At 63.9% G+C, this 57,479-nt stretch carries 52 protein-coding genes (2 of these 52 only partly in view); 30 read left to right on the forward strand and 22 right to left on the reverse strand.

From position 1 onward, the window contains the following. Both moaB and DTX69_RS04345 read left to right on the forward strand, forming a co-directional pair. Window positions 1-103 carry the final stretch of a molybdenum cofactor biosynthesis protein B gene (moaB, locus tag DTX69_RS04340; RefSeq protein WP_119300274.1) on the forward strand. Its footprint begins 434 nt before the window's first position, so the window shows 103 of its 537 coding nt (coding positions 435-537); the start codon falls outside the window, past its left edge; its stop codon occupies window positions 101-103. 13 nt (window positions 104-116) lie between these two features. Beyond that, entirely contained in the window at window positions 117-1,337 is a 1,221-nt protein-coding gene (locus DTX69_RS04345) for an adenylate/guanylate cyclase domain-containing protein (RefSeq protein WP_119300275.1), read from the forward strand. On the opposite strand, the gene DTX69_RS04350 is transcribed toward DTX69_RS04345, so the two are convergent. The 4 genes from DTX69_RS04350 to DTX69_RS04365 all read right to left on the reverse strand — a co-directional run bounded on the left by DTX69_RS04350 (window position 1,321) and on the right by DTX69_RS04365 (window position 6,639). Beyond that, a complete protein-coding gene (locus tag DTX69_RS04350) occupies window positions 1,321-3,543 on the reverse strand; it encodes a TonB-dependent siderophore receptor (protein WP_119300276.1) in 2,223 nt (740 codons plus the stop codon). The genes DTX69_RS04345 and DTX69_RS04350 overlap by 17 nt on opposite strands. A gap of 199 nt (window positions 3,544-3,742) precedes the next feature. Then, complete coding sequence (locus DTX69_RS04355; RefSeq protein WP_119300277.1) at window positions 3,743-5,299, reverse strand: hybrid sensor histidine kinase/response regulator; 1,557 nt, start codon at window positions 5,297-5,299, stop codon at window positions 3,743-3,745. Window positions 5,300-5,311: 12 nt separating this feature from the next. Beyond that, on the reverse strand, window positions 5,312-5,872 hold the full coding sequence (locus DTX69_RS04360) for a sensor histidine kinase (protein ID WP_284735556.1): 561 nt from the start codon (window positions 5,870-5,872) through the stop codon (window positions 5,312-5,314). Further along, the gene (locus DTX69_RS04365) at window positions 5,764-6,639 is read right to left on the reverse strand and encodes a PAS domain-containing protein (RefSeq protein WP_162916653.1); all 876 of its coding nucleotides are present in this window, start codon (window positions 6,637-6,639) and stop codon (window positions 5,764-5,766) included. Before DTX69_RS04365 ends, DTX69_RS04360 begins: the two co-directional genes overlap by 109 nt. 248 nt (window positions 6,640-6,887) lie before the next feature. On the opposite strand from DTX69_RS04365, the gene DTX69_RS04370 reads away from it, so the two are divergent. Then, window positions 6,888-7,514 (forward strand): DUF6655 family protein, encoded by a 627-nt coding sequence (locus DTX69_RS04370; RefSeq protein WP_119300280.1) that lies wholly within the window; start codon window positions 6,888-6,890, stop codon window positions 7,512-7,514. Window positions 7,515-7,628: 114 nt separating this feature from the next. After that, entirely contained in the window at window positions 7,629-8,519 is an 891-nt protein-coding gene (locus DTX69_RS04375; protein WP_119300281.1) for an NAD-dependent epimerase/dehydratase family protein, read from the forward strand. 73 nt (window positions 8,520-8,592) lie between these two features. Here the strand turns inward: DTX69_RS04375 and DTX69_RS04380 are convergent, their stop codons facing one another. Next, on the reverse strand, window positions 8,593-8,970 hold the full coding sequence (locus tag DTX69_RS04380) for a pentapeptide repeat-containing protein (RefSeq protein WP_162916655.1): 378 nt from the start codon (window positions 8,968-8,970) through the stop codon (window positions 8,593-8,595). Beyond that, window positions 8,957-9,742: a pentapeptide repeat-containing protein gene (locus DTX69_RS04385; protein WP_119300283.1), complete on the reverse strand. Its 786-nt coding sequence runs from the start codon at window positions 9,740-9,742 to the stop codon at window positions 8,957-8,959. The genes DTX69_RS04380 and DTX69_RS04385 overlap by 14 nt, the downstream gene beginning before the upstream one ends. 132 nt (window positions 9,743-9,874) lie before the next feature. On the opposite strand from DTX69_RS04385, the gene DTX69_RS04390 reads away from it, so the two are divergent. Next, window positions 9,875-11,362 carry an NfeD family protein gene (locus DTX69_RS04390; protein ID WP_119300439.1) on the forward strand — a complete coding sequence of 496 codons (1,488 nt, stop codon included), beginning with the start codon at window positions 9,875-9,877 and terminating at the stop codon, window positions 11,360-11,362. Between the two features lie 51 nt (window positions 11,363-11,413). Continuing rightward, the gene (locus DTX69_RS04395) at window positions 11,414-12,181 is read left to right on the forward strand and encodes a slipin family protein (RefSeq protein ID WP_119300284.1); all 768 of its coding nucleotides are present in this window, start codon (window positions 11,414-11,416) and stop codon (window positions 12,179-12,181) included. Window positions 12,182-12,191: 10 nt separating this feature from the next. On the opposite strand, the gene DTX69_RS04400 is transcribed toward DTX69_RS04395, so the two are convergent. Beyond that, window positions 12,192-14,741: an NAD-dependent epimerase/dehydratase family protein gene (locus tag DTX69_RS04400; RefSeq protein ID WP_119300285.1), complete on the reverse strand. Its 2,550-nt coding sequence runs from the start codon at window positions 14,739-14,741 to the stop codon at window positions 12,192-12,194. A 169-nt stretch (window positions 14,742-14,910) separates the two neighbouring features. Between DTX69_RS04400 and DTX69_RS04405 the strand changes: the two genes are divergently transcribed. Together DTX69_RS04405 and DTX69_RS04410 are read left to right on the forward strand one after the other, a co-directional pair. Continuing rightward, entirely contained in the window at window positions 14,911-16,056 is a 1,146-nt protein-coding gene (locus tag DTX69_RS04405) for a PA0069 family radical SAM protein (protein WP_119300286.1), read from the forward strand. 113 nt (window positions 16,057-16,169) lie between these two features. Then, window positions 16,170-16,982: an adenylate/guanylate cyclase domain-containing protein gene (locus DTX69_RS04410; protein WP_119300287.1), complete on the forward strand. Its 813-nt coding sequence runs from the start codon at window positions 16,170-16,172 to the stop codon at window positions 16,980-16,982. 1 nt (window position 16,983) lies between these two features. Here DTX69_RS04410 and DTX69_RS04415 read toward each other — a convergent pair whose 3' ends face one another. Next, window positions 16,984-17,910, reverse strand: coding sequence for a LysR family transcriptional regulator (locus DTX69_RS04415; protein WP_119300288.1), 927 nt, complete (start codon window positions 17,908-17,910; stop codon window positions 16,984-16,986). A gap of 111 nt (window positions 17,911-18,021) precedes the next feature. Between DTX69_RS04415 and DTX69_RS04420 the strand changes: the two genes are divergently transcribed. From DTX69_RS04420 to DTX69_RS04430, 3 genes are all read left to right on the forward strand, one after another. Then, entirely contained in the window at window positions 18,022-19,344 is a 1,323-nt protein-coding gene (locus DTX69_RS04420) for a serine hydroxymethyltransferase (RefSeq protein WP_119300289.1), read from the forward strand. A gap of 210 nt (window positions 19,345-19,554) precedes the next feature. Continuing rightward, complete coding sequence (locus tag DTX69_RS04425; protein ID WP_119300290.1) at window positions 19,555-22,023, forward strand: VWA domain-containing protein; 2,469 nt, start codon at window positions 19,555-19,557, stop codon at window positions 22,021-22,023. Between the two features lie 20 nt (window positions 22,024-22,043). Further along, the gene (locus tag DTX69_RS04430; protein ID WP_119300291.1) at window positions 22,044-22,796 is read left to right on the forward strand and encodes a DUF1194 domain-containing protein; all 753 of its coding nucleotides are present in this window, start codon (window positions 22,044-22,046) and stop codon (window positions 22,794-22,796) included. On the opposite strand, the gene DTX69_RS04435 is transcribed toward DTX69_RS04430, so the two are convergent. From DTX69_RS04435 to DTX69_RS04445, 3 genes are all read right to left on the reverse strand, one after another. Then, the gene (locus DTX69_RS04435; RefSeq protein ID WP_119300292.1) at window positions 22,777-23,679 is read right to left on the reverse strand and encodes a TraB/GumN family protein; all 903 of its coding nucleotides are present in this window, start codon (window positions 23,677-23,679) and stop codon (window positions 22,777-22,779) included. The genes DTX69_RS04430 and DTX69_RS04435 overlap by 20 nt on opposite strands. A gap of 82 nt (window positions 23,680-23,761) precedes the next feature. Further along, window positions 23,762-25,066 (reverse strand): PQQ-dependent sugar dehydrogenase, encoded by a 1,305-nt coding sequence (locus DTX69_RS04440; RefSeq protein WP_284735538.1) that lies wholly within the window; start codon window positions 25,064-25,066, stop codon window positions 23,762-23,764. A 63-nt stretch (window positions 25,067-25,129) separates the two neighbouring features. Then, window positions 25,130-25,666: a GNAT family N-acetyltransferase gene (locus DTX69_RS04445; protein ID WP_119300440.1), complete on the reverse strand. Its 537-nt coding sequence runs from the start codon at window positions 25,664-25,666 to the stop codon at window positions 25,130-25,132. A gap of 192 nt (window positions 25,667-25,858) precedes the next feature. Here DTX69_RS04445 and DTX69_RS04450 point away from each other — a divergent pair, with 192 nt between their 5' ends. Further along, window positions 25,859-27,550, forward strand: coding sequence for an EAL domain-containing protein (locus DTX69_RS04450; protein WP_119300294.1), 1,692 nt, complete (start codon window positions 25,859-25,861; stop codon window positions 27,548-27,550). Window positions 27,551-27,624: 74 nt separating this feature from the next. Here DTX69_RS04450 and araD read toward each other — a convergent pair whose 3' ends face one another. Next, window positions 27,625-29,364 (reverse strand): L-arabinonate dehydratase, encoded by a 1,740-nt coding sequence (araD, locus tag DTX69_RS04455; RefSeq protein ID WP_119300295.1) that lies wholly within the window; start codon window positions 29,362-29,364, stop codon window positions 27,625-27,627. Window positions 29,365-29,711: 347 nt separating this feature from the next. Between araD and DTX69_RS04460 the strand changes: the two genes are divergently transcribed. The 6 genes from DTX69_RS04460 (at window position 29,712) to DTX69_RS04485 (ending at window position 36,349) form a co-directional block, all read left to right on the forward strand. Further along, complete coding sequence (locus DTX69_RS04460) at window positions 29,712-31,112, forward strand: FAD-binding oxidoreductase (protein ID WP_119300296.1); 1,401 nt, start codon at window positions 29,712-29,714, stop codon at window positions 31,110-31,112. Between the two features lie 43 nt (window positions 31,113-31,155). Then, window positions 31,156-32,493: an ABC transporter substrate-binding protein gene (locus tag DTX69_RS04465; protein WP_119300297.1), complete on the forward strand. Its 1,338-nt coding sequence runs from the start codon at window positions 31,156-31,158 to the stop codon at window positions 32,491-32,493. Between the two features lie 65 nt (window positions 32,494-32,558). Continuing rightward, window positions 32,559-33,512 carry a carbohydrate ABC transporter permease gene (locus tag DTX69_RS04470; protein WP_119300298.1) on the forward strand — a complete coding sequence of 318 codons (954 nt, stop codon included), beginning with the start codon at window positions 32,559-32,561 and terminating at the stop codon, window positions 33,510-33,512. Next, window positions 33,505-34,398: a carbohydrate ABC transporter permease gene (locus tag DTX69_RS04475; protein WP_119300299.1), complete on the forward strand. Its 894-nt coding sequence runs from the start codon at window positions 33,505-33,507 to the stop codon at window positions 34,396-34,398. The genes DTX69_RS04470 and DTX69_RS04475 overlap by 8 nt, the downstream gene beginning before the upstream one ends. Before the next feature lie 18 nt (window positions 34,399-34,416). After that, complete coding sequence (locus DTX69_RS04480; protein ID WP_119300300.1) at window positions 34,417-35,475, forward strand: ABC transporter ATP-binding protein; 1,059 nt, start codon at window positions 34,417-34,419, stop codon at window positions 35,473-35,475. A gap of 52 nt (window positions 35,476-35,527) precedes the next feature. After that, complete coding sequence (locus DTX69_RS04485) at window positions 35,528-36,349, forward strand: IclR family transcriptional regulator (protein WP_162916657.1); 822 nt, start codon at window positions 35,528-35,530, stop codon at window positions 36,347-36,349. Between the two features lie 20 nt (window positions 36,350-36,369). On the opposite strand, the gene DTX69_RS04490 is transcribed toward DTX69_RS04485, so the two are convergent. Further along, a complete protein-coding gene (locus DTX69_RS04490; RefSeq protein WP_119300302.1) occupies window positions 36,370-37,056 on the reverse strand; it encodes a phosphatase PAP2 family protein in 687 nt (228 codons plus the stop codon). 127 nt (window positions 37,057-37,183) lie between these two features. Between DTX69_RS04490 and DTX69_RS04495 the strand changes: the two genes are divergently transcribed. Together DTX69_RS04495 and DTX69_RS04500 are read left to right on the forward strand one after the other, a co-directional pair. Further along, window positions 37,184-38,005: an alpha/beta fold hydrolase gene (locus tag DTX69_RS04495; protein WP_119300303.1), complete on the forward strand. Its 822-nt coding sequence runs from the start codon at window positions 37,184-37,186 to the stop codon at window positions 38,003-38,005. A 166-nt stretch (window positions 38,006-38,171) separates the two neighbouring features. Continuing rightward, the gene (locus DTX69_RS04500; protein ID WP_119300304.1) at window positions 38,172-38,657 is read left to right on the forward strand and encodes a GNAT family N-acetyltransferase; all 486 of its coding nucleotides are present in this window, start codon (window positions 38,172-38,174) and stop codon (window positions 38,655-38,657) included. A 77-nt stretch (window positions 38,658-38,734) separates the two neighbouring features. Here the strand turns inward: DTX69_RS04500 and DTX69_RS04505 are convergent, their stop codons facing one another. The 5 genes from DTX69_RS04505 to DTX69_RS04525 all read right to left on the reverse strand — a co-directional run bounded on the left by DTX69_RS04505 (window position 38,735) and on the right by DTX69_RS04525 (window position 44,113). Further along, a complete protein-coding gene (locus DTX69_RS04505) occupies window positions 38,735-39,259 on the reverse strand; it encodes a rhodanese-like domain-containing protein (RefSeq protein ID WP_162916659.1) in 525 nt (174 codons plus the stop codon). 155 nt (window positions 39,260-39,414) lie between these two features. After that, window positions 39,415-40,218, reverse strand: coding sequence for a quinoprotein dehydrogenase-associated SoxYZ-like carrier (locus tag DTX69_RS04510; protein ID WP_162916661.1), 804 nt, complete (start codon window positions 40,216-40,218; stop codon window positions 39,415-39,417). 5 nt (window positions 40,219-40,223) lie between these two features. Next, the gene (locus DTX69_RS04515) at window positions 40,224-41,147 is read right to left on the reverse strand and encodes a quinoprotein relay system zinc metallohydrolase 2 (protein WP_119300307.1); all 924 of its coding nucleotides are present in this window, start codon (window positions 41,145-41,147) and stop codon (window positions 40,224-40,226) included. Window positions 41,148-41,237: 90 nt separating this feature from the next. Then, complete coding sequence (locus tag DTX69_RS04520; protein ID WP_119300308.1) at window positions 41,238-43,160, reverse strand: sensor histidine kinase; 1,923 nt, start codon at window positions 43,158-43,160, stop codon at window positions 41,238-41,240. A 476-nt stretch (window positions 43,161-43,636) separates the two neighbouring features. Further along, window positions 43,637-44,113 (reverse strand): hypothetical protein, encoded by a 477-nt coding sequence (locus DTX69_RS04525; protein WP_284735539.1) that lies wholly within the window; start codon window positions 44,111-44,113, stop codon window positions 43,637-43,639. A 485-nt stretch (window positions 44,114-44,598) separates the two neighbouring features. Between DTX69_RS04525 and DTX69_RS04530 the strand changes: the two genes are divergently transcribed. Together DTX69_RS04530 and DTX69_RS04535 are read left to right on the forward strand one after the other, a co-directional pair. Then, entirely contained in the window at window positions 44,599-45,576 is a 978-nt protein-coding gene (locus DTX69_RS04530) for a LysR family transcriptional regulator (protein WP_119300309.1), read from the forward strand. A 226-nt stretch (window positions 45,577-45,802) separates the two neighbouring features. Continuing rightward, on the forward strand, window positions 45,803-46,561 hold the full coding sequence (locus DTX69_RS04535; RefSeq protein ID WP_162916663.1) for a hypothetical protein: 759 nt from the start codon (window positions 45,803-45,805) through the stop codon (window positions 46,559-46,561). Between the two features lie 59 nt (window positions 46,562-46,620). On the opposite strand, the gene DTX69_RS04540 is transcribed toward DTX69_RS04535, so the two are convergent. Next, window positions 46,621-47,424 (reverse strand): class I SAM-dependent methyltransferase, encoded by an 804-nt coding sequence (locus DTX69_RS04540; protein ID WP_119300311.1) that lies wholly within the window; start codon window positions 47,422-47,424, stop codon window positions 46,621-46,623. Between the two features lie 329 nt (window positions 47,425-47,753). Next, complete coding sequence (locus DTX69_RS04545; protein ID WP_119300312.1) at window positions 47,754-49,100, reverse strand: arylsulfotransferase family protein; 1,347 nt, start codon at window positions 49,098-49,100, stop codon at window positions 47,754-47,756. Window positions 49,101-49,673: 573 nt separating this feature from the next. On the opposite strand from DTX69_RS04545, the gene DTX69_RS04555 reads away from it, so the two are divergent. The 5 genes from DTX69_RS04555 (at window position 49,674) to DTX69_RS04575 (ending at window position 53,288) form a co-directional block, all read left to right on the forward strand. Beyond that, complete coding sequence (locus tag DTX69_RS04555) at window positions 49,674-50,234, forward strand: hypothetical protein (protein ID WP_119300313.1); 561 nt, start codon at window positions 49,674-49,676, stop codon at window positions 50,232-50,234. A gap of 3 nt (window positions 50,235-50,237) precedes the next feature. Beyond that, window positions 50,238-50,882, forward strand: a complete 645-nt coding sequence (locus tag DTX69_RS29970; protein WP_162916665.1) for a hypothetical protein — start codon at window positions 50,238-50,240, stop codon at window positions 50,880-50,882. A 48-nt stretch (window positions 50,883-50,930) separates the two neighbouring features. After that, window positions 50,931-51,554 (forward strand): ribonuclease HII, encoded by a 624-nt coding sequence (locus DTX69_RS04565; protein WP_119300315.1) that lies wholly within the window; start codon window positions 50,931-50,933, stop codon window positions 51,552-51,554. A gap of 78 nt (window positions 51,555-51,632) precedes the next feature. After that, the gene (locus DTX69_RS04570; protein WP_119300316.1) at window positions 51,633-52,748 is read left to right on the forward strand and encodes a site-specific DNA-methyltransferase; all 1,116 of its coding nucleotides are present in this window, start codon (window positions 51,633-51,635) and stop codon (window positions 52,746-52,748) included. A 294-nt stretch (window positions 52,749-53,042) separates the two neighbouring features. Then, window positions 53,043-53,288, forward strand: a complete 246-nt coding sequence (locus DTX69_RS04575) for a hypothetical protein (RefSeq protein ID WP_119300317.1) — start codon at window positions 53,043-53,045, stop codon at window positions 53,286-53,288. Window positions 53,289-53,441: 153 nt separating this feature from the next. Here DTX69_RS04575 and DTX69_RS04580 read toward each other — a convergent pair whose 3' ends face one another. Continuing rightward, a complete protein-coding gene (locus tag DTX69_RS04580) occupies window positions 53,442-54,398 on the reverse strand; it encodes a radical SAM protein (RefSeq protein ID WP_119300318.1) in 957 nt (318 codons plus the stop codon). 357 nt (window positions 54,399-54,755) lie between these two features. Beyond that, a complete protein-coding gene (mutY, locus tag DTX69_RS04585; protein ID WP_284735540.1) occupies window positions 54,756-55,814 on the reverse strand; it encodes an A/G-specific adenine glycosylase in 1,059 nt (352 codons plus the stop codon). Window positions 55,815-55,865: 51 nt separating this feature from the next. Here mutY and DTX69_RS04590 point away from each other — a divergent pair, with 51 nt between their 5' ends. The 3 genes from DTX69_RS04590 to DTX69_RS04600 form a co-directional block, all read left to right on the forward strand. Further along, entirely contained in the window at window positions 55,866-56,393 is a 528-nt protein-coding gene (locus DTX69_RS04590; protein ID WP_162916667.1) for a DUF721 domain-containing protein, read from the forward strand. 139 nt (window positions 56,394-56,532) lie between these two features. Next, entirely contained in the window at window positions 56,533-57,204 is a 672-nt protein-coding gene (locus DTX69_RS04595) for a DsbA family protein (RefSeq protein ID WP_119300320.1), read from the forward strand. Window positions 57,205-57,234: 30 nt separating this feature from the next. Further along, window positions 57,235-57,479 carry the 5' end (the start) of a chromosome segregation SMC family protein gene (locus DTX69_RS04600; RefSeq protein ID WP_119300321.1) on the forward strand. Its footprint extends 3,220 nt past the window's final position, so the window shows 245 of its 3,465 coding nt (coding positions 1-245); the start codon lies at window positions 57,235-57,237; its stop codon lies off the right edge, out of view.

Consider the following 57,479-nt stretch of genomic DNA (forward strand, 5'->3'; position numbering starts at 1 on the left):
CCGCGACGGCTGGGAGGAGATCCTGAAGCACCAGCTCGACAATCGGCACCGCCCCTGCAACCTGGTCGAGCTGATGCCGCGGCTGGAAGAGCACCGGAAGTGACCATTTAGGATTAATGGACGAGCAGAAACTCCAATCCCTCGCCGCCTGGATCACCGAAGCAGGCCTCGCCGGCGGATCGGAGACCGAGATGCTGGCGGGCTTTTGCGAGCGCGCGAGTGCGGTGGGCTTGCCGCTAGTCAGCGGGTTGGTGGTGCTCGACATCTTGCATCCGACGCATGAGGGCCACGCAATCCGCTGGTATCGTGACAAGCCGAAAGGCAAGTTCCTCGAATACGAACGTACCAACCAGGGTGAGGCCGCGGAGAACTGGCGGCGGAGCGTCTTCTTCTATTTGCTGGAGAGCGGCGAGCCGATGTTGCATGAGCGCCTGACGCCGGAGACCGTCGCGCGGTTCACGCATCTGGTGCCGGATCGCCAGGCCGGCATGACCGACTTCGTCGGTATCCTGACGCGTTTCGCACCGGAAGGTAGCATCGGCGAGATGGATTGCATTTATTCCGCCTGGTACACCGATCGCGAGCAAGGTTTCGAAGCGCGTGAGATCGCGGCGATCCGCAGGCTGGAGCCCTTCCTCGCCCTTGCCATCAAGAGCGTCTCGCTCGGGCGCGTCGCGCGCACACTTGCCGAAACCTACCTTGGCCGGGACGCCGCTGAACTGGTGCTGAGCGGGCGCATAGAGCGCGGCGTCGCCGACCGTATCGAAGCGGTCGTGTGGTTCAGCGACCTCAGCGGCTATACAAAGATCACGGATAGCGCGCCACCGGAGCAGATTATTCCGCTGCTCAACGACTATGCGGAAGTCATCGTCTCCGCCATCCGGGATCAGGGCGGCGATGTGCTGAAGCTGATCGGCGACGGCGTCCTGGCGATCTTCACTGCTCCGGACAACGGCACGGCTTGCGCCGCGGCGATTGCGGCCGCGCTCGTGGCCGAGCAGAACATCGCGGCGCTCAATGAGCGGCGCGCGGCCGACAACCTGCCCACCACGCACATGTATCTCGGCCTTCATGTTGGCGAGATGTTCTTTGGCAACATCGGCAGCAAGGACCGGCTCGACTTCACCATCGTCGGCCCGGCGGTTAACGAGATCAGCCGGATCGCTGCGATGTGCCGCTCCGCCGACCAGAGCATACTTGCTTCCGCGCCCTTCGCTGCCGCGCTGCGCGATGCCGGCCCGCGCCTCGTCTCCTGCGGCCGCTACGCCTTGCGCGGCGTGACGCGGCCGCAGGAGCTGTTCACCTTGGACCGCAGTCCGCTTACCAGCGATACGTGAGCGTTCCGAGCACCGTCCGCCGCTCGCCATAGAAGCACGACGTCTCGCCGAAGCAGGACGGCACGTAGACCTTGTCGAACACGTTGCTGGCGTTCAGCGCGAACTTGAAATTGCCCCATTCGTAATGGATCGCCGCGTCGGCCAGCGTGTAGCCCGGCAATCTCAGATCCTCCAGGTTATCGCCGAAGCTTGGGCCGATGTAGCGCACGCCCGCACCGAAGCCGAGCCCGGCAAAGTCACCTTCCGGAATCGTGTAATCGGCCCAGAGTGAGGCGCTATGCTTGGGAACGCGAGCTGCCCGATTGCCTTCCTCCCCAACGACGTTGCTCTTGGTGATCTCCGCATCGATGAACGTGTAGGCGGCCGTCACGTCGAGTCCAAAGTCGGAGCTTGCGACGCCTTCGAGCTCGATGCCGCGATGGCGGACCTCGCCGGTCTGCACGTTGTTGTTGGCGGGATCCTCTGGGTCGGGCGTCAGCACATTCTGCTTTACGATATCGAAGAGCGACAACATCACGAAACTGTTCCAGCCTGGCGGCTGATACTTGAGGCCGACTTCGTATTGCCGGCCTTCCTCGGGCTTGAAGGGATTGCCGTCGGCATCAGTTTCCAGCAGAGGCAGGAAGGATTCCGAATAGCTGAAGTAGGGCGCGATGCCATTGTCGAACAAATAGACCAGTCCCGCACGGCCGGTGAAGGCCTCGTCATTGACCGTCTGTTCGGTGTCTTCGATTTCGTTCGTGAACTCCGTCTTCGCAAAGTCGTATCGGCCGCCTAGCAGGATCACCAGTTTGTCGAACAGCTTGGCTTGTTCCTGTACATAAAGGCCAATTTGACGCTGCTCGGTATTACCGTCTTGACTGACCACTAGATCGGGAATATCGGCACCATACTCCGGATCATAGATGTCGATTGGATCGATGAGTGCCCCCGCGCCTCGATCGCTGAAGTCATAGTGCTGAAAGTCCACGCCGAACAAGCCGGTATGCGCGATCGGCCCGGTTTCAAAGTTCGCCTGCACTTGGTTATCGACCGCGACGGTGCTTAATTCCGAGTGCCCCGTATCGGCAAAGCGATTCAGAGTGCGGTCATCGGCCAGGCCAATCCCGTACACGATGTTCTGGTCGTTCTCGAGCTCAGCGTAGTGCGCGTTCTGGCGAACGGTGAACACGTCGTCGACGTGATGCTCCACCTGATACCCGACCGAGAACTGGTCGAGGATGTATTTGTCGAAGTCCGGTTCGCCGGTGAAGGTGTGGCGTGGTATCCTGCCATTCGGATTGTCGAGCACCGTGCCCGATGCGGGCAGGAACTGGATGCCCCAGCCCTGATCATCGTGCTGATAGTTGGCGAGGAGGGTCACCGTCGTGTCTTCCCCTTGCCAGGTGAGCGTTGGCGCGATGAACAAACGGTCGTCATTCACGAAATCCGTTTGCGTGTCACTGTCGCGACCAAGGCCGGTCACGCGATAGGACAAAGCGCCGTCTTCCGTGAGGTGACCGCTGAAGTCGAACTTACCTTGATAGCGATCGAACGTGCCGAAGCCTGCTTGGATCTCGTATTGCGGCTCCGCTGTCGCTTTCTTCGAAACATAGTTCAGGATGCCGCCGGGGCTCGCCTGGCCATAGAGCACGGAGGCGGGGCCGCGCAAGATCTCGAGCCGCTCGGCCCCGTACACGTCCAACGGCAGGAAGCTTACGAAAAACGTGCCTTTGAACTGCAGCCCATCGCGATAGTAGTTGTTGTCGACTTCGAAGCCGCGGATCCGAAGTCCATAGCCGCGTTGATCCAACCCGTACAGCTCCCCCGTGACACCGGCGGAGTAGCGCAAGGCGTCGCCCAAGCTGCTCGCCGCCTGCTCTTCCAAGCGTTCGGCGCTGATGACGGAGATCGATTGCGGGGTTTCGATGATCGGCGTGTCGGTCTTGCTGCCGGTCCTGCTCTGCGTCGCAACATAGCCATCGACTGGCCCGGTCGCGCTCTCGCCCTCGCCTTCCACCTGCACTGGTGCCAGCGTGACCGTTCCGGTATCCTGCGCAATCTGCGGCGTGACGAGATCGAGTTTGGCCGGTGCGCCGGCTTCGAGCGCGTCCAGCCGCTCTTCCCAATCTTCCGCCTGCGCCTGGCTCCATCCCGCAGCCGTCGCCACCGCCAAAATCGTCCCTATCCGCGCGCCATTGCTGGCGACGCTCCGTGCAAACCGCATCCCTTCCGTCCCCCAAAAAGGCTGAACATCAGCGCGATGCACTGCGTTCGCGCGCCTTTTGGGAAGCTAACTGCGAATGCGTCGCATTCTCCTGATAACCGAAAAGGACAAGAACTGCAAATGCATATCGGCGCCGGACGATTGCTCGTGGCACGCGCCGCGGAGCTCTCAATGACGCTGAGATAGCTGCGCGGTCTTTCTACTGCTGCTCGGTCTCGTCCAACACCTGCCGCACCTTGTGCGCGAGTTCGACCTTGCGGAACGGCTTGGTGAGCAGATGGACGCCCTTGTCCAGCACCCCGTGATGGATGATCGCGTTGGCGGTGTAGCCGGACATGTAGAGGACCTTCAGCCCCGGCCGGCGCCGCTTGGCTTCCGCCGCAAGGGCGGTGCCGTTCATGCCCCTCGGCAGCACGACATCGGTGAACAGCAGATCGATCCGGCCGCCTTGCTCGAGGATCACGATCGCTGCCGGCCCGTCGTAGGCTTCGACCGTCCGGTAACCAAGGCGCGTCAGGAGCTGGACGGCCAGGCGCAGGACCATCGTATCGTCCTCGACCACCAGGACGACTTCGCCGTCCTTTGCCGTCGGAAGCTCGCTCCGGTCCGGCGACAGGCGGTTATCCTCCTGTCCGGTTGCAGCGGGCAGATAGAGCTTGACCGTCGTGCCGTGGCCCTCTTCGCTGTAGATCTTGATATGCCCCTTGGATTGCTTGACGAAGCCATAGACCATGCTGAGTCCAAGACCGGTGCCTTGGCCAACCGGCTTCGTCGTGAAGAACGGGTCGAGCGCCCGCCCCGCGACTTCCTTGCTCATGCCGATGCCGGTGTCGGTGACGGCAAGCATCACATAACGGCCTGGCATCACCTCCAGATGCTCCTCGGCATAGCTTGCATCCAGAATGGCATTCCGCGCCTCGATCACCAGCTTGCCGCCGTTCGGCATGGCGTCGCGCGCATTGACCGCCATGTTAAGCAACGCGCTCTCCAGCTGGTTTGGGTCGATCAGCGACTTCCATAGATCGCCCGGCACATGGGTCTCGACCGCGACCGTCTCGCCGAGCGTGCGCTGCAAGAGCTGCGTCATGTCGACAATGAGCTTGCTGACGTCAAGCACGCGCGGATCGAGCGGCTGCAGCCTGGAATAGGCCAGCAGCTGGTGCGTGAGGCTGGCGCCGCGTCCCGCTGCTTTCATTGTGTTCTGCACGATCTGCTGCAGATCCGGCCTGTCGGCCAGCGCCTCGTCCAGCAGGTCCAGGTTGCCGTAGATGACCGCAAGAATATTGTTGAAATCGTGCGCCACGCCGCCGGCCAGCTGCCCGACGATTTCCATCTTCTGCGCCTGGCGCAACCTTTCCTCGCTGGTGCGCAGGGCATTTTCCATGCGGCAGCGCTCCAGCACCATCTGGATGGTGGCGTGCAGCTCGCGCTCGGAGAATGGTTTCAGCAGATAGCCGTAAGGCTTCGTGGCGCGCGCCCGTTCCAGCGTGGCTTCCTCGGAATAGGCGGTCAGATAGACGACTGGAATATGATAGCTGGGTGGAATGCGCGCCGCCGTCTCGATCCCGTCGATCTCTCCTTCGATGTTGATGTCCATCAATATCAGGTCGGGCCGCTTCTCCTCGATCTTCTGGAGCGCCTGGTCCCCACGGGCCACATTGGCAATGACTTCGTAGCCGAACGTTGATAGCTGCTGCTGCAGGTGGAGCGCCACGATGCGCTCATCCTCCACCAGCATGATTTGGGCACTGGGCATGCGGCCTCCGGCTCAGGGCTCGATCGGGAAGTTTAGGACGAACTCCGTCGGATCCGATCGTCGCACGGAGATCTCGCCGCTGAGCTGATCCGCCAGCAGCGTGATGAGCTGCAACCCGAGCGTGCCGGTCTTCGACAGGTCGATATTCTCGGGCAGGCCGATTCCGTTATCCGTGACGGACAGCACCGCCCGGCCGGTCTGGTCCGCCGACAGCCTGACCGCGATCTCGCCCCTGCGCTCGCCCGGGAATGCGTACTTCAGGGCGTTGGAGATGAGTTCGTTCACCACCAGCCCGCAAGAAATGGCCGCATTGATCGGGAGCAGGACCTGCTCCGCCTCGACCGACAGGCTGGTCCGATCCGGATTGGCGCCATATGATCCAACCAAGGTCGGCACCAGCGTGTCGAGGAAGTGGCGGAAATCCACCCTCGCGAAGTCCTTCGACTGATAGAGCGTCTGGTGGATCAAGCCCATGGAGCGGATCCGGTTCTGGCTGTCCCGCAGCATATCGAGCGCGGCGCGGTCCGTGATGCGCGACGATTGCAGGTCAAGCAGGCTGTGAATAATCTGCAGGTTGTTCTTGACGCGATGGTGCACCTCGCCCAGCAGCACGTCCTTTTCCCTGAGCGCGATTTGGATGCGCTCTCCTTCTGCTTGCGGTCGGAGATGTCGACGATCGCGGAGAAAACCATCGGCCCCTCATCCGTCTCGATCGGATTGAGCCCGATCTCCACCGGAAACTCGCTGCAGTCCTTGCGCCACGCGAAGAGATCGCGCCCCGCGCCCATCGGCCGCGCCTTGGCGTCGGCGAAGAACGAACCGCGCAGACCGGGATGGCGGCCGCAGAGCTGTTCCGGCACCAGCATCTCTACCGGCTGGCCCAGCATTTCCTGGCGGCTGTAGCCAAAAACCTGCTCGGCCTGGGCGTTCACCATTTCGATCCGCCCGGCGGCGCTGATCATCACCATGGCGCTCGGCGCCGCTTCGAGCATCACGTTCGCCCAGAAGCGGCTGCCATCCTTGCGCACGCGCCAGCCTTCGGTCTCATGGCGTCCCTGCTCGCGCGCCATTTTCAGCGCCAAGGCCGGCAAGCCACTGGCGCGATCCTCCTCTGTATAGAACCGCGCATGGTCCTGGCCGATGACTTCGTCGACGCTGTAGCCCTTGATGCGCGCGGCGCCGCCGTTCCATGTGACGATGCGACCATTCAAGTCGAGCATGAAGATCGCGTAGTCGACCACGTTTTCGACCAACAGGCGGAATTGCTGCTCGCTTTCATGCAGGGCGCGCTCAATATCTTGGCGTCGCTCCTGGCCTGACGCGTCAAGAATGTTTGTCACGAACCCTCGCCCAAGTTGGGTCAGCTCCAGCCAAGCGATCCGCCGGCTGATTGCTGCCCCGCACCTTCAGCACTGATTACTATAAGCCGAAAAACGATATGCACGCCACCGTCGAAAATGTAGTGCAGGCTCACGGGCGGGAACCCGATCTTCCTTGGCGCGTTTACGGGGTGGCAGCCGCACTCCCGGCGGCGGTCGATCCATGGCTGCGATCCGCAGTGTGTTCTCAACGACGATCGAGGGGCTCGATGCATCGTCCCAGTGCAGGACTTCCCGCATTCGCAGCGCTGATCCTGGCGATGCTCGCCCTGGGTGCGTGCACGACGGTGCGGGAATCGAGCCCGCAGCGAACTGCGACCGAGCAACTCCTGATCTCCACCGCGGTCGATCGCGCGGTGGAGCGCATGAAGTTCGAGATCCCGACGGGCACCAAGGTCTTCGTCGATGCCGAACAGCTGGAAGGCAGCGACGGCAAATACACCGCCGGTGCGATCAAGGACCGGTTGCTGCGCGGCGGCACCAATCTGGTCGCCGATCGCGGCAAGGCCGACGCGGTCGTCGAGGTTCGCGCCGGCGCGCTGTCGATTGACGACAAGAGCACGCTGGTCGGCATCGGCAGTTTCGATGCGCCGATCCCGTTCGCGGGCCAAGCCTTCAAGATTCCCGAGATTGCGCTCTATCGGCAGAAGGAGAGGCTGGGAGTGGCAAAGATCGCCGCCACCGGCTACGGCACTGCCGACGGCAAACTGATCGATTCCACGGGGCCGCGCTTCGGCTACTCGCACGAGAACGAGTCGGTATTTCTGTTCTTCTTCTCCTGGCGCTCGACCGACCTGCCGCAGGAAGAGCATACCGGCCTGCTCGATTTCAATTGAGGGAAAAGCCCTCACGCGGTCTCAGGCCGACTGTCACACCTTCGATCTTTCCAAGATCGCGACCAGCCCGTTATAGATGCGTGCAAAGCATGATCTAGGTCGGAGGAATTGGACATGAAGAGGGTGATCTTTACCGGCGGAAGCGGCAAGGCCGGCAAATATGTGTTGGACGTGCTGCTCGACTACGGCTATCAGGTCCTGAACCTGGACATGAAGCCATTGGACAATCCCAGGGTCCGCACGCTGATCACCGATCTCACCGATTCGGGCCAGGTCTTCAATGCGCTCACCAGCTATACGGGCCTGCACGAGTTCGACCCGGATTTGCGCGCTCAGCCGATCGATGCCGTGATCCACTTCGCCGCCATCCCGCGCATCATGATTGCGCCGGATAACGAGCTCTATCGCATCAACGTGATGAGCACGTACAACGTTCTCGAAGCAGCGGTGAAGCTCGGCATCAAGAAGATCGTTATCGCCTCCAGCGAGACGACCTATGGCGTCGTGTTCGCCGACACGCCGCGCGAACCCGATTATTTCCCGCTCGACGAGGAGTACGACGTCAATCCGATGGACAGCTACGCGCTCTCCAAGGTCGTCAACGAGAAGACCGCGCGCGGTTTCGCGCTGCGCACCAAGGCGGATATCTATGCCCTGCGCATCGGCAACGTGATCGAGCCGCACGAATACGCCTTGTTTCCGAAATGGTTCCAGGATCCCGGCTTCCGCAAGAAGATCGCCTGGAGCTATATCGACGCGCGCGACCTGGGCGAACTGTGCCACCGCTGCATCGAGACCAATGGCCTCGGCTTCCAGATCTTCAATGCCTCCAGCGGCGACACATCCTCCGACCTGCCGACCAAGGAACTCCTGAAGCGCTTCTACCCGAACGTGCCGGTGAAGGCCGAGCTCGGCGAGTTCGAGACGTTGCTCTCCAACAGGAAGGCGCGCGAGAAGCTGGGTTTCGAGCAGAAGCACTTCTGGCGCAAGTACGTGAAGGCGTGAGGTAACGCGGAGCAGCTGGCCTAGCCGTCATGGTCGTGCCAAGCACGACCTTGACGGAGTGAGACGTCACGCGTCATCGAGGAATCGCTGCGCCGCAGGCGAGCGCGGGATCGCGACGAGCATTGGCCCAGTTGTGCGCCGTGACGAGCTGAGCGCAGTTGAGGAACTGCGCATCCAGCAGGACCGCGCCGTCGAGATCGGCCTCCTCCAGCACCGCCTTGAAGAGGTTCGCCGCGTCGAGCCGCGCCCGCGTCAGCCGCGCATCGCGGAGCATTGTGCCGCGCAGATCGGCGCCGCGCAGGTCGGCGGCGCCGAGATCCGCCGATGACAGATCGAGGCCGCGCAATTGCGCGCCGGCGAGGTCCGGCTTCGCCTCCGGGTGTTGCCGCCGCCATTCGTTCCACGCCGCCGCGCCGCTGCGCAGCAGCTGAACGTGCTCAGCATTGGCCATCTCGGCCTCCATCGCAATCAGCCGGCAACCGGGTGCGATCATCCCGCAGCGCGGCATCGATCTCGGTGACCAGAATGCCGACGGCTCCCGAAAGATCGGCGCCCGACAGATCGGCCCCGTCCAGTTTCGCCACCCTCAGATAGGCCTCGCGCAAATCCGCATTGCGCAGCGATGCGCCGATCAGGACCGCGCCGCCCAGTCGGGCAGCGCGCAGATCGGCGCGATCCAGGCGCGCACCGCGCAGTGCGGCGCCGCGTAGATTGGCGCGCCGAAGATCCGCCCCGGTCAGGTCGGCGCCTTCAAGATTGGCTCCGCTGAGATCAGCCCCACAGAGCGAGGCGCCGGCGAGACCGGCTTCGACCAGCAGCGCGAATTCCATCTCCGCGTTGTCTAGCCTTGCCCCTGCCAAGTTCGCCTGATTCAGCTGTGCGCCACTGAGGCGCGCCATCGAGAGATCGGCGTCCCGCAAACAGGCGCGGCGCATGCTGGCGCCACTCAAATTGGCACGCTGAAGATTGGCGCGGCTCCAGTCCGAGCCATCAAGCATGGCACGCGCCAGGCGCGCGCGCCTGACATCCGCGCCGATGAAGGCGAGGCCGGAGAGGTCATGTCCCCTGAGGTCGGCACGCTGGCCTTCGCGCCGCTCCGTCTCCAAATAGAGCCGATGCGCGGCCAGGATGTGCGTCAGCACGGTTCGCTGGTCACGAGGCTGATCCGGCGCTTCCCGTTGTTCCGACGGCATCCCGCCCTTAAGCTCTTTGCGTTCGACCATGGCGATATCTTAACGCGACCGCGACCCTGGCATTTCGCCGACATTCTGGCGGAACCATTGCACCTTGCACGGTGTCATTTCAGGTATCACATTTCAATTAGGCGCGGCTTGGCATCCGACAAGGGACCGCCGATGCGGCTTATCGCCAGCGCACGAACAAGAAGGCGGCTCGGCTGGCTGGTTGCCGGCACCGGCTTCGTATTGGCTGCGCTGAATGGCGCGCCGCCTGTGGCCCTGGCTCAGGAGGCATCCCCCGAAACATCCCAGCCCCGCCAGGCCCTCGTCATCGACATCGACGGCGCGATCGGTCCGGTCATTGCCGACTACATCGCGGAGCAGCTGGCGGAGGTCGATCCGGCCAGGACCGGCCTGGTGATCCTGCGCGTGGACACTCCAGGCGGGCTCGACACGGCGATGCGCAAGATCATTCGCGCCGAGCTCGCGTCTACAGTGCCGGTCGCCGTCTACGTCGCGCCGGGTGGTGCGCGTGCCGCCAGTGCCGGAACCTACATTCTCTATGCCGCTTCCGTCGCGGCGATGGCGCCGGGCACCAATCTTGGCGCTGCGACGCCCATCACCATCGGCGGCACGCCGGAGTTTCCCGAGGGCGAGCGCGACAAGCAGGAGCCCGACAAGGCAAAGCAGGAAGAAGAGAAAAAGCAGGAAGAAGAGAAGAAGAAAGACGAGTCCAAACCGGCAGAGTCCGACGAACCGCTCGACACCTCCACGCCGGAACGGCGCAAACTGGTCAACGATGCCGCCGCCTACATCCGCAGCCTGGCGCAGATGCATGGCCGCAATGCCGACTGGGCGGAATCTGCTGTGCGGGGCGCCGCCAGCCTGTCGGCCGATGAGGCGCTGAAGCTCAATGTGATCGACGTGGTCGCGGCGACCCTCCCAGAGCTCTTGCGCAAGATCGACGGGCGCGAGGTGCTGGTGAATGGCGAGAAGGAGAGATTGGCGACCGCCGATCTGGAAGTGGTAGAGAGCGAGCTCGACTGGCGCACACGGCTGCTGATGGTGATCACCGATCCGACCGTCGCCTATCTTCTGATGCTGGTCGGCATCTATGGGCTGATCTTCGAGTTCACCAATCCCGGCACCTACGTGCCAGGCGTCATCGGCGGCATCAGCATGCTGCTAGCGCTGTTCGCCTTCAGCGTGCTGCCGGTCGACTATGCGGGGCTCGGCCTGATCCTGCTCGGCATCGCGCTGATGGTGGCCGAGGCCTTCGCTCCATCCTTCGGCATCCTGGGACTGGGCGGTGTCATCGCCTTTGCCATCGGCTCGGTCATCATGTTCAGGGCCGACGCCCCTGGCTTCGGCCTCCCCATTCCCATAGTGGTTGCCGGCAGCGTCGTGACTGGCGGCCTGATGGTGCTGGTCCTGGCGATGCTGTTGCGCTCGCGCCGCTTTGCCGTCGTCACCGGCAAGGAGGCGCTGATCGGCACCCCCGGCGAAGTGGTCGAATGGACCGGCCGCAGCGGGCGGGTCCGGGTTCTGGGCGAGCTCTGGCTCGCGCAAGGCAACGAGGTGCTGAAGCCCGGCGATGCCATCGAGGTTCAGGGCCGTGAAGGCCTGCAGCTGACGGTCGCGCGCAAGGTCGGCCCTTTGCACTAAGGTCGGCCCATTGCACTAAGAGTCCAGACAGGCGAACCAAGGAGGCACGACATGCCCGTCACATTGGTAACCATCGCCACCGTTGTCATCCTGATCGCAGCAATCATCATCTCCGCGATCCGCATCTTTCGCGAGTACGAGCGCGGCGTCGTCTTCACGCTCGGCCGCTACACCGGCACCAAGGGGCCTGGCCTGGTGCTGATCATCCCTGTCGTCCAGCAGGCCGTGCGTGTCGATCTCAGGACCATCGTCAATGACGTGCCGCCGCAGGATGTGATCTCGCGCGACAACGTGTCGGTCAAGGTCAATGCGGTCATCTATTTCCGCGTGGTGGACGCGGAGAGGGCCATCATCCAGGTCGAGGACTTCATGGCGGCGACCAGCCAGCTGGCACAGACCACGTTGCGCTCGGTCCTCGGCAAGCACGAGCTCGATACCATGCTGTCCGAGCGCGACAAGCTGAACGCTGACATCCAGGACGTGCTCGACAGGCAGACCGACGCCTGGGGCGTCAAGGTTTCCAATGTCGAGATCAAGCGGGTCGACATCGACGAGAGCATGATCCGCGCCATTGCCAAGCAGGCGGAGGCAGAGCGCATCCGCCGCGCCAAGATCATCAATGCCGAAGGCGAGCAGCAGGCGGCACAGAAGCTGGTCGATGCCGGCCGCATGCTCGCACCCGTGCCACAGGCAATGCAGCTGCGCTATCTCAGCGCCTTGCACGACATCGCCGGCGAGCGCAGCTCCACCATCGTCTTCCCGTTCCCAATCGACCTCGCCGAAACGCTCAACGCCTTCGTTAGGCCGCGTGCGGAGTAAGAAGTCAGGTTCACAATATCAGCCGGTTCCAGCCGCCATATTGTTCCTGGCTGCGAGTGCCGCGCGGCAGGCTGAGCGCCACAAGGGCAAGGCCGAGCACGACATCAGCAACAGTGCCGACCATGGTGCCGCCCTCCAGCAGGAACGGCGAGACGGCGACCCAGAGACCCAGCGGCACGTTCAGCAGCCGGACCAGGCGCATGAGTTCCGCCAAAGCCGTCACCGCGATGGTGACCACCAGGCAGCCGACGACGTGATCGCTGAAATAGAGTGGCGGCGCGGTGCCGTGGGTCAGCGGAGTGGTCAGCAGGTAGGCCCCGATCGCCACGCTCACGACCAGCGTCCAGGGATAGGTGACGCCACCCGAGATGAACTCGCGCGCCATCTTGCTATAGGGCAACACAACGCGCTGCAGCTCGTCCTTGCGTTCGGAGAATCCCGCATCGCCCCTGAATAGGGTACGCCAGAACGGCCGCCCCACCCGCGTGCTGCGGATCAGGAACTGGATGGTCGCCAGCACCTCATCAACCGAATAGGGAATCAGAATCACGGTGACCACCGCCTGCAGCAGGCAGAGCGTGCAGAGGGCTCCGATCAGTGTCGGCTGGATGATGATGAACCCGACGCTCACCGCGCCCAAGGGCACGATCATCAGCCCGAACAGCAGCACCAGCCACGGCATGGTGCGCCAGCGCCGCTGGTCCCCGATGATGCCGGTCAGGATGTCGAGCATGTAGGCGAGCGCGCCGAGCCCGGCATCCGGAATGGGAAAGCCGCGCGACACGTCCGACGTGATCACCGCCTCCGTGCCATTGCGCTCCGGCGTGGTGCCGGGAAAGAACGGATCCCACATCGACGGAACATGGCCGAGCTGATAGGCGGCCAGATAGCGCGAAATGAAGAAGCCGATGAAAGCCAGCGAGACGATCGGCACGCGCTGCACATAGGAAGACGGCGAATAGGACCAGCCCAGAGGCAGGTCGCCGTCGGACCCGATCGCGACCCGATCCATGCCCGGTGTGGTCGCGACGATCACGGCGAAGGCGAACACCATCGCGCCGACCAGGCTGTCGAGCGAATAAGCGGCCGCATTCGTGGTCCAGAACACGAGTGGAGCCGTCATGATCCAGAGTCCGGTCGCCGCGACCGCCCACTGCGTCCAAGATGGCGTGCGTGCAAAGGCCTTGGCCGAGAGAATGCAGACGAGCAGGCCGCTCGCGATCTCGCTCCAGCCGAGGAAGTAGTCGCGCAGACTCGGATCCGGCAATGGCGTTCCCGCGGCCGGCGGCGCCGGCACGTTGGGATCGCCCGCGAACAGCCCCGTCGCAAACGGCGTCGCAATTAGCCAGGCCCCGAGCGCCACAGTGATGAGGTGAGCCCAGCGGGTCGCGGCGTGGCGCTGCTTGAGCGCCGCCTCGCCGCGTGCAACCAGTTCCGGCTCCTGTGCCTCGATGTGCTCCTCCGCGCGCTCGATCATGACATCCGCCGCCGCCACTGTGGAGGCATCCAGTTTGTTCGCCTTGTACCAACTTGGGGGATGGTCCTTGAGACGCGCGATCATCGTGGGCAGGGTTGCCATCAGGTCGTGCTTCGGCTCCCAGCCGAGGTATTTGCGCGCGCGGCCGACATCGAGCTCGTAGTGATCCTCCGCGATTTCCATCATCCAAGGCTTGACGAACGGATCCTCCTGCATCACCTCGTCCTGCACCCAGGCGCCGGCCTGCGCCACCGGCCGCGGCAGCGAGAACGTGGGCCATGGCCGACCATGCACCAGGCGTCCCACTTCGCGCTGCAACTCCTCGTACGTCGGCCCGCGCTGCTCGCCGATCAGCAGCGTGATCTCCGCGGGCAGGCGATTGCGCCGGTCCACCACGCGCTCCAGCGCATCCACGAGATCCTCCAGATGCAGATAAGGCTGCCCGCTATCCGGCTCGCCCGCGAACAAGTAACTGGTGGGCCGCTGCTCGTAGATGCGCGCGATCTGCTGCGCCAGGAACGCGGCGCGGCAATCCTCCTGATAGACGCCGGCGAGACGCAGGATGACGGCGGAGATCTGCCCACGCTCCTGCCGCACGAGCTGCTCGGTCTTCGCCTTTGATTCGGGATAGGGCCATTTCGGCTCCAGCGGCCAATCCTCATTCATCGGTTTGCCGCGCTCGACCGGCGCATGGACCAGCAAGGTGCTCGAGAACACGAACTGCTCGACCGTGAAACTGCGACGCAGTTCGCGCAGCAGCCGGCGCGTGCCCTCGACCGTCACCTGCTCGTATTTCGGACTCGGTTCGCCGCTGAGATCGTAATAGGCGGCGAGATGGATGACCGAAGCGATCCGCTTGCCGTATTTGCCGGCGATGTCGGTCATCGCTTTGCGGACGGCTTCATCCTTCGTCAGGTCGAGCCGGATGGTCTCGAACCCTGAACCCTCCGGCGCAGGGAACAGGTCGAGGCCGACTACCTGGTAACGCGACTTGAGCCGCGCCGCGAGCGCGCGCCCGATGAAGCCGCTACTCCCGGTGATCAGCACGACGTCGGTAGGGGAGTTTGCTCGTTCGTCTGCCACGTCGCACCTCGCCCCGATTTGCCTTCCCCTGCCGGGGCGTCTGCATCGGACGAACAGGCCCACTCGCCCCCCGTTGCGAAGTGTCACGAGAAAACGCTGCGTAATGCGTAACGCATTACCGCAAAGATTTGTTCTTCATTTGTTCTCATGTTCGGAGCAGAATGAAGCCATGGCGAAATACGAACCAGAACCGGACCTAACCCTGGTCCCCGACCCGACTTTGCCGAACCAGCCCGTGAAGGGCCGCGGCGCCGTCAGCAACCGGCCCGGGCGCTACGAGTTGGGCGAACGGCCGCTGGAGGATGATGGCTGGAGTCTGCCTGCCGCGCGGGTGGGCGGCGATCCTGATGGCGAGCCGCCACCCCTCGCCACCAAGGTCGCGTTCGATTCCAGCCGCACCATCATGGCGCACAACCAGTCGCCGGACGTGCCGTTCGACCGCTCGGTGAACACCTATCGCGGCTGCGAGCACGGTTGCGTTTATTGCTACGCGCGGCCGACCCATGCCTATCTTGGGCTCTCGCCAGGCCTCGATTTTGAAAGCCGCCTGTTCGCCAAGGCCGACGCGGCGAAGTTGCTGATCAAGGAACTGAAGAAGCCGGGCTACAAGCCGGACGTGCTGGCGCTCGGCGCCGTCACCGACGTCTATCAGCCGATCGAACGGCAGTATCGCATCACGCGCGGCGTGCTGAAGGTGCTGAGCGACTTCAACCACCCGGTCGGCATCACCACCAAGAGCGCGCGCGTGCTGGACGATCTCGACATCATCGCCGACATGGCGAAGCGACAGCTGATCATGGTCTCGATATCGGTCACCACGCTGGATCGCGCGCTCGCGCGCAAGCTGGAGCCGCGCGCCTCCACGCCGCCCAGACGGCTCGGCGCGATCAGGCAGCTGAGCGCGGCAGGCGTGCCGGTGGCGATCTCGGTCGCGCCGATCATTCCGGCGATCACGGATCACGAGATCGAATCCATCATCGCCGCAGGCGCCGAGGCCGGCGCGCAATGGATAAACTGGACGCTGTTGCGCCTCCCGCTGGAGATCAAGGATCTGTTCGCCGAGTGGCTGGTCGCCCATGCGCCGGGCAAGGCCAAGCACGCCATGAGCCTGATCAGCCAGTGCCATGGCGGCATCGCCTATCGCAGCGAGTGGGGCAAGCGCATGAAGGGCGAAGGCTCTTATGCCGACATGATCCGCCTCAGGGTGGAAGCGGCGGCGAAGCGGCACGGGCTCGACAAGCGCGAATATGACCTCGATTGCTCGCGCTTTGCAGTCCCGAAGGAGCCGGACCGGCAGTTCGACCTGTTCTGCTAGCGGTCCGAAACATATAGGCGAGATGATCGCCGCAAGACATAATGAGCGGGCGATTGATGACAGATATTATTCGGGAGCCGGCCCCACCCTCCGGTTCCAATACGAGGTGGAATATGACCACCAAGGTCAAACGGCGCTTGACGTGCATTCTATGCGCGGATGTCAAGAGCTACACGCGTTTGATGGAGAGCGACGAGACCCGGACCATCGGGACGCTGCGCCAGTATCGTGCGGCGATGGATGCCCTGGTCGAACGGCACGATGGGCGCACCATCAATACCTGGGGCGACGCAGTGATCGCAGAATTCGCCAGCGTGGTGGAAGCCGTGCAATGCGCCATCGAGGTGCAGCGCGAGCTGGCGGCGCGCAACCGCGAGCTACCGGAAGCGGAGCAGATGTGGTTCCGCATCGGCATCAATCTGGGCGACGTGATGGTGGAGAACGACGATCTCTATGGCGAGGGCGTCAACATCGCCGCGCGCCTGCAGGAGCTGGCGGAGCCCGGCGGCATCCTGATCTCCGGCTCGGTCCATGATCTGGTGCGCAACAAGCTCTCCGTCGGGTTCGACTATCTGGGGCAACAGCCGGTCAAGAACGTGTCGGAGCCCGTCACCAGCTACCGCATCGTGCTGGATGGCGACGCGCCACGCCCGATACCGAAAACGGAAGGCGACACGCGACCGGAGACTCCATCGACCGCCACCCGGAGACCGAATGGAATCCCGGAAGGCACAGCGGCAAGGCTGTGGTCGCGCTTCCTCGACCTGCCGGGCCGGGTCAAAATCGCGATCCTCCTCATCCCATTCCTCTTCCTCATCGACATGTTGGACGGGGGCGAGAGCCTCTGGTTCTATTGGCCGATGGCCGGCCTGGGCTTTTACATCGTGCTGTGGATCAGCGTCCTCGGACACAAGAAGCGGCAGTAGCTTAGCCACTGTCTCGTACGGTCGTGCGAATACGCAGCGCCTTCACGCTTTTCTGCAGCTGCTCGAGGAAAGCAGCAAGCGCCGGATGGCGCCGCTCACCCTGCCGGAACGCGACGAAGATCTTGCGCCGGATCTCCGGCGCCAATCGCCTGATACAGAACCGCCCCGACCGTTCGCGCACCCTGAGGCCGGGAAGAATCGCGACCGAGCATCCCTGCTCGATCAAGGGCTGCACAACCTCGAACCCGCCGCATTTCCCGTTGACGAGTGGGTCGAAACCGGCCGCCTGGCATGCCCGGATGATGACGTCGGAGTAGGTATTGAACGCCGTGTCCATGGCCCAGCGCTCCCCGCGTAGATCGGCGATGGCGATCTTGCTGCGTTTTGCCAAGGGGTGACCGTTCGGCAGCACTGCATAGAGCTGATCCTCCAGGATCGGAATGCGTTCGATGTTCGGTTCAGGCACGCCGGCGGGCACCGTGAGGTCGTCGATCAACGCCACATCCGCTTGCCAGGCGCGCAAGGCGGCCAGCGAATCCACCGGCTCCATTTCCTCGAGCACGATCGTGAGCTGGCCATGCCGGTGCTCCAGCGCCTTCATCACCTGCGGAATGAGGGCGGCAGCGACCGAGGAAAAGGCCGCCACGCGCAATTCGCCCGTGACCGTCTGCTTCATTTCTGCGAGCTCGGTCTTGGCATCCTCGAGCGCGGCGATGATCCGGTCCGCATGAGCGACCAGCCGCTGACCGGCCTGCGTCAGGCGCACGCGCCGGCCGCGCCGCTCGATCAGCGGAAGGCCTGCCTCCGCTTCCAGCTGCGCAATCTGCTGCGAGACTGCCGAGGGGGAAACGCGCAAAGCCTCCGCCACCGCCGCCATGGTTTGGCGCATGGCGAGTTCCCGGAGAGTCCGCAAACGAGCGATGTCCATTTTAGGATTATGCAATTTCTCTAATGTATATAGCAATTTTTATTAAGTAGACGTGGCCGAAGCGCCTCCCGTAGCTTTTTTGCGCAGACAGACGCCGAGGGAGACACCGAAATGACCATGCTGCAGCATCGCCCCTGGGTGCCCGAGGCGTCGGAACGCTACATCCAATCCCTGGCCGAGGGCGTCGCCGGGCAGAGCACAGACGAGGTCGAGCGCGACCTGCTCGCCCTGGTCGCGGAGAACCGCGCGATCCATGAGCGCGGTTGCGTCAACCTCAATCCCGCCACCAACGTCATGAACCCCAAGGCGGAGGCGCTGCTGGCGGCCGGCCTCGGCTCGCGCCCCTCGCTCGGCTATCCCGGCGACAAATACGAGATGGGGCTGGAGGCGATCGAGAAGATCGAGGTTATGGCGGCCGAGCTGGCGGCGGAGATATTCGGCGCGCGCTTCGCGGAGATCCGCGTGGGGTCCGGCGCACTCGCCAATCTCTACGTCTTCATGATGGCGGCCAAGCCGGGCGACATCATTATCGCGCCGCCGCCGGCGATCGGCGGCCATGTCACCCATCACGAGGCCGGTGCCGCCGGGTTCTACGGAATCCATACACACCCCGCACCGATCGATCCATCGCGTTACACGGTGGATATCGATGCGCTGCGGATCATGGCGCGGCGCCTGCAACCAAAGCTCATCACCATCGGTGGGAGCCTCAACCTCTTTCCGCATCCGATCCGGGAGATTCGCGCCATCGCGGACGAAGTGGATACACTGGTGTTGTTCGACGCCGCCCACATGTCCGGCATGATCGCCGGCCGTGCTTGGCAGCAGCCGCTGGAGGAAGGCGCTCACGTCATGACCATGAGCACCTATAAAAGCCTGGGTGGCCCGCCTTCCGGCCTGATCGTCACCAACGATGCGTCGGTCGCGCAGCGCCTGGACGCGATCGCCTATCCAGGCCTCACCGCCAATTTCGATGCCGCGAAATCGGCCGCCCTCGCGATGACGCTGCTGGATTGGAAAATCCATGGCCCAGCCTATGCCGCTGAAATGGGCGCGACCGCCAAGGCGTTGGGCGAGGCGCTGGCCGCGCGTGGTCTTCCGGTTTTCGCGCGCGACCGCGGTATCACCACTTCGCACCAGCTCGCGATCGAGGCAGCCCCATATGGCGGCGGCCAAGCCGCGGCCAAGAAGCTGCGACAGGCGAATATTCTCACCTGCGGCATCGGCCTGCCGATCACACCGGTGGAAGGCGATGTGAACGGGCTCCGGATCGGCACGCCGGAGATCGTGCGATGGGGCATGCGCGCGGATGAAATGCGCGAACTGGCCGGCTACATCGCCGAGGCGCTCACTGGCACGCGGCCGCTTTCATCTGTCGCCAAGGATGTCACGAATTTCCGCCGCAGATTTTCAAAGCTGCACTTCGTCCGCTGAGCTTTGGGGCGAGCTGGAACTTCACCGGCGTCAACACAGCGCGAACTCGCCTTGTTCTACGTCGGTTGGCTGACAGCGCCCAAGCGACCTTCGGCCGAAATTTTTTTGATCATTTGCAACACATCCCCAGCGGCCCTGTTCACGGACGCGGGGTAACGAGTCCGCCGAGGGCGAACGGGCTCCGCACCTTTCTCAATTTGGGGCACCGCCATGACAGTCGATGAAACGTCACAGACGCGTGACGCGTACGCGTCCAATTCTGATGTCACCATCACCAAGACCGACCTCGATGTTGCAACCGTACAACTGACCGCAGCCAATGCGGTTCGGGTGGAGCTTCCTCAGGGCCAGAGGATCGTCGTCGTTCCCGTGACACCGGGCGAAACGATCGAGTTACCGACCGACAGCGAACAAGGCTTACTGGCGGAGCTTGGCCGAGAGGGCAACCTTGGGATCATCGTCGACGGCCGGACCATCATTCTCCAAGGCTATGCCGCGGCCAACGAGGAGTCACCGATCACCATCATCACCAGCGACGGCGAGCCCATCGACATCGCCGACGTCATCGCGGAGACAGATCCGTCACTTGACATTCAGACGGCCGCCGGCCCCGCTGCAGGCGGACAAGGTGCCGGTGCAAACGGCAGCGGCATTTTCGTACCTTTTCCGGTGGACGCTGCTCTAGGTGGTTTGAGTTCCGCGGGGATCCTGGACCCGACTGCGCTGAGCTACAAGCTGATCACCGACGAAACCAAGATCTTCAGTCTGGGAGATGACGAACCTGGCGAGCCTGGAATCGAGAATTCGTTCCCCGAGGCCAATCCGGATTCGGTGACCGTTACTCAGGCGGTTGCCACCGACTACCAGCTCATGCTGGTGATCGACGTATCGGCTTCAATGGGACAGGAAGTCGTGCGTTCCGACGGGACGGTGACGACCCGGATGGAATTGCAGAAGGCGGCAGCCGTCGCCATGCTCGAGTCCTACGCGACGGCCGCGGCTGGCTCCGTCAATGTAAAGCTGGTGCAATTCAGCAGCGGTGCCTCCTATTTCGGCGGCACCAGCGCCACCACGTTCATAGATATCACCAATCCAGCCAACCTCGCCGCCGTCACTGCGGCGATCAATGCGCTGAGCCCTGCCAATCTGACGGACTACGACACCGCGCTCGCGACCGCCCAGCAGGGCATCATGGATCCCTCCTGGGTCGCGACCACAGCGACGACCAAGGGTCTGGTCTATTTCTTCTCCGACGGCAGGCCAGTGGATGACGGCGACGCTGCAAGCTCGTATCCGGGCGGCAGCAAGGCGAACTCCCTCAACCAGACGGAAGAGAATCTGTGGGAGGGCCGCACGTCCGCTGGCGCATTTACGTCGGGGCTGGCGGATAAGGGCGTAGTGTCCATCGCCGTCGGTCTCGGTGCCGACGTACCCGTGCCACAGCTTGAGCGCGCCGCCTACTACAACGAAACCTTCCCAGACCAGCCGGTGATCGTGGTGCAGGACGAGAACCAGCTGGGTGTCGAACTCGCCCAGACTGTTCCCGGGACGGTCACCGGCAATGTCTTGACCAACGACGATTCCGGCGCCGATGGGTTCGGCACGCCGACCATCATCGCGGTCAGCGCAGTCATCGACGGCGACACCACGTCGCAAATCGTGACCGACACCGCGACCGGCTACACGATCGAAACCAACAACGGCGTTCTCGTCGTCGACAAGACGACCGGCGACTTCACCTACACTGCCACGCCGGGCAGCAGCGGCAAAACAGACACGTTCACCTATACAGTCCAGGACGCATCCCCCGGCGACACCGCGAGCTCGATTCTGACCGTTGCCATTACCGGACCCACGATCGTATCCGGCAGCGCGCCCTTTGAGGGGTCCGCCAATGCCGACTTCATCATCGGCGACGACGCCGACAACGTGATCGTCGCGGCCGCCGGTATCGATGCCGTCCAGGGCGGCTTTGGCAACGACAAGCTCGATGGCGGAACCGGCAATGATGCGCTCTTTGGCCAGGAGGGCAACGACGCTCTCTTCGGCGGTGACGATGACGATGCTCTCTTCGGCGGCACTTTTGGCGACACACTCAATGGCGGAGCCGGCTTCGATGCGCTCCGCGGCGGGAGCGGCAATGACCGGCTGGACGGCGGCGACGATGGTGACGCGGACATTCTGAGCGGCGATGTCGGCGAGGATGTCCTGGTCTGGCGTGGTGCCGACGACACCTATGACGGCGGCGCGGACCTGTTCAAGGCCGCAACCGGCGCTGCCGGCGATGTCCTCGACGCGAGCGGCGCAACCACCATCGACTTGACTGCACTCGATGACAGCAAGATCACGGATGTTGAGACCATTCGCATGAATGGTGGCGGCGGCACCTCATTGACGCTGGATGCCAACGACGTCATCAGCGATCTGGAGGGCGGCAGCTTCGATCCTGGCGGCAGCGGCAGTGGCGGCGCCTTCGGCAAGGCGCCGGCAGTGCGGGTCGATGGCGACGCAGGCGATACGCTGAACCTCTCGGGCGGCGCCTGGTCCGAGACCAAAGGATCAAGCGGGACGCCCGCCGGCTATACCCTTTATGTCCACGACGCCGGCGGCGGTGCGCCGGGTACCAATGAAGACGCCTACGTGCTGGTGCAGAATGGAGTCTCCGTGACCGGCGCCTAGAGCAGGCGTATGATGCCGATGTGCGCCCGCTAGGCTGGCTTGCGATCATCGTGCTGGGCTGCGTCCTCGGGCAAGAGGACGCAGCCGCGGGTGAGCTTGTCACCGACGTCAACATCGTCACTGCGATCGACGTTTCCGATTCGATCGACCCCGGCGCGACGGCGGTCGAGGTCGAAGGTATGGCGGCTGCCATCGTTGCGCCGGACGTCCTGCGCGCGATTCGTGCCGGCCGCCATGGCAGGGTCGGCTTCGCCGTGTTCGCCTGGCGCGATGGAGCGTTCCCGGAGCTTGTTTCTTGGACCGCCATCGCGACTGCGGAAGATGCGGCCGCCGCATCCGACGGGCTGCGATCGGCGTTCGGCGCGTTCAAGGCGTCCGACCTGCCGAGCCCTGCCTACGCCCCGCACCTGACCGACCTGTCCGGCGCAATCGATCATGCGGCCGTCCTGCTCCTGACTGCGCCGTATGCCGCGAAGCGGTCCGTGATCAACGTGATCGGCAACGGTTGGGACAATGTGGGCGAAGGTCCGCGCGCCGCGCGCGACCGCGTCATCGCCGAAAGTGCCACGATCAATGGCGTGGTCCTGGGCATTGATCCCGTCCTGATGGCCTATTATCGCAGCCATGTCATCGGCGGACCCGGCGCGTTCCTGCTATCCGTTCGCGAGCCGGCGGAGATGGCGGAGGTGCTGGCACGCAAGTTCATCTATGACATCGCCCTGCAGCCGGCGGCGGACACATTCGCACTGCCGGTCAATACGGCGTCACAGTGAACCCGCGCCGCGTGAGGATCGACTGCACGCTGTGCTCGCCGATCAGATGCCCCGCACCCACCGCGATGAAGCTGGTGCCGGAACCCTTCATCATGGCCGCGATCTTGTCGCTCCAATCCATGTTCCGCCGGACGAACATGGTCTCATAGAGTTCCGGCGCGTCGGACTTCATCTTGGTCAGCGTCATGGCTTCGAGCTCGCCCGTGTTGCCGGCAAGCCAAGCGTCAGCCATTCGATCCACGTATTCCTTGCCCTCCGCCACCTCTTCGACCATCTGCAGCAGGAATGCGATCTCCGATTGCTCTGGCAGCGAGGCGAAGACCAGCAACTGTTGCTCTGGCGTCTCGAACGTCTTGACGATTTTCTTCGATGTCCGTGCAGCCGCCTCGAGCTGCCTGTCGGCGCCCAGCTTGGGATCATAGCCTTCCCTGACCACCGGCACGACTGCGATGGTGAGCGCCGCCATCCATGGACGCATCCCATTGAGCATACCGGCAGGTAGGCCGGCATGCTTCGCCGCGGCGCGCACCTTGGCCCAGTCCTCCGAGCTAAGCTTGCTTGATAATGGATGGGCTGGATCCATTCCGTGCTTGAGGACCAAGGCCTGCACCGCAGTCACGTCGCCACCTTCGCTCGCCTCCAGCCACAGTTCTTCGCTGTCCTGAAAAGCGGCGTCGATCTTGTCTGACCGCCATTTCGTTTCCGGCCTTATAAGATGAAAGGTTCCGAATAGATAAAGCGTGGAATCCTCATCTTTCACGACCCACATGGCAGGGTCAGCTGAGGACGGCGCAGGCTGGTGCAGCATCAGGGCCGCAGCGGCTCCGATCGTCAGCAGCCCGCGACGCGCGGCGCGAAGTCCCAGCAAGAGCTTTGTTCGCATGGCCTCTTCCCCAGGTCATCGCGCTGAGCGACGACGGCGAGATTATCCTACCGCTCTTCTTAAGTGAGTCTTACGCTGGTTACTACTGCCCGGCTGCGGCCTCCGGCACGACGCGCCAGACCACGTTGCCGACGTCATCGGCAACCAGCAGCGCGCCCGTGCGGTCGATGGCGACGCCGACCGGCCGACCGAACGCGTCTCCATCCTCGCTCAGAAAGCCGGTCAGGACATCGACCGGCATGCCGGAGGGACGGCCGTCCTTGAACGGCACGAAGATCACCTTGTAGCCGGCGTGCGGATTGCGATTCCACGATCCGTGCTGCCCAATGAAGGCCCCTTCGCTCAAATTCTCCGGCAACAGCGTGCCTTCGGAGAAGGCGAGGCCGAGCGAGGCGGTGTGATTGCCGAGCGCATAGTCCGGCACGATCGCCTGCGCCACCAGGTCCGGGCGCTGCGGCTTCACGCGATCGTCCACGTGCTGGCCGAAATAAGAATACGGCCAGCCATAGAAGCCGCCTTCTTTCACCGCGGTCATGTAGTCCGGCACCAGATCGCTGCCGAGCTCGTCGCGCTCATTCACCGCCGTCCATAAGGCGCCGGTCTCCCTCTCCCACGCCATGCCCACCGGATTGCGCAGGCCGGACGCGAACACGCGCACCTTGCGCGTCGCGAGGTCGATTTCGAGGATCGCGGCGCGCTGATATTCGCGGTCCAGGCCGTTCTCGCCCACATTGGAATTGGACCCGACGGTGGCATAGAGCCGCTTGCCGTCAGGGCTGGCGATCAGGTTTTTGGTCCAATGATGGTTGAGTGGACCGGCGGGCAGATCCGCAATCTTCTCTCCCTCTGCAGTGATCTCGGTCGCGCCGTCTTCATAGGGGAAGCGCAGGATCGCATCCGTGTTGGCGACGTAGAAATCCTCGCCGATCAGTGCCATGCCGAAGGGCGAGTTGAGATCTTCGAGGAAGATGGTGCGCGTCTCGGCAACTCCATCCTTGTCCGAATCGCGCAGCAGGGTGATGCGATTGGCGCTGGGCACCGCTGCCCCGGCGCGGCCGAGCACGAGGCCGGTGATCCAGCCCTTGATGCCGCTATCGGATTCTTCCCGCGGCGGCGCATTGGTCTCCGCGACCAGCACGTCGCCGTTGGGCAGCACATGGAGCCAGCGCGGGTGATCGAGGCCGCTCGTCAGGGCGTTGACTGCGAGCCCCTCCGCTGGAACCGGCTTGCCGCCTTCCGGCCAGCCAATGGCTGGGGCGATCTTGAGCGTCGGGATCAACGTCTGGTTCGGCTCGGGCAGGGTGGGATTGGGCCCCATGCCGGCCTCGGGCGGCAGCTTGGCCGTCTCGCCGCACGCGGCGAGCAGGAGGGACAGGATCGTCGGCATGAGCACTCTCGAGCTCCGCATCACCTCCCTCGAACGCCTGGAAGCACGACGAAGTTCCGCCGCTCACAGGACCTTGACCATACGTGCCAGCGGCACTGGCATACCGCCGCGATCGTCGCTGAAGCGCTCGACCACCTGATAGCCACAGGCCCGATAGAGCGGCAGGCCAGCCATGGTGGACACCAACTCGGCGCGGGTGAAACCTTCGGCTCGCGCCGCCTCCTCGCACGTCGCCAGGATCAAGCGCCCGACGCCGCGCCGCACAAAGTCAGGATGCGTGTACATGGCACGCACTCGCGCGGCATCCTTGGCCGGGTCGAGCACCGCGGGATCGCGCCCCGGCGAAACGTCGCCGCCATACATGGTGGCGCGCCGGCTCCAGCCGCCGCAGCCGGCGAGCGCTCCATTCTGCTCCACCACGAAATAGGTGCCGTCCTCCACCAGCTGGGTATCGAGGCCCATGATGGTGCGGCTGGATGCGATCTCCGCCTCGCTCAGGAACGGCTTCAGCAATTCGTCGATCGCCAGGTCCATGAGCGCATGGAGCGCCGCCAATTCGTCCAAGCGCGCGGTGCGGATTTGAAGCTGGTGAGCCGTCATTGGCGCTTCCATTCCCGAAAAAGGGCTGGATGGCCGATTCCAAAGGCGAGCCTACATACATCTATGTAGCTGTCCCAGATGGGACCGGTCCATCCGCGTCGCATCTTAACGCGATCTTAAGCGCGTGGCTCAAGACTTCCTGAGACACTTCCACCTGGCTACATCGCTTCATCTGCACGACCCCGAGGAAGTATGGCCGCAACCATTTCCGACCGACTGCGCGAAGAACGAGACCGGTTCGTCGGCTTCGCGTTCGCCAATGCGGATCTCCTGCTCGAGCTGGATCGCGGCAGTCATGTCCTCTGGGTCGGCGGCGCGGTCAAGTCGATCCTGGACGTCGAGGCGGATGCCCTGGTTGGGAAGCCTTTTACGAAAATTCTAGCAGATCAGGATTCGGTGCTGTTGACCGCGTCGCTGCGCGGCCTAGGACCCGGCCAGCGCCGGCGCGGCCTGAAGCTCGCCCTGCATCAGAGCGCCGCCGAGCCCGATTTGCAGCGCACAGTCGAAGCCTGCATCTACCGTGCCTTCGACAAGTCAGATGAACGTTTCTTTTTGTCCATTGTGCGCGCCCAGATCACGGCCGCTGAGCCTGGCGCGGTGCGCCAGCGCGACCGGGTCACCGGCCTGCTGGAAGCGGTCGAGTTCACCCAGGCGGCGACCGACGCCGTGAAGCTCGCCCGCAAGTCGGGCAAGGCCGCCTGCCTCACCTTGATCGAAATCTGCGGCGAGGCGGAGCTGAAGAAGATGCTGGGCGCCGAGCGCTCCGAAGCGCTGCTGGGCGAGATCGGCGCGCAGCTGAAGCTGCATGCCATCGATCACGAGTCCGCCGGCCGGGTCGGCGATGGCAAGTTCAGCGTCACGCACCTGGAGAGCGAAAGCCCGGCCGCCATCGCCGATGCCATCGCCAAGGCCGGCCAGAGCTACAACCTCGATGAGAAGGCGCTGAATCTTCAGGAAACGACGGTCCGCTTCCACGGCAACTCGCTGAGCGAGGAGGATGTCGACGGTATCCTGACCTACATCGTCGGCAAGTTCACGACCGAAGGCACGGCCGGCATGGAATCCGGCTCGGCCGATGAATACCTGCGCAAGAAGACGGCGGAGATCCTGACCCGCGTCGTCTCCATGCGCGACCTCATCCACGAGCAGAAGATCACGCTGCACTACCAGCCGATCGTCAGCCTCGTGGACCGATATCAACATCACTACGAGGTGCTGCTGCGCCTGCCGAACGGCCGCTCGCCGTTCGAGGACGTGAAGTTCGCCGAAGAGATCAACATCGTCCATGAGCTCGACCTCGCGGTCACCAACGGCGCGATCCGCCGGATCATGGAAGCAAACGGTAAAAAGCATCACCTATGCCTGGCCGTGAACATGTCGGCCAAGTCGCTGCTGAATGACAGCTTTATGGCGATGTTCGAGCGCGTCACTGAGCGCCTGGGCGAGGATCGCAAGAAGCTGATGGTAGAAGTGACGGAATCGGCGAAGCTCGAGGATCTGGGCCGCGCCGCCAAGTCAGTGGATCGCCTGCGTGCTCGCGGCCACGCCGTCTGCCTCGACGATTTTGGCGCCGGTGCCTCGTCCCTGCCTTATCTGCAGCAACTGCATGTCGACCTGGTGAAGATCGACGGCGTCTACATTCGCAACATCCACGATTCCCTGCGCGAGCGCGCGATCGTGGAAGGCGTGCTCACCACCTGCAAATGCCTCGGCATCCGCACCGTCGCGGAAATGGTGGAGAAGGAGGATCAGCACCGTATCCTCCTCGATCTCGGCGTCGATCTGGGCCAAGGTTGGCTCTATGGCCGCCCGGCGGCCGAGATTCCGCCGCCAGCCCCCGCTCGGTTCGGCAAGCGCATGGGCGCCAAGGAAATGTGGGGCTGATCCAGCGCGCAAGGTCTGCGCGAGGCCCCTCGTCGCGCGCTCTTTCGCCACTAGACCTCTCGAACGCGGTGTGCTCAGAAGATCGCGGGTTCCTCGACCGGGCGACCGAACCCCGCGCGCAAGAAATCGAAGTCGCAGCCCTCGTTCGCTTGCTGGATGTGCTGGGCGAACATCCAGCCGTAGCCACGCTCGTAGCGGGCGGGCGGCGCTGACCAGGCCGCCTTGCGGCGCGCCAACTCCTCCGCCGTGATCTGGAGATCGATACGTCGCTGCGGAACGTCGACGGAGATGATGTCGCCCGTCCGCGCCAGAGCGAGCGGCCCGCCGACATAGGCTTCCGGCGCAACGTGCAGGATGCAGGCGCCATAGGAGGTGCCGCTCATCCGCGCGTCGGAGATGCGCACCATGTCGCGCACGCCCTGCTTCAACAGCTTCTTCGGGATCGGGAGCATGCCCCATTCCGGCATGCCGGGCCCACCCTGCGGACCCGCGTTCCGCAGAACCATCACATGGTCCGGCGTGACCTCGAGATCGTCGCGATCAACCGCCGCCTTCATCGACGGATAATCGTCAAACACGATCGCCGGTCCCGCATGTTGCCGCAGCCGCGGCTCGCACGCGCTGGGCTTCATGACGCAGCCGTCCGGCGCTAGGTTGCCTTTGAGCACAGCAAGCGCGCCTTCGGCATAGATCGGGTTGTCGAGCGAGCGGATGACGTCCTCGTTGTGGATCTCAGCACCGGCAATGGTCTCTCCCAGAGAGCGCCCTGTGACCGTGAGAGCAGCAAGATTGAGCCGGTCGCGCAGGCGGCTCATCAGCGCCCTGAGGCCGCCTGCATAGAAGAAATCCTCCATCAGATAGCGGTCGCCGCTCGGACGGACATTGGCGATCACCGGCACGGCCCGGCTGGCCGCTTCGAAATCTGCAAGGCCGATGTCACAGCCGGCGCGGCGTGCCATCGCGATGACATGGATGATGGCGTTGGTGGAGCAGCCCATCGCCATCGCGACCTTGATCGCATTCTCATAGGCGGTGCGCGTCTGGATGTGCACCGGAGTCAGATCCTCCCAGATCATGTCGACAATGCGCCGTCCGGCAGCGGCACACATGCGCGGGTGGTTGGCATCGGCGGCTGGAATCGAGGAGGCGCCGGGCAGCGTCATGCCGATCGCCTCCGCGATCGCGGTCATGGTGCTGGCCGTTCCCATGGTCATGCAATGACCATCGCTGCGCGCGATGCCGCCTTCGACACCGGTCCACTCCTCTGCCGTGATGGTGCCGGCGCGCCGCTCGTCCCAGTATTTCCAGACATCCGAGCCGGAGCCCAGCACCGCCCCTTTCCAATTGCCGCGCAGCATCGGCCCGGCCGGCACATAGATTGCCGGCAGGCCGGCGCTGGTGGCGCCCATCAGCAAAGCTGGCGTGGTTTTGTCGCAACCGCCCATCAGCACGGCGCCGTCGACCGGATGGCAGCGCAGCAGTTCCTCCACCTCCATCGCCAGCATGTTGCGATAGAGCATCGTGGTCGGCTTCACATAGGTTTCCGCCAGAGAAAGCGCCGGCAGCTCGATCGGCAGGCCGCCAGCCTGCAGGACGCCGCGCTTGATGTCCTCGACGCGGTTCTTGAAATGCGCGTGGCAGGGGTTGATGTCGGACCAGGTGTTGATGATTGCCACCACCGGCCGCCCGCGCCAATCTTCCGGTGCGTAGCCCATTTGCATGAAGCGCGATCGGTGGCTGAAGCCGCGCAAATCATCCGGCGCGAACCAGCGCGCGCTCCTGAGCTCGTTCGGTGACTTGCGTGACGGGGACATAGCGGGCTTCCTCCCAGAAACTGATCGCGAAACTCATTGCGCCCGAACCTTGCACGGCGCGCGACCGGATTCCAATTTTCATGCAGGCGCCGAACCAATCTGCGCCTGCTGTGTTTATGCCCGAGCCGATTGAGGGCGTTTGCGGACTCCGGAAAAAGACCTATCCTTAGAAGCCTAAGACCGGCGGCTGGAAGCTTGGACTTGACAGCGCTGTCATTACGTGCATCCATCTTGGAAAGACTTTCCAGATAGCTTCGCATCGGCGGGGAGTAGGGTGCAAGCCCCTAAAATCTAGGAAGGCGACCGGCCATTTCACCCGGCCGGCATACAGTACTGGGAGGCTATGAGTGGCCGTGGCACTCGATGCTGGCGAGGCTTGCCTCGCGGCGTTGCGCAATACATTTGGCGACACCGTCGTGCTGGCTGGGCCGGAAGTCCCAGCGCGCAATCTCTCGGACTGGAGCGGTCAGGGGCCGGTCCGGCCGCTTGCTGTCGTCCGCCCGGTCGATACAGCGGGCGTCGCCGCCGCGGTCAGGATCGCCAGCGCCCATCGCGTCCCCATCGTGCCGCAGGGTGGCCTGACCGGATTGTGCGGCGGCGCTCAGCCGGATTCGCAAGCCATCGCCCTGTCGCTGGAGCGCCTGACCGGCATCGAGGAGATCGACCCCTCTGCCGCCACCATGATCGTGCGCGCAGGCACGCCGCTGGAAACGGTGCAGCGCGCGGCTGAAGAAGCGGGATTCTTCTGCCCGCTCGATCTCGGCGCGCGAGGCTCCTGCGCGATCGGCGGCAATCTCTCGACCAATGCCGGCGGCAACCGCGTCATCCGCTACGGCATGGCGCGGGACATGGTCCTGGGGTTGGAAGTCGTGCTGCCCGACGGCACGGTGATGACCAGCCTCAATAAGATGATCAAGAACAATGCCGGCTATGACCTGAAACACCTGTTCATCGGATCTGAGGGGACCCTCGGCATCATCACCCGCATCGTCCTCAGGCTGTTTCCGAAGCCCGCCTGCACCATGGCCGCGATGTGCGGCCTCGCCGACTTCGACAAGGTCCTGGCCCTGTTGACGGCGGCGCGCGGCAGGCTTGGCCCCCTGCTCTCGGCGTTCGAGGTCATGTGGCCGGATTACTGGAACGTCGCGACCCAGAAGATCGCGGGCGTGCGCCATCCCTTGAGCGGTGCACACGGCTTCTACGTCCTGGCCGAGGCCCAGGGCAGCGACGAAAGCGATCGCGGACGCTTCCAGAGTTGGCTCGAGAGCCTGGTCGAGGACGAGATCATCGAGGACGGCGCTGTCGCGCAGTCCCTGGCGGATATCGCCGCCTTCTGGGGTGTGCGCGACGCATCGGGCGAAGTCGGCAAATATCTCGGCCCGCATCTTTCCTTCGACATTGGCTTGCCGGTGGGGGACATGGATCGGTACGCTCGCGCCTGCCGCAAGGCGCTTGAGGCGGCGCTGCCCGGATGCATCGCCCTGTTCTTCGGCCATATCGGCGATGGCAACATGCACATTGTCGCCAGCGTGCCGGGCCGCTCGCCGCAGCCGAAGGCCGACATCGAAGCAATCGTCTATGGACTCGTGCGCGAATTCGGCGGCACGGTGTCGGCGGAACACGGGATCGGGACGCTGAAGAAGCCGTGGCTCGCCTACGCGCGGTCCAAGGAGGAGATCCAGCTGATGCACATCCTGAAGCGTGCCATTGACCCGCTCAACCTGCTCAACCCAGGCAAAGTGCTGTGAGGAACCACCCAACAACAAGTACTTTACGCAAGGAGGAGACGCCATGACCAAGTTTACCCGTCGCGATTCCATCGCCCTCGGCCTGGGCGCGGCCGCCGTGCTGTCGCCGCTCGGTCGCTTCGCGAAAGCTGCCGTTCCCGTCGCCGACGTCCCGGCGCCGAAGTTCGAGATCGAGGATGGCGCGTCGCTGCGCGTCCTGCGCCCGGCTAAATTCGTGCCGGCGGATGAGGAATATTTCAACAAGAACACCAAGAAGTTCACGGACACGACCGGCATCGACGTCAGGGTCGACTACCAGGCCTGGGAAGACCTGCGGCCGCAGACTGCCGTGACCGCCAATACAGGCGCCGGTCCCGATGTCGTGCTCGGCTGGACCGACGACCCGCACCTCTATTCGGACAAGCTGGTCGATATCACCGACATCGCCGACTATCTCGGCAAGAAGTATGGCGGCTGGTACCCGCTGTCGGAGCTCTACGGCAAGAAGTTCGGCACCGACACGTGGGTTGCCATCCCCTTCGGTGGCACCGGCGGCCCCGCCGTCTACCGCAAGAGCTGGGTGAACGAAGCGGGCTTCGACGAGTTCCCAAAGGATCTCGATGGCTTCCTGAAGCTGTGTCAGGGCTTGAAGAAGATCGGGCATCCGGCCGGGTTCGCGCTGGGCCACGCCGTCGGCGACGGCAACTCGTTTGTGCACTGGCTGGTCTGGAGCCACGGCGGATTCATGATCGACGAGAACCAGAAAGTCACGATCAACTCGAACGAGACGATCGAGGCGCTGGAGTATGCCAAGGCGCTCTACGAGACCTTCGTGCCTGGCACCCAGTCCTGGCTCGACAGCAACAACAACAAGGCGATGCTGGCGGGCGAGATCGGCCTGACGCAGAACGGCGTCTCGCTGTACAACGCCTTCAAGAAGTCGGAGGATCCGAATATCGCCAAGCTGGCCGAGGACGTCTATCACGCGCCGATGCCCATCGGCCCGGTCGGCCGGCCGACCGCCACGGCGCTGGTGGTGAACGCCATGATCTTCAGCCACACGGAATATCCGAACGCCGCCAAGGCGTACCTTACCTTCATGATGGAGGCGGAGCAGTACGACACCTGGCTCACGGCCTCGAGCGGCTACTGGTCGCAGCCGTTGAAGGCTTATTCGGAAAGTGCGGTGTGGTCCTCTGACCCGAAGATCCTGGTCTATCGCGACACCATGAAGGATGCGCTCTGGCTGTCCTACAAGGGTCCGATCTCGGAAGCTTCCGCCGCCGTGGTGGCAGACTACGTGATGCTCGACATGGTGGCCTCGGCCGCGACCGGCTCGGCTACGCCGCAAGAGGCGGCCGCCGAAGCGGAGCGCCGCGCCAAGCGCTACTTCAAGAGCTGACCATTGGACCGGCGGAGGGCGATACCCTCCGCCGGTTTCTCCCCCTCGTGTTGTGAGGAGAGACGATGACTTCTGTTGCCGAGAGTCTGGGCAAGACGTCGGTTCAGCCGGGCCCGATTGCCCGCCTGTTCGACTGGAAGCCGTTCCTGATCGTGATCTGCCTGCTCCCCGCCGTCGGGCTGCTCACGGTCTTCCTCACCTATCCGCTGGGACTGGGGGTATGGCTCTCCTTCACCGATACAAAGATCGGACGCGACGGTTTCTTCGTCGGGCTGGAGAATTTCGCATCTCTGGCGCGCGACCCGATTTTCTGGCTGTCTGTTTTCAACACCATCGTCTACACGGCGCTCGCCACCGTTCTGAAGTTCGGGCTCGGGCTTTGGCTGGCGCTGCTGCTCAACGAATACATGCCGTTCAAGGCGCTGATCCGCGCCATCGTGCTGGTGCCCTGGATCGTGCCGACGGTGCTGTCCGCCATGGCGTTCTGGTGGATCTACGATCCGCAATTCTCGATCATCTCCTATTTCTTCAAAGACGTGGTCCCGATCCGCGAGCAGAACTTCGATTTCCTGGGCGAGCCCTGGCCGGCGCGCCTGTCGCTGATCGCCGCCAATGTCTGGCGCGGCATTCCCTTCGTCGCGATCAGCCTGCTGGCGGGGTTGCAGACGATCTCGCCCTCGCTCTACGAGGCCGCGATGCTCGATGGCGCCACAGGCTGGCAACGCTTCCGCTACGTGACCGTGCCGATGCTGATGCCGGTGCTGGCGGTCGTGCTGACCTTCTCCGTCATTTTCACCTTCACAGATTTCCAGCTGGTCTATGCGATCACGCGCGGCGGGCCCAACAACGCGACCCATCTGATGGCGACGCTGGCGTTCCAGCGCGGCATCCCGGGCGGACAACTCGGCGAAGGCGCGGCCATCGCCGTCGCGATGATCCCGTTCCTCGTCGCCGCAACCTTGATCAGCTATTTCGGTCTCGCCCGGCGCAAGTGGCAGCAGGGAGAAAGCAATGACTGACGCCGTCCAGCAAGTCGCCGCCAAGCCGGCTCGTACGGGTGTCATCTCCTGGCACTCGACGCCCCGTCGAGTGGCGACCATTTATCTGCCGCTCGCCTGCTTCGTGGTCGTGCTGCTGTTTCCGTTCTACTGGATGACGATCACGACGCTGAAGCCGAACCACGAACTCTACAATTACAAGGACTACAACCCTTTCTTCGTGCACTCGCCGACACTAGTCAACGTCAAGAAGCTGCTGTTCGACACTGAGTACCCACAGTGGCTCTTCACGACCATGTCGATCGCGATCGCCGCGACTGTGCTGTCGATCTTCGCCAGCGTGCTGGCGGCGTATGCCATCCAGCGCCTCAGGTTCCGCGGCTCCCAGTGGGTGGGCCTTGCGATCTATCTGGCCTACTTGGTGCCGCCGTCGATCCTGTTCATCCCGCTGGCGACCATGGTGTTCAAGCTGGGGCTATATGATTCGCCATTCGCGCTCATCCTCACCTATCCCACTTTCCTGATCCCGTTCTGCACCTGGCTGCTGATCGGCTATTTCAAGTCGATCCCGTACGAGCTCGAGGAATGCGCGATGATCGACGGCGCGACGCGGCTGCAGATCCTGCGCAAGATCACGCTGCCGTTGGCAGTGCCCGGCCTCATCTCGGCCGGCATCTTCGCGTTCACCCTGTCGTGGAACGAGTTCATCTACGCCCTCGCCTTCATCCAGTCCTCGGAGAAGAAGACCGTGCCCGTTGCGGTGTTGACCCAGCTCGTTCAGGGCGATGACTATCAGTGGGGTGCGCTGATGGCCGGAGCGTTGTTCGGGTCGATCCCAGTGGCGTTGTTCTATTCATTCTTCGTGGATTATTACGTGTCGAGCCTGACGGGCGCAGTGAAGGAATGATCAAGGAGACCGAGAAACATGGCATCGGTAGACATCATTGACGCCGCCAAGTCCTTCGGCGCAGTCCGCGTCATCAAGGGCGTGAACATTCCCATCGGGGACGGCGAGTTCGTCATCCTGGTCGGTCCGTCGGGCTGCGGGAAATCGACCCTGCTGCGCATGATCGCCGGGCTCGAGGAGATCTCAGAGGGTCAGATCCGGATCGGCAGCCGAGTCGTGAACGACGTGCCGCCCAAAGAGCGGGACATCGCCATGGTGTTCCAGAACTACGCGCTCTACCCCCACATGACCGTGGCGGACAACATGGCCTTCTCGCTGAAGCTGAAGCAGGCTCCGAAATCGGAGATCACGGCCAAGGTTGATCGGGCGGCCCAGATCCTCGGCCTCGGCCCGCTGCTACAGCGCTATCCTCGGCAGCTCTCCGGCGGGCAGCGCCAGCGCGTGGCGATGGGCCGCGCCATCGTGCGCGACCCGCAGGTCTTCCTGTTCGACGAGCCGCTCTCCAACCTTGACGCCAAGCTGCGCGTGCAGATGCGCACCGAGATCAAGGAGCTGCACCAGCGACTCAAGACCACTACGATCTACGTGACCCACGACCAGATCGAGGCCATGACCATGGCCGACAGGATCGTCGTGATGCACGACGGGATCGTGGAGCAGATGGGAGTACCGCTCGACCTCTATGACCGGCCGGCCAATCTGTTCGTCGCGGGCTTCATTGGCTCACCGGCCATGAACATGATCAAGGGCTCCATCCGCAACTCCAGCTTCGAGACCGAGAAGGGCAACCACCTGCCGCTTGGAAACGCGCCGGCAGCCAGCGAAGGCCGCCGCGCGATCTATGGGGTGAGACCCGAGCACATTCATCTTGCGGGCGATGGAATCCCAGCCGAGGTGGTCGTGGTCGAACCGACAGGCGCCGAAACACAAGTAATCGTTAAGGCCGGCGGTGACGAACTCACCTGCGTGTTCCGCGAGCGGATCACAGCCAAGCCTGGGGAGACTATCCGCATTGCGCCGGAGCTGAAGGTCGTCCACCTTTTCGATGCTGATGATGGACGCCGGCTGTCCGCGTAGGCTTGCCCGCTCGTCCCCGTACCGGGCTAGGTTCGACCGGAGGGCTTGACCCGTGTCGAATTCTTCCGCCTTGTCCGCCGATCGCGTGCTGGCCGTCCTCGAGATGCTGGTGCGGATGAGCGAGGGCGTTTCGCTAAGCCGCATCGCGCAAGAGCTGGATCTGCCGTTGAGCGCAACGCACCGCCTGCTCACCGTTCTGGTCAATCGCAACTATGCGCGCCAGAACCCGGCGACCGAGCAATACGAACCGACCCTCGCGATCGCGACCCTGGGAATCCGGCTGTTGGCCAACACGCGCCTGTCGGATGTCTATCAGCCGATCCTCGATGAGCTGGCAGAAGAGACCGGAGAACTGGTGCGCCTCGCGGTCCTGGACGGCGAAAAACTGACCTGGATCGCCCGGGCCCAGGGAGCGACCAGCTCCATCCGCTATGATCCCGTGAGCGGGCATGACGTGCCACTCCATGCCACGGCCATGGGCAAGGCCTGGCTCGCAACGCTGCCGGAACAAGAGGCGCTGCGCGTCGCAACCGCCGCCGGCTTCACCGGTGCTGCTGGTCCCAATGCCGTTGCGAGCGCGGCGGAGCTTGCAGCGCATCTGCGCGAGGCCCGCGAACGTGGCTACGGCCTGGTCAATGAGGAGGCGGAGCCCGGCATCTCCGCCATTGCCATGGTCGTGCGCGATGGCTCGACTGACGCACCAGTCGGCTGTATCTCCATCGGCGGCCCGTCCTTCCGGCTCAGCGAGGCGAAACTGGAGAGCTTCGTTCCGAAGCTGCGCGCAGCGGTGGATGAGCTCTCGGCCCTTTGGCCGGTGCGCACATACCAGGCGCGCAATCTCCAGGAACGATCTTTCCCCTCGTCTCCTCGATAACGTGCGCCGTCAAGAAGTCGTCATCGCGCTTCGTCGTCGCCGAGGCCGATCCAGCGCGCGATCATCCAGCAGCCGAGCGCCCAGGCCGCGCCGGCCGCCCATCCCGCCAACACGTCCGACGGCCAATGCACGCCGAGATAGACGCGCGACACGCCCACCAGCAACGTCAGGATCATCGCGACCCCAAGCGCGTAGCCCTTCAGCCGCTTGCGCTCGATGAGCCGAGTCACCAGGGCGGCCAGCGTCAGATAGACGACGGCCGACATCATGGAATGGCCGCTGGGAAAGCTTGCGGTGTAAACGATGTTGCCGTGCGGCACCAGGTCGGGCCTGGGCCGATCAATCAACTCCTTGAGCAGCCAGGAGAGGATGAGCCCGCCGCCGCTCGCCGCTAGAGTGAAGATCGCGGGCCTCCACGCGTTGGCCAGCATGAGGAACCCTGCGACCGCAAGCACCGCGATCACCAGGGTGGGCGAGCTGCCGAGTGCCGTTATGTCGCGCACCGCCTCCTCCAGCCACGCCGGACCGATCGGGTCCGCAGGATCGCCCGGCACCCGGAAGGCGCGGATGATCGCCTCGTCAACGGCGCGCGTGTCGCCCTCCAGCACGTCGTCCAGGAACTCGATGAACCCCCACGCGCTGAGCGCAGCCAGTGCAAGCGCGACCAGTGTCCACGGAGCCTGCCAGCTCTTCTTGATGTCCATCATGACGTCCTCGCTCCCTGGCTAGGGCTCGACGCTTTGCCTGTCAATCCCACACCGAGGTCACGGTGTAATCCGTCACACAGCACGGTTAGAGTGCCTTCCCCTCTCCACGCTCGAAAGGATCCTGGCCATGAGCTTCGTCAAAACTGAGGACGGCACGAACATCTTCTACAAGGATTGGGGATCGGGGCAGCCCGTGGTGTTCTCTCATGGCTGGCCGCTCTGCAGTGATGCCTGGGACGCGCAGATGCTGTTCCTCGGGACAAATGGCTATCGCGTGATCGCCCACGACCGGCGGGGGCACGGGCGTTCCGACCAGACCTGGGACGGCAACCATATGGATACCTATGCCGACGACCTCGCGGCCCTCCTGGATCATCTCAACATCAAGGACGCGGTGATGGTCGGCCATTCGACCGGCGGCGGCGAGGTCACGCGCTATATCGGCCGCCACGGCACGCGGCGGGTGGCGAAAGCCGTGCTCCTGGGCGCGGTGCCGCCGATCATGTTGAAGACCGACGACAACCCGGACGGGCTGCCGATGAACGTGTTCGACGGCATCCGCGACGGCGTAACCAAAGACCGCTCGCAGTTCTTCAAGGACCTCACGCTTCCGTTCTACGGCTACAACCGCCCGGGTGCGAAGATCTCCGAGGGCGTGCGCGAGGAGTTCTGGCGCCAGGGCATGATCGCGGGCGTCAAGCCGGTCTATGACTGCATCCAGCAATTCTCCGAGACCGACTTCACCGAGGATCTAAAGAAGTTCGGCGTGCCGACCTTGATCGCGCACGGCGACGACGATCAGATCGTGCCCATCGGCGCCTCGGCCATGAAATCGGCCAAGCTGGTGAAAGGCGCGACGCTCAAGGTCTACCCGGGGCTGTCGCACGGACTCGCGCAAATCAACGCGGAGGACTTCAACAAGGACCTGCTGGCCTTCATCAAAGGCTAGGTTGCATTCTATCGTCATGATCGGACTTGGTCCGACCATCCACGAGTTTATCAAGGCAAGGCCGAGCGTCAGCAGGCAAACTCATGGATGGTCGGACCAAGCACGACCATGACGAAACGAAGAATTTGCCTCGCGCCAAATCGCATCGCTGCTCTGTGGTTAAGACATGGAGATTCGCCAATTTGAAAACTCGGACTGGCCGCAGGTCTGGCCGATCGTGCGGGAGATCGTGCGCGCGGCGGAGACCTTCGCATACGATCCGGCGATGAGCGAAGAAGAGGCACGCGATATCTGGATCGAAAGGTCGCCGGGACAGACAGTCGTTGCGATCGATGGCCATCGTATCCTGGGCAGCGCCAAGATGGGACCGAACCGTCCCGGGCCTGGCGCACATATTGCGACCGCCAGCTTCATGGTCGCCGGCGATGCACGGGGGCGCGGCATCAGCGCTGCGCTCTGCCGCTTCGCACTTGATTGGGCGAAGGAGCACGGCTTTGCCGGCATGCAGTTCAACGCCGTGGCAGACTCCAACCGCGCCGCGATCGAGATCTACCAGCGCCTTGGTTTCCGCATTGTCGGCACAGTGCCCGGCGCCTTTGCACACCCGACGCTGGGGCGCGTCGGGTTGCACATCATGTATTGCGAGCTCTGAAGCGTGCTACTGCGTCATGATCTTGCGCCGTGAATCGCGGGGAGCGCTCGCGGTCTGATCCAGGAATGCTGCAATCGTTAGCGCGGCGGCAGCTCCGGCTGCACCACCCGCGTTTCATGGCCGGCATCCTGCCAGCCTTCGATGCCTTCCTCGTACCAGTGCACGTTGCTGTAGCCGTAGAGGATGGCGCGCTTGGCGGCATTCCAGCTGCCCCAGCAATCGGGATGGCAGAAGACGACCAGCGGCTTTGACGGATCGCCGCCCGTCAGCTGCTCGAGCCACGAGCGGTACCAGTCGTCGAGTTTCGGTGTGAGCTTGCCGTCGCCAGCTCCCGGCAGCCAAACGCTCCCCGGAATCGTGCGATGCGGCGGCGGCACCCATTCTTCCGCGGCAATAGTCTCCGGCTTGTGCGGCAGCGGCCCGACATCGACCAGCACCGGCTGCTTCTCTTCGATCAGCGCGGCGAGCCCCGCTGTCTCGATCACCCTGCCGCCGGCGATGGTCGCCGGCACCGGCCCGCCCATCGGTCCGGTCCAGAAGCCAGCCGGCTCGGGCACGGTCTCTTGCGCCTGGGCACGCGCGATGCACAGCGGGATCAGCAACAGCAGCGCAATTGTCGCGAAGGTGGCCAGAAAGCCCCCAAGCTGGGGGGCTGGGGTGGAGGGAGCGAGCGAAGATTGTCTGACAACGAGGCGCGGCTTCCCCCTCCGCACCCTCCCCCATGTCGGGGGAGAGGAAAAGAACCAGGCCTGCATGCTCAGCTGCCGCTCGCCGGCACGTCGAAGCTTTGCTCGAACACCGCGTCGTCGCTGTCGCGCACGACGACCTTGAGCTTGCCGGGCAGATCCTCTGCGCGCGGCACGAAGCGGAAGCCGATGGCGGGATCGGTCGCCAGCGAGATGTCGTTCTCCATGCTGAGCACGCGTTCGTCGTTGAGCGTGATCTCCACCTGCTGCACATAGCGCATCGGCGTATAGAGCCGCGTCAGCTGGTCCATCTGCATGCCGTTGAAATTGGGATGCCGGATCAGCACTTGCGCATCGACCGGCTGGCCGGCCGCCACCTCGCCGCTGAGTCGCAGCTTCATGCGCCCGATCTGCGCCAGGGATTCCGCTTCTCCCGCGCCGACCGGCGCCGAGCAACCGCCGGCCGCCTTCACGAACTGCGCAGTCTCATGCAGCGCCCCGTCCGACGTCTCCGCCACCGCATGCATGTAGGTGTACTGGTTGACCCGCACGCGCAGCGTCAGCAACGATGCATCGCCACGCGGTCCATAGCTGACTTTCGCCGCGACCGGTCCCGGATTGTCGTCGATCACGACGGTCAGGCCGGTGACATCGCTGCCTGGCTTTGTGGTGACGGTGATCGGCACGAGTGCCGCGTCGAGCGCGCGCTTCGGTGCCTCGAGCGCGATCAGGTCCGCAGCGGCGACCGCCGCGCGATCACCGAACACGGCTTCCCTCAGCTCCGCCCAATGCGCCTGGCGCTCCGCCTCCTCGTCCGCCAGCGCGGGAGTTCCAAACATCCCAAGCAGAGCAAGAGAAAGCGCCAGCTTTCGCATCTTGATCACTCCCATTCCAGTTCCTTGTAGGCCTGGGTGACGTTGCGGCCGTGATAGGCATCGAACAGGGTCCAGCGGCCGCGTTCTCCGGCGGCGACCTGTTCGACCGCCGCCTCGATCCCTATGTTATCCCGGACCGCTTGGCGCGTCTCTTCGACCAAAGTGCGAAGATAGCGCTCCAAGTCTGCCGCGCCGGCCGGCCAGTTTACCTGCTCCGGCCCGTGGCCCGGTACGGCCCGTGCAGCGCCAATGCGTTTCAACGCTTCGAGTTCCGCAAGCCAGCCGTTGAGGCTGCCGTCGAGCGCCGGCACACGGCCGACGAACAGCAGGTCCGACGGGAACAAGGTGCCGGTCTCCGCATCGAACACGCTGAGATCGTTGTCGGTATGGGCCGGCCCGTGGGCCTTGAGGCGCACCACCCGCTCGCCGAGATCGACCTCCGCCGCGTCCGCCACGTCGAGCGTCGGCATGACGACGGGCCCGGCAGCACCGGCGCCCAGGATCTCCTCCAGCCGCTGTTTGTAATAGTCGCCACGCGCCGCAAGCGCCGCCGGCAGGCGTGCATGGCCGATGAAGTCGGGCTTGTCCTCGAGGAACGCGCCCGCGCCGAAGATGTGATCGGGATGGACGTGGTTCAGCACGACCGTGCGGATCGGCAGCTGGGTCTTTTCGCGGATCATGGCCCGCAACGCGGCGCCGTCGCCGAGGCTGCCGCCCGGATCGAACACCAGCACGGACTCCTGGCCGACGATGAACCCGGCATTGGCGATCGCATCGGCGTTCCCGGGCGAAGCGTCCTCATCCACGCCGCGCCGCACATGGATGCCGGGCGCGACCTCCGTGAGGATGAACGAGGACGCGCGCGTCCGCGTGAGCGGCAGGCAGCACGCGCACAACCCGCCGAGGAGGAGATGGCGGCGATGGAGCATCAGGGATCAGGTATCAGGAATCAGAGGTCAGAAACAGTCCTACACGTCATCTGATACCTGATACCTGATTCCTGATCACTGATTTCTGAGCTACGCCGCTTCCGTCTCCGGCTTGCTGCCGTCCAGCGTTGCCACCGCCTCCAGCCGCTGGTTGCGCGAGGGGGGCAGCGTTACCGTCACCGTGGTGCCGACGCTGACGGCGCTCTCCATGGTGACCTGGCCACCGTGCAGCTCCACCAGCGACTTGACGATGGAGAGGCCAAGGCCGGTGCCTTCGTGATTGGCCTTCCAGGCGGACTCGCCGCGCGAGAAGGGCTGGAACAGGTGCTCCTGGTCCTTCCTGGAGATGCCAATGCCGGTGTCGGCGACGGAGATGGTGACACGGCGGTTTGGATCGCACCACACGTCGACCGAGACCGAGCCGCCGTGCCGGGTGAACTTGATGGCGTTAGACAGCAGGTTCAGCACCACCCGCTGCAAGGCGCGGGGATCGGCCTTCACCGCCGGCAGGTTATGCGCGATTCGCGCCTTCAGCGTGATGCCGACGGCCAGCGCCTGGTCTGCCATCAGATGGCGGCTTTTCTCCACTAGGTCTCCGATGTCAACCACCTCTTCCTGCAGCTTGAACTGGCCGGATTCGACCTTCGACAGGTCGAGCAGGTTGTTGATGATCTTCAGCAGCAACTCGCCGCTCATCTGAATGTCGCGCGCATAGGCGACGTAGCGCTCGTTCATCGACCCGAACAACTGGTGCTGCATCAGGTCTGAGAATCCGATGATGGCGTTGAGTGGCGTGCGCAGATCGTGACTGACATTGGCAAGCATGATCGACTTGGCGCGGTTGGCATCGTCCGCCTCGCGGCGCGCCTTCATCGCCTGCTTGTTGGCCTCATCCAGCTCGGCGATGCGCACCTTGAGTTGCGCCGAACGTCGGCGCGCCGTCTCGAACGCCACGATGACGAGGATCAGGAGCAGGAGCCCGGCAACTTCCACCACCGAGTCCTTCCACGCCTGCCAGCGCAAAGCGGCTTGATCGGTGACATAGATCAGGCGCCAGGGCGAGCCCTTCAAGGCGCGCGAGGCGAACAGCTGGCCCTTCCGGGCTACGAAGCCCTTGTGTTCGCCGAACACCAGGTAGCGCAGTCCGGCATCGTACTGACCCAGTACGTTGCCGAGGCGCGGCGCCGCCGCGACATCGCCGATCAGCAGGGATGGGTGGGCGAGCACCTGTTCCTGCGCATTCACGACGAGAAGCGTGCCCTCGCCTAGCTCCTCGCTCGCGACATACCTGGAGAGCGTTTCCATCGTGAGGTCAATGGCGACGGTGCCTCGGAAGTTGCCCTCCGGGCCGTAGACCGGCGCGCCGAGTGTCGCCATCAGTCCCTTCCCAGCTTCATCGACATAGGCGCTGGTCCAGAACTGGCTGCGGTGGGGGTTCACCTCCGGCCGGCCGAGGCTGAAGAACTCATGTGCGCGCAGGTCGTCGGAATAGAAGAAATCCGCACAGGAGACGTTCGGGTACATCGCAATAAAGCGATTCGCGGAGGTGTAATACGCCCAGGCCATGTTCGGGATGTTCTCAGCCGCCGCGGCGAATTGCGGCGCCAGCAGCAGAGACATCTCGACCTCCTGCCCCAGCGCGGAGCCCGGCGCCGGCACCGGTCCAGCGCCCGAGACGCTGCTCATCAGCCCATCATCGTCATGGCCATCCCGTCCCTTGCCCGAGCAATAACCATGATCGTGGGCGCTGACATGCAAGTGGCGGCCGAGCCCGGCCGCGCTGAAATGGCCACTGGCGAGGTCATCCAGTAGACTTTCCGCCGAGATGCGCAGCATGGTGACGTGGCCAGCGCTGTTCTCGATCAGGCTCTCGAACTGGGCGGCGGCGTCCTCGATACCGTCCTCGGCAATGAGAAGCCGGGTCTCGAGATGCTGGCGCCACATGTGGTGCAGTGCGAACGCCGCCACCACAAGGATGACGGCATAACCCGCGATGTAGGCTCGATTGCGCATGCCGCCCGTTGGCATTCTGGTTTTGCTCGCCCCAGGGTAAGTTTCTCCATCTAAACGCGGCCTTAAATTGCGGGCGGGACTCGTGGCCTAGCCATCGTTCTTTCGTATAGGCGCGGACGTGCGGGCGGATAGGGTGGCAGGTGCCGCCATATCCAATGGAACAGGCGTGCGGGATTGGCGCGACCTATGGATGTGCGATTGCGCCGCTTTTCAGGCTGAGAGGGTAGGCGGTGATGTCGGCCCGCTCGTCCGCTCCAGCGTCAGGCGAGGGCGCCGCGGCGCCGTCGGTACTGCTTTGCCGAGTCGGTCGATCCGAAGACCCGATCGCGGGCTCTGATGAGAGCAATAATTCCTGCGTGACCTACGCGCTCGACCCTGTCCGCATTAGGATCCGAGCGCATGATCAGGCATCAGGGATCAGTCATGAGGGCGCCGGAGCACCCCTGATCCCTGACCCCTGGTTTACCGATCCCTGGCTACTGCACGGTCGTGTCGCTTGACTCACCGGTCGTCGACTGCGCCGCGCTCGTGGAGACTTCGACGTCTGCAAGCTTCTCCGCACAGAGATCGGCAACGCCTGAAACCGGCTGGTCCATCTTGGGCAGCTTGGCCCAGCCGCCCTTCTCAACGAAGTCGTCACGTTGCCAGCTGCCGGTTTCCATGAGCGAGGCATGCTGTGCGCCGGCATCCGGTGCTGCGAGGAATCGCTGCACGCAGAACGTCGCCGCCAGATCCCTGCGGGCGTCCTGAGCCATCTCCTTCGCAGTGCCGCCGGTAACCCAGCCGCCCCAGTTGAAGCCGACAACGACCGTAAGAACTGCAACGGCCACCCACGACCAGAACAGGGTTGTCTTGGAAGCGCGATACTCCTGAAATCGTTGTCCCAGTGCCATTTTGTCTGCCCTTTCTGTGTCCTCACGCTTTCGATGTTGCGAATGATCCACATCGATCAAGTGCCTCATCCGCGCTGGAGCTCTTCGCGGACCGCCTGCAATGTCGATCGTCACACGTGCCATCACGCCTTCTCGCGCGGACCACCTTCTCGGTCGCCGAGAGTGGCTGCCGCTGTCGAGGCTCCTTCAGAGCGACACCTGTTTGTCGCTAGCGGTGCTTCGCTCCGGCGACAGCGGCAGGCCCAGGGGACATAGCGCGAGGAATGCCCTACGCCCCATCCGTTCCATATCGATAAGGAGCAATCGTTGGTGGGCCGGCGCTCTCCGCTGGCGGGCGCGCATGGTTCTTTCTTCGGTTTCGGCCCACCGTGACCCACGTCACCCGACGCCTCTTCAGAATCTGCTCTCCCTGCACATCATTTCGGCACGGTTCTGATTGTTCTGGTTTTCAGCCGTGTTTGTTATTGAAGCATGACAAGCGTGAATCGCAGCGACAAGCGAATTTTATTGGTCGTTTAGTGCAAGAATTTTGCTAGATTGCACCCATGGATATCCAGCTGGCCCAGACCTTCCTCGACATCGTGAATACCGGCAGCTTCGTCCGCGCTGCTAAGCGCCTGCACGTGAGCCAGACAACGGTGAGCGCCCGCATCCGGCTGCTCGAATCGCAGCTCGGGCGTCCCCTGTTCGTGCGCAACAAGGCCGGGGCCTCGCTGACCGCCGCGGGAGAGCAGTTCCTGCGCTATGCGCAGGTCCTGGTGCAGGTCTGGCGGCGCGCCTGCCAGCAGGTGGCGATCCCCACCGGCCGGCAGGCGCTGCTGACGATCGGCGGCGAGCTCAGCCTTTGGAATCCGTTGCTGTTGAACTGGCTGGTCCGGATGAAGCGCAGTGCGCCGGAGATCGCGCTCCGAACCGAAGTCAGCGTGCCGAACGAGTTGATGCGCCAGGTGGCGGCGGGCGTGCTCGACATCGCCGTGATGTATCAGCCGCAGCAGCTTCCGGGCCTGCGGATCGAGGAGATCCTGACCGAGACGCTGGTCTGCGTCACGACTTCCGGCAAGCGGAAGCTGGACGAGTCGGACTATGTCTACGTGGATTGGGGGCCTAGCTTCTCGACCCGTCACAATCTCAAGTTTCCCGAGCTTGCCAATCCCGGGCTGTTTGTCGATCTCGGCCCGCTGGGCCTGAACTACATATTGCGGTGCGGCGGATCGGGCTACTTCCGGTCAAGGACGGTGACGCCCTATCTAAGGTCGGGGCAGCTCCGCCTGGTGCCCGGCGCGCCCAAGTTCGCCTACCCCGTTCACGTCCTCTATTCGGCGAGCGGCGACAGCACGCTGCTCGAGCCCGCTCTGCGTGCGTTGCGCAAGGTCGCGGACAGCGAAAGCGACGAATGGCCGATCGACATGCCGGTGACAGGCGGAACGGCCATGGCAGCGATGACCGACAGGGCTGCGTCGCGACCAAGCGGCACGCGGAACCCAAAGGAGCCCGTACGGCGCAAGCGGCAAGCTGGCGGCTGATCGATTTCGCGTCCCGTTGTAGCGCCATGGCAGCAGTGCCATATAATCTCCACCCTTTCGTGGTCGCCTTTCCTTTGCGGCGGCGGAACGAGTGTCGTCGCAGTCGCATTGGGACCTGCGAGAAGACAGCAAGAAAGGAGGGTATATGTATCCCACCGATATGCCATCACAACCAGATTGCCGGCGGAGGATTGGTCCGTTCGCCAGGCGGTGGATGGGTCGGACGTTGCTGGCACTCCAATCCGCGGCGCTGGCGGCCGCCCTCGGAGCGACCACCGGCGCCGCGATGGCCGCGGAACAGCCCGGCGGGATTCCGCCCAACGCGCACCCGACGCCATTCGGAAGCGGCTGGGACTGCGACCGCGGATACCTGGAGGAAGGCGGATCGTGCGTCGCGATCAAGGTGCCGGAGAACGCCTACCTGGATGCTTCAGGTCGCAACTGGAACTGCAAGCGCGGCTTCCGCGAAGTCAGGAACACGTGCATCGAGATCAAGGTCCCGGCGCACGGCTATCTCTCCGATATCTCGCTGGACGGCTGGGAGTGCGAGCGCGGCTATCGCAAGACGCGCGATGACTGCGTCGCCATTGATGTTCCCAAGAACGCCCATGCGACCTACGCCACGTATGGGCCCGGCTGGGAGTGCAATCCCGGCTACCGGCAGTCGAACGGCGCGTGCTGGAAGATCGTCGTGCCGGACAATGCCTATCCACTCTATGGCGCATATGGACCGGGCTGGGAATGCAAGCGCGGGTATCTCGCGCGGGGCGACGCCTGCGTGAAGGTCAATGTTCCGCCGCACGGCTATCTGACGTGGTCGGGCGACGACTGGAAGTGCGAGCGCGGCTACAGGCGGGAGAAATCCTCCTGTGTGAAGGTCGAGGTGCCCGAGAACGCGCACATCGACTATTCGGGCCACGGCTGGGAGTGCAACCGCGGCTACGGCCAGGTTGGGGACCGGTGCACTCTGCTGAGCGAATCGTAATCAGGCATCAGGGATCAGGCATCAGTGATCAGAAGGCGCCGAAACCCTCTGATACCTGATTACTGATCCCTGATTACCGAGACAGCCCACGCCCGTGCAACGAAACTGACCGGACCGTCACCGCCGACTTGCCTCTTCAGCCGCTCTTTCAGCGCGGCGCGCTTGTCTGCGGGCAGGCTGACGCAATAGCCCGGCGCCGGACCGGCGCCCAAGGTGAAGGGCAGCCACAGATCCTCGAACGACGGAAAGCGCGTCTCGATCTCGATCGGCGCGACCGTGACCGACGGCAGACCCGACTCCGCGCAAAGCGCGGCCAAACCTTCCGGCGTGCAAAACGGGAAGCGCCCACCTTCGCCCAGCTCCGCCGCATTCGGATCGAGCGCGATCGCTGCCTTCCAGAACGCAGTCATGAAGCCCATGCCGCCGCCCGGATAATCCCAGACGTAGAAGGAGAGAAGCCCGCCCGGCCGCACCACGCGCTGGAGCTCGCGCAGCGCCGCGACGCGATCCGGCACGAAATTGAGCACAAGGGCGGAGGCCGCGACATCGACCGACGCATCGGCCAGCGTGAGCTTCTGCGCATCGCCCACCTCGAACCGCGCGCGGTCATCGGACGTGGTCGCCCGCGCATGCGCGACGAACCCCTCCGACGGATCGATGCCGATGATCGAGCGTGGGTTGCAGCGCGCGAGGATGGTCTGCGTCAACGCGCCCGTGCCGCACCCGAGATCCAGCCACGCCGTCCCGGACGGTGCCGCCAGCCAATCGAGAAACCGCGCCGCGACCAGGCGGCTCCACCGCCCCATGTAGCGCTCATACGCCTCGCCGGCGGCCCAGGCATCGTGACGGGCGGTGGTGGACATGGAGCAACTCCTCACGTGGTTGACGCGTCGCAGCAGGCGTGCCCTTAGTAGGCCGCTTTCAAAGGCGCGTCATTCTCTCATCAAATGCCGATGAAAGGGAGCGTGCGGGAGAGAGATCGCACGGGACAGACCGGTCTGATCGAGCCTACAACGCAACGGCAAGGCCATCGCATATGGCCGCTGAAGAACGAGCTGTAATTCCCTCCCCGAGGCGGGGGAGGGTTAGGGTGGGGGCGAGGCGGTTCAACTCGACGCGATTTTCGCTGGAGAGAACAACCCCCGCCCCAACCCTCCCCCAGCTTGGGGGAGGGAGAAGAGAGCCGTTCCACTCACCCGCATTGTGCACCAACGAACGTCAGCTGTTCTGGCGCCACGCGCTCCGCGCCGGTGATCACGCCGGTGAAGCCGTCGCGGACCAGGTTCACGTATTCCCAGGCGATCCGGTTGCCGGAGCCGCGCGCGATCTCGAACACGCGGCCTTGTTGCGCCTCGACCGCCAGCACGTTGCCGTTCGGCAGCTGCTGCTGCATGCCGCGGATGTCCGTGTAGAACGGCTCTTGGTCCGTGCCTTGATAGCTCCAGACGATCGCACGCGTTTGCGGGTCGATCTCCACGATCCGGCTGTAGCCGAGCCGCGGCTTGCCGCCGGTCCGCCGATTGTCGAACAGGAGGATGTGGCCGTTGGGCATGAAATCGGGATCGTGCTGATAGAGGAACGGCCCGGTCATCGTCCATTTGATGCGCCGGCTCTCGCCATCCACCACCAAGATCGTGTTGAGGTTGCGGAGCGACACCATGATGTCGCCGGCCCGGAACTGCGGGAAGGCAGGCGCCATCTCTTCCCGCAACATCTCGATGTCGTTGAAATGCGTGGGCTGTTCGGTGCGGATGCTCGCCTGCTCGCCGGAGAACAGCAGAGCCGCCCAGCCGCTGTCGTAAAGCAGATTCAGCAGCGAGATCTCCTCGGCCACCGACCCATCGGGCCGCAGGCGCACGATCAGGTTCTCCATGAAATAGCCTTGCGGGCCCGGCGCGAGCCGCGGGTAGCGCGGATCCTCGGCGAAGCGCTTGCGATCCACGGCGATCAGGGTCTCGCCGTTGGGCAGGTGATCGATGGAGTGGTGCGTCATGCGCGGCAGGCGCCAGACGATGCGGGAGCACCGGTCGAGCCGCACCGCGCCCACGCCTTCCATGTTGAGGATGACGTCGCCAGTGGGAAGCAGCGCGGTGCCGTGCAGCACGACATCGTAGTCCGGCGGTGTCACCTCCAGGTGCTGCTGCTTGGGGAACGCGTCGCTGAACGCGATGCGCCAGCGGTGAAGGACCCGCCCCTCCATGTCGATCAGCTGCGCGCCGAAGCCGCCTTGCCCGTAGAGCGTGAGGAAAGTGTGACCCTGCCAGGCGGCGGCGCGATCATAGCGCGTCACGCCGCCCTCGCGCCGCGTGGTGGCCGCAAGATATTTCGAGCGGATCTGCAGGTAGTGCCGCCAGTTGACGCGCCAGTCCTGCACCGCGGCGGTCGCGTCATCGATCACCGCGTGCGGGAAGAGCTGGTAGCGTTCGACCGCAACGCCCAACCCGAACGCGAGCGCAAGCACCCCGACGCCGAACAGCACGAGGTCCCACTTCGCGCGGATAAAGCCGAAGCGGCGCCTTGGATTGCGATCCGTTGACATGGCCTGGCACTCCCATGTTGCGATCGTCCTTGCCAGCCCACGCTGGCAGCCCCAAGCCGCAGATCGAAAGAATGAACCTTTCTAGCGCCGCAAGATCAACCGACCGCTGATCGGGGGTACGCGTCAGCAGCCCGCCGAGCATAAACTCCGCCTGCAGGAACGACACGCATTGCCCTGCAGGTTGACGGATTTACAACCCATTCAGTAATCCGACAAAAGAGAGTAGATAACCTCAGAGTGGAATACCGAACGCAATCCCTATTAGGCATTGTTTGGACCTTTTGCAGTGCAGATAAGATGAGAGCCAAGGCCATCGAGGGGTTCAGTTATTTCGTTGGGTTCATTGGATGCATTCCGGCTGCAAATTGGTTGATCAGCCATGTTGGAGCCATATGCTTGGATGTCGGTCCTTGCCTCCTAGATGACTACCTGGGACCTTCCAATACGGAAGAACGTTTGGCTATGTCACATGTTTTGAGTCGCTTGGCGAAGCGGATGCGCAATGCGACAGCTGCAGGATCGACCGCGCAATGGCGTGCACTGTTTGGTCTGGAGGATGAGTGACAGATCAAAATGAAGGATGAAATCGAGCGGATAAAGCGCGTTGCAGATACGCTGTGCACCGGTCATGCCGGGCTGCGCGATCGGTATGCTCGTCGGGCCTTGCTGTTAGATATTGCCATCCTTGCGTTGTCGGCATGGCTTACGGCCCTAGCATTTATTGATCCCCATCTGAACATCACACTGACTCCATTCGGGTTGGATCCACAACTCTGGACGGGCGTGGTCGCGTTTGTGACCTTTCTGCTGTCCATTGTGCAGCTCAAGACAGATTGGAAGGCCCGCTCAGACAGCCATAGGCGGAGTTTGGATGTTTACGCAGAAGTAAAGCGAGAGGCGGGGTATTTGCTTGCTTCCTGGAGTGATGATGAGGCGGCATGCCGTCGAGTGCTAGCGCGTTACGATATGGCCTCAGCAGTTGCAGTCGCGATTCCAGAAAGCGAATTTCTGCGCCAAAAGAGTCGCCATAAACTCAAGGTCGAAGTCAGCAAGTATATTGACGATCATCCTGGCGCTTCAATTTGGCTCACTCGCATAAAGCTATGGTTGCGGGACAATCGATGGGGGAGTTGAGGATTGCCTGATCTAGCTCGCGCGCTCACGGTATATTCAGCCGCCGCTGAGTATGTGGAACGCGCTGGACTCCACTCGGAAGTCCAGTGGCAGCGTGATGTCTCTGCTCGGAGTTTTACCGAGAGCCAGCTATTGGCAGAAACGGCGTGGGTTGTTCTTTGTTCTGGTTTCCGCGAGTCAACCGTTAGAAAGGTTTTCGGTTATCTTTCTCTTTGCTTCTGCGACTGGGACTCAGCTGCCGCGATTGTAGCTAGTTATCCGCATTGCAAAGTGACCGCGCTACGAGGCTTTCGAAACGAAAGAAAGGTTGACGCGATCGTCGCCGCAGCTCGGCACATCCATAGCCTTGGATTCATGACGGTCAAAAACGCCATCTTGGCAGATCCCATTTCAGAGTTGCAGAACTTCAGGTTCATCGGCCCGACTACCGCTTGGCACCTTGCCAAAAATCTAGGGCTGGACGTAGTCAAGCCCGATCGTCATCTTGTTCGCGCGGCGTCGAATCTTGGATACTCGACTGCCTTTGACCTTTGCCAAGCGATCGCCACAGCACGGTGCGAACAGCCCAAAGTGGTCGATCTGATACTGTGGCGATACCTTGCCGATGCCTCGGCTGACCAACGTCGACGCATTTTCGCCGCTGTTTGACGCTTTACCACCCTCCCCCGACTCCGCGCGCAGTGCTATACCGCCCCCATGCCTACCTTCCGTTACGAGATCTCGCTGGGTCGCAAGTCGGGGGCCGTGATTTGCGGCGTCGATGAGGCGGGGCGTGGGCCGTTGGCGGGGCCGGTCGTGGCCTGCGCGGCGATCCTGCCGCTGAGCGGAATCTCGACGCGGCTGCTCGGCGCGCTCGATGATTCGAAGCGCCTCAGCGCCGAGGTGCGCGAAGCGGTCGCCATCAAGCTGCGCGCGAAGGCGATCTATGCGCTGGGCGAGGCGAGCGTCGAGGAGATCGACCGCTTCAACATCCTGCGTGCCACCTTCATGGCAATGCGCCGCGCGTTCGAGAAGCTGCCCATCCAGCCCTGCCATGCGATCATCGACGGCAACATGAAGCCGGGCCTGCCCTGCGCGGAGACCACCGTCGTCGAGGGCGACCATCTTTCCTATTCCATTGCCGCCGCCTCTATTCTCGCGAAAGTCGAGCGCGACAAGATGATGCGGGAGCTGGCACCCGCCTACCCAATATATGGGTGGGAAACCAATGTCGGCTACGGCACGCCGGAGCATCGCGCGGCAATCGATGCCTATGGCCTGACCCCGCATCACCGCGTGTCATTTCGACCAGTTTATGAGCAACTATCTCTAATCGACTGACTCCAATCACTTTTCCCATTGACAGCGCGAGTCGCCGGACTCAGGATCGGCGGCGAAACGGGGTCATGGGGATGTGCAATGGGAAGGCAAGCGAGCGCCGCGAAGTCCAATGGAGGGCTGCGCGTTCTGCCCTTCGACACCATCATGCAGGGCGATTGCGTCGCGGCGATGGATCAGCTGCCGGCCGCCTCGGTCGACATGATCTTCGCCGACCCGCCCTACAATCTTCAACTCGAGGGCGAGCTGCACCGGCCGAACAACACCAAAGTCGACGCGGTCGACGACGCGTGGGACAAGTTCGCGGACTTCGCGACCTATGACCGCTTCACCGAGGCGTGGCTGAAATCCGCGCGGCGCATCCTCAAGGATGACGGCACGATCTGGGTCATCGGCTCCTACCACAACATCTTCCGCGTCGGGGCAAAGCTGCAGGACCTCGGCTACTGGATGCTGAACGACGTCATCTGGCGCAAGACCAACCCGATGCCGAACTTCCGCGGGCGGCGCTTCACCAACGCGCACGAGACCATGATCTGGTGCGCGAAGTCGAAGGACAGCCGCAACACCTTCAACTACGAGGCCATGAAGGCGCTCAACGACGACCTGCAGATGCGCAGCGACTGGCTGCTGCCGATCTGCTCGGGCGGCGAGCGCCTCAAGGACAAATCGGGGCGCAAGGGCCACCCGACGCAGAAGCCGGAAGCCCTGCTCCATCGCGTCATTCTTGCGGCGACCAAGCCAGGGGATGTGGTGCTGGACCCGTTCTTCGGCTCCGGCACGACAGGCGCGGTCGCCAAGCGTCTCGGCCGCCGCTGGATCGGGATCGAGCGTGATCCCGCCTATATCGATCTGGCGCGGAAACGGATCGCCGCCGTCCAAGCGGTGGCCGAGCGCGAACTCTTGATCACGCCGTCGAAGCGCGAGGAGCCGCGGATCCCCTTCGGCTGGCTGGTGGAGCGCGGGCTGCTGGAACCCGGCGCGGTTTTGACCTCCTTCAACGGACGCTGGAGCGCCAAGGTGAAGGCCGACGGCACCCTCATCTCCGCCGACCATCGCGGCTCCATCCACCAGGTCGGCGCCGCGGTGCAAGGCGCGCCCGCCTGCAACGGCTGGGCCTTCTGGTGCTACAAGATCGACGGCAAGCTGGTCTCGATCGACACACTCCGCCAGCAGATCCGCGCGGAGTTGAATTGAACTGAGGGTCCCACCTAGGCGCGGCGGGTCCCCGACCCCGTCGCGCCGCTTTTTCCAGGCTCACGCCGACCTCTCTGCCTCTCCTATCGTCACTTCGGCATCCGAGCCGGGGTCCAAGCGCTTGGCGCCAAACCCATCCATGGATCCCGGATCGCGCCACTGCGTGGCAACCTGACGGCTTGCTGACCGCGCCCTCACGCATTCGTGTCCTGCTGTGAGCGCCTTGTCCGTAGCGCATCTGCAACTTCAGGGGTTTCATAAGGCAGCGCGGATCACCAACCTGGGAGATAACCCATGAAAAAGCTGATCACAGCGATCGCCTTGACCGTCTTCATGGCGGGCAGCGCCTTCGCGAACTCATGCCCCATGCATGTGAAGGCGATCGACGAAGCGCTCGCCACCTCCACCGCCAGCGAAGACGTGAAGGCCCAGGCCCAGGCGCTGCGCGACGAAGGCCAGGCACTGCACGAAGCCGGCAACCACGCCGAAAGCATGGCCAAGCTCCAAGAAGCCGAGCAGCTGCTCGGCATCGGGATGTAAGGCGGCACGCAGCCCCTCACCACCTTCTCTTCCTGTCACGCAGTTCTGCCCCCCTCCCCCATGTGGGGGAGGGCCGGGGTGGCGGGAAGCCGCGCCTCGCTGCCAGACAATCTTCGCTCGCTTCCCCTCCCATGGTGGGGAGGAGATAGGTCACTACGCCGCGCCGGCGGCGCCCTTCACGCGCCTGGCGATCGCGGCGAGCGGATGCCGGCGGGCCCACTGACGCTCGGCGCGGGCGGTGAACTTTTCGCAGAAATAGAAACAGTGGCTGCGGTCGCAGGGCCTGGCCTTGCTCTTGAGGTGCAGCGTGCCGGCGAGCACGTTGCCCATGGTTGCGCCGCCGCCGCAGCGCACCACCTCGCCGGCGGGGTCGATCGCTACGAACTCCTTCCCAGCGCTGCACAGCCGGCCCCGATAATCCGGGTTCCGCTCCAGATGCGCGCGCCCCAGCGTCGGGTCGATGCTCGGCCGCTCACGCGTGCCGCCGAACAGGCGCGGATTGGCGCGCTCCGCCGCCAGCGAATGGCGGCGGAACAAGGCGCGCTCCTCCGCGGTGTAGCTGTCGGGGTAGCGCCGGCCCGCCTGCTCGCCTTGCATCAGCTTGGGGAAGGGCACGAGGCCGACCGGCTTGAGCGAGTCCACGATCGCATCGAAACGATGAAGGACCTCCGGCGTCGCCACCACCGTCACCATCAGCGGGAAGCCGCGCTCAAGCAGCGCCGCTGCGTGCCGCACAAACAGGTCGTGGCCGTTGCGCCGCGCGCGCTCGGCCGGATGCAGCCCGGCATTGATGAAGCTGACGCGCGCCGGATCGACGCGCTCCGCAAAGTCCAGGACAGTGGGCCCGGTCAGGTTGCTGTTGAGCGAGAGGACGTGGCGCTCGGCCAGCAGTGCCGTCAGCCGGGCGAAGTCGGGATAGTGGGTCGGCTCGCCGCCCGTGATGTGGAGAAGCCAGGTCAGGCCGGTGCGGTCGAACGCGGCGCGCCATTCGGCCGGGCTCGCGAGCACCTGCACCTTCTGGCCCAGGAACATCTCGTCCAGGAAGCAGTAGTCGCATCGGTAGTTGCAGGTGGTGAAGAGCAGCCAATCGGCTTCTATGTCATGCTTCATGGCGGCCGGTCTCCGGCAGGTGGCCCACCACCAACGATAGCAGGATCGCCGGCGGGAGGGCTACTGCGCCGCTTGCTCCTGCGCAGCGCTGGCGAGCGCCAGCTTCGCGACCTTGCACTGTCGGAGCTGGATGTTCAGCCGGCGTCGCGCCGCTCGAACTTGGCGCAGAGCAGGGCGTCGCGTCGCCGGGGATCCTCTTCCGCGTAGGGCCGGCCCTCGATGAGCGATCGATAGATGTCCTTGGTCTCTCGAACCTCCTGACCGAGAGGGGCGCGAATTCCTGCGCGAACCGGGCGACCACATCGAACGAAAAGGATTGCGGCTCGGTCGCGGCCGCTCATTTCGGCTGCGGCGCCCCTATTGAGCGGCGCGCTTGTTTTGCACCGCGCTTGCGAGGGCCAGCTTCGCGACCTTGCGCATGACGCTGGGGAGAGCGACCGCGCCGAGCTGGTCGATTGCGACCCACTCCGTATCTTTGAGCGGCCGGCCCGCTACCCAGGCGCACGCGACCTGCAGCTCCAACGCGAAATGCGTGAACACGTGGCGCACCATCCCGTCACACCAGCGCCACTCAGCGGAAAGGGGCGCTTTGCGTAAAGCCGCGGTTTTGCCGAGCGGCTGGTCGGCCCATGCGGTGCCAGGCGGCTCCAGCATGCCGCCGAGCAGGCCGCTCGGCGGGCGGCGCCTCAATGCGACCTCGCCTCTCTCGTTCACGATCCAGAAGGCGGCGCCATAGCGCCGCGGCCGCTCTGCCTTGGGCGCCTTGCGAGGATAGGTCTCCTGGTCGCCTGCGGCGAACGCCGCGCAGTCGCCTCGCCACGGACACAGCGAACAGGCCGGCTTCTGCGGCGTGCAGATCGTCGCGCCGAGATCCATGATCGCCTGGGCGTAATCGCCTGGCCGCTCCTTCGGCGTCAACTGCTCGGCCAGCGCCCACAGCTCCACCTTGGCCTTGGGCAGCGGCGTTTGCAGGCGATGGATGCGACTCACCACCCGCTCGACATTGCCGTCCAGAATGGTGGCGTGCCGGTCGAAGGCGATAGCAGCGATGGCGCCGGCGGTGTAGCGGCCGATGCCGGGCAATTCGCGTAATGCATCCTCGCCGTCGGGGAAGCGCCCGCCGTGCCGCTCCGTCACGATCACAGCGCATTTATGCAAATTGCGGGCACGCGCGTAATAACCGAGCCCCGCCCAGGCCGCCATCACGTCGTGGATGTCCGCCCTTGCCAGCTCTTCGACGGTCGGCCAGCGCTTCAGGAACGTCTCGTAATAGGGTTTGACCGCCGGCACCGTGGTCTGCTGCAGCATGATCTCGCTGAGCCAGACGTGGTACGGATCCGCTGTCACCCCCGGCCTGGCGCGCCACGGCAAGCTGCGCCGATGCCGGTCGTACCAGGCCAGCAGCTTTTGAGGCATTTGCGCGTCGTGCGTGGATTTCATGGCGCCGTCACCATAGACTCCAAACCCATGACCAAAAAGCCCAAGCCGACCGAGCCTGTGAAACCCGAACCGAAGCCGCGCCGCAACTATATGGTGGCATTGTCGGTGGAGGTGCCGGCGATCGCCAAGCAGGCGCTGGGCTCGCGCGGGTTTGCGGAGGCTGGCCTGTTCACCCATTGGGCGGAGATCGCCGGAGCGCAGCTGGCGGCTTCCAGCCTGCCCATCAAGGTCAGCTTTCCGCGCGGCAGGCGCGACGAAGGCACGCTGACGGTGCGTTGCGGCGGGGCGGCGGCGCTGGAATTGCAGCATCTCGCGCCCAGTATTCTCGAGCGCATCAACGGCCATTTCGGCTATCGCGCGGTGGCGCGCCTCAAGATCGAGCAGGGCGTGGTCTCGGCCCGCAAGGTCGCGATGCCACCGCCGCCCCTCACCCGCCTGGAACAGAACGAGGTCACGGAAGCGACGGCGCCGGTGGCCGACCCGGACATCCGCGAGTCCCTGCAGCGACTCGGGGCCGCCATCCGCCGCCGCAACAAGGCTGGGAACGAGGCTTGATTCTGCGCGACTCGGCGGATTCACAGAGCTGTCATACCATCGCGGTTGTCGCTGGTAGACGCGGGCTTGCGCGCCCCTGGGAATCCTGCCAAAACCCCGAGCCATCAGGGGCTTGGATCATGGCCTCCAGGAGTGATTGATGAACAAAGGCGTATTGGTCGGACTGATCGTACTGGTCCTGGTTGCGGTCGGGGTCGGCGGCTGGTTCTACTATTCGAGCAAGAGCATCGGCGCGGGCAGTGCCGTTCCCGGCGATGTCAGCGAGAAGGCGCCCGCGGTGCCGACCGTTACGCCGGAGGACAAATTCCTCGGCAATGCCGACGCGCCGGTCACCATTGTCGAGTACTTCTCGCTCGGCTGCCCGCACTGCAAGAATTTCCACGAGAACATCCTGCCCAAGCTGAAGGCCGATTACATCGACACCGGCAAGGTGCGGCTGGTGTTCCGCGACTTCCCGCTGGACGGCGTGTCGTATGGTGCGGCGCTGCTGACCCGCTGCGTCAACGACCTCGCCTATTTCCCGATGGTCGACACCCTGTTCCAGGAGCAGGACAAGTGGCACGTCCAGGGCGGGATCGAGCAGATCAGGACCATCGCCAAGTCCGCCGGCATTGACGATTCCACATTCCAGGCCTGCCTCGATGACCCGGCCCGCAAGGAGAAGATCAAGGCGACGCAGGACGACGCGGTGAATACGCTCAAGGTCGATTCGACGCCGACCTTCTTCATCGATGACCGCGTGCTGAAAGGCGTGGGGGACTACGCGCCGTTCAAGGCGGCCATCGAAAACGCCTTGGCCGCCAAGCAGTAAGACGTTTCATCTCGGGGGATCGAGACCACCTTGGTTCAGTTCACCAAACTCCGCCTCACCGGCTTCAAGTCGTTCGTCGACCCGACAGATTTGATGATCGAGCCCGGCATGACGGGCATCGTCGGTCCCAATGGCTGCGGCAAGTCGAACCTCGTCGAGGCGCTGCGCTGGGTAATGGGCGAAACCTCCGCCAAGCGCATGCGCGGCAGCGAGATGGACGACGTTATCTTCGCGGGCACCGGCACCCGCCCGGCGCGCAACGTCGCCGAGGTGCA

It is taken from the genome of Dongia deserti (assembly GCF_003574735.1).
In the GTDB taxonomy this organism is placed as follows: Bacteria; Pseudomonadota; Alphaproteobacteria; order Dongiales; family Dongiaceae; genus Dongia_A; species Dongia_A deserti.

Bases quoted from the DNA above. Each gene is read 5' to 3' on its own strand.
- DTX69_RS04370 (WP_119300280.1), top strand. From the start codon at position 6,888: ATGCATCGTCCCAGTGCAGGACTTCCCGCATTCGCAGCGCTGATCCTG.
- DTX69_RS04380 (WP_162916655.1), bottom strand. From the start codon at position 8,970: ATGGCCAATGCTGAGCACGTTCAGCTGCTGCGCAGCGGCGCGGCGGCG.
- DTX69_RS04575 (WP_119300317.1), top strand. From the start codon at position 53,043: ATGAAAAAGCTGATCACAGCGATCGCCTTGACCGTCTTCATGGCGGGC.
- DTX69_RS04590 (WP_162916667.1), top strand. From the start codon at position 55,866: ATGACCAAAAAGCCCAAGCCGACCGAGCCTGTGAAACCCGAACCGAAG.
- DTX69_RS04395 (WP_119300284.1), top strand. From the start codon at position 11,414: ATGCCCGTCACATTGGTAACCATCGCCACCGTTGTCATCCTGATCGCA.
- DTX69_RS04595 (WP_119300320.1), top strand. From the start codon at position 56,533: ATGAACAAAGGCGTATTGGTCGGACTGATCGTACTGGTCCTGGTTGCG.
- DTX69_RS04435 (WP_119300292.1), bottom strand. From the start codon at position 23,679: ATGCGAACAAAGCTCTTGCTGGGACTTCGCGCCGCGCGTCGCGGGCTG.
- DTX69_RS04385 (WP_119300283.1), bottom strand. From the start codon at position 9,742: ATGGTCGAACGCAAAGAGCTTAAGGGCGGGATGCCGTCGGAACAACGG.
- DTX69_RS04490 (WP_119300302.1), bottom strand. From the start codon at position 37,056: ATGATGGACATCAAGAAGAGCTGGCAGGCTCCGTGGACACTGGTCGCG.
- araD (WP_119300295.1), bottom strand. From the start codon at position 29,364: ATGTCCCCGTCACGCAAGTCACCGAACGAGCTCAGGAGCGCGCGCTGG.
- DTX69_RS04565 (WP_119300315.1), top strand. From the start codon at position 50,931: ATGCCTACCTTCCGTTACGAGATCTCGCTGGGTCGCAAGTCGGGGGCC.
- DTX69_RS04530 (WP_119300309.1), top strand. From the start codon at position 44,599: ATGGATATCCAGCTGGCCCAGACCTTCCTCGACATCGTGAATACCGGC.
- DTX69_RS04355 (WP_119300277.1), bottom strand. From the start codon at position 5,299: ATGCCCAGTGCCCAAATCATGCTGGTGGAGGATGAGCGCATCGTGGCG.
- DTX69_RS04410 (WP_119300287.1), top strand. From the start codon at position 16,170: ATGACCACCAAGGTCAAACGGCGCTTGACGTGCATTCTATGCGCGGAT.
- DTX69_RS04345 (WP_119300275.1), top strand. From the start codon at position 117: ATGGACGAGCAGAAACTCCAATCCCTCGCCGCCTGGATCACCGAAGCA.
- DTX69_RS04450 (WP_119300294.1), top strand. From the start codon at position 25,859: ATGGCCGCAACCATTTCCGACCGACTGCGCGAAGAACGAGACCGGTTC.
- DTX69_RS04425 (WP_119300290.1), top strand. From the start codon at position 19,555: ATGACAGTCGATGAAACGTCACAGACGCGTGACGCGTACGCGTCCAAT.
- DTX69_RS04415 (WP_119300288.1), bottom strand. From the start codon at position 17,910: ATGGACATCGCTCGTTTGCGGACTCTCCGGGAACTCGCCATGCGCCAA.
- DTX69_RS04515 (WP_119300307.1), bottom strand. From the start codon at position 41,147: ATGCTCCATCGCCGCCATCTCCTCCTCGGCGGGTTGTGCGCGTGCTGC.
- DTX69_RS04500 (WP_119300304.1), top strand. From the start codon at position 38,172: ATGGAGATTCGCCAATTTGAAAACTCGGACTGGCCGCAGGTCTGGCCG.
- DTX69_RS04570 (WP_119300316.1), top strand. From the start codon at position 51,633: ATGGGAAGGCAAGCGAGCGCCGCGAAGTCCAATGGAGGGCTGCGCGTT.
- DTX69_RS04440 (WP_284735538.1), bottom strand. From the start codon at position 25,066: ATGCCGACGATCCTGTCCCTCCTGCTCGCCGCGTGCGGCGAGACGGCC.
- DTX69_RS04375 (WP_119300281.1), top strand. From the start codon at position 7,629: ATGAAGAGGGTGATCTTTACCGGCGGAAGCGGCAAGGCCGGCAAATAT.
- DTX69_RS04350 (WP_119300276.1), bottom strand. From the start codon at position 3,543: ATGCGGTTTGCACGGAGCGTCGCCAGCAATGGCGCGCGGATAGGGACG.
- DTX69_RS04445 (WP_119300440.1), bottom strand. From the start codon at position 25,666: ATGACGGCTCACCAGCTTCAAATCCGCACCGCGCGCTTGGACGAATTG.
- DTX69_RS04495 (WP_119300303.1), top strand. From the start codon at position 37,184: ATGAGCTTCGTCAAAACTGAGGACGGCACGAACATCTTCTACAAGGAT.
- DTX69_RS04390 (WP_119300439.1), top strand. From the start codon at position 9,875: ATGCGGCTTATCGCCAGCGCACGAACAAGAAGGCGGCTCGGCTGGCTG.
- DTX69_RS04420 (WP_119300289.1), top strand. From the start codon at position 18,022: ATGACCATGCTGCAGCATCGCCCCTGGGTGCCCGAGGCGTCGGAACGC.
- DTX69_RS04465 (WP_119300297.1), top strand. From the start codon at position 31,156: ATGACCAAGTTTACCCGTCGCGATTCCATCGCCCTCGGCCTGGGCGCG.
- DTX69_RS04470 (WP_119300298.1), top strand. From the start codon at position 32,559: ATGACTTCTGTTGCCGAGAGTCTGGGCAAGACGTCGGTTCAGCCGGGC.
- mutY (WP_284735540.1), bottom strand. From the start codon at position 55,814: ATGCCTCAAAAGCTGCTGGCCTGGTACGACCGGCATCGGCGCAGCTTG.
- DTX69_RS04555 (WP_119300313.1), top strand. From the start codon at position 49,674: ATGAAGGATGAAATCGAGCGGATAAAGCGCGTTGCAGATACGCTGTGC.
- DTX69_RS04545 (WP_119300312.1), bottom strand. From the start codon at position 49,100: ATGTCAACGGATCGCAATCCAAGGCGCCGCTTCGGCTTTATCCGCGCG.
- DTX69_RS04580 (WP_119300318.1), bottom strand. From the start codon at position 54,398: ATGAAGCATGACATAGAAGCCGATTGGCTGCTCTTCACCACCTGCAAC.
- DTX69_RS04475 (WP_119300299.1), top strand. From the start codon at position 33,505: ATGACTGACGCCGTCCAGCAAGTCGCCGCCAAGCCGGCTCGTACGGGT.
- DTX69_RS04540 (WP_119300311.1), bottom strand. From the start codon at position 47,424: ATGTCCACCACCGCCCGTCACGATGCCTGGGCCGCCGGCGAGGCGTAT.
- DTX69_RS04405 (WP_119300286.1), top strand. From the start codon at position 14,911: ATGGCGAAATACGAACCAGAACCGGACCTAACCCTGGTCCCCGACCCG.
- DTX69_RS04480 (WP_119300300.1), top strand. From the start codon at position 34,417: ATGGCATCGGTAGACATCATTGACGCCGCCAAGTCCTTCGGCGCAGTC.
- DTX69_RS04520 (WP_119300308.1), bottom strand. From the start codon at position 43,160: ATGCGCAATCGAGCCTACATCGCGGGTTATGCCGTCATCCTTGTGGTG.
- DTX69_RS04510 (WP_162916661.1), bottom strand. From the start codon at position 40,218: ATGCGAAAGCTGGCGCTTTCTCTTGCTCTGCTTGGGATGTTTGGAACT.